Origin of the sequence: Micromonospora sp. NPDC007220 (assembly GCF_040634035.1) — a bacterium.
GTDB lineage: Bacteria > Actinomycetota > Actinomycetes > Mycobacteriales > Micromonosporaceae > Micromonospora > Micromonospora reichwaldensis.
On the sequence record NZ_JBEYEU010000022.1, the window covers coordinates 1 to 56,533 of the forward strand.

General features: G+C 73.2%; 49 protein-coding genes (1 of these 49 cut by a window edge). 28 read left to right on the forward strand and 21 right to left on the reverse strand.

The window, feature by feature from the left end; all coding sequences use genetic code 11:
• Positions 1 to 530: 530 nt before the first annotated feature.
• The gene (locus ABZ573_RS26210) at positions 531 to 1,046 is read left to right on the forward strand and encodes an ArsC/Spx/MgsR family protein (protein ID WP_358121640.1); all 516 of its coding nucleotides are present in this window, start codon (positions 531 to 533) and stop codon (positions 1,044 to 1,046) included.
• A 74-nt stretch (positions 1,047 to 1,120) separates the two neighbouring features.
• A complete protein-coding gene (locus ABZ573_RS26215; RefSeq protein ID WP_358121642.1) occupies positions 1,121 to 2,791 on the forward strand; it encodes a right-handed parallel beta-helix repeat-containing protein in 1,671 nt (556 codons plus the stop codon).
• 10 nt (positions 2,792 to 2,801) lie between these two features.
• On the opposite strand, the gene ABZ573_RS26220 is transcribed toward ABZ573_RS26215, so the two are convergent.
• Positions 2,802 to 2,984, reverse strand: a complete 183-nt coding sequence (locus ABZ573_RS26220) for a hypothetical protein (RefSeq protein ID WP_091630004.1) — start codon at positions 2,982 to 2,984, stop codon at positions 2,802 to 2,804.
• A gap of 19 nt (positions 2,985 to 3,003) precedes the next feature.
• Here ABZ573_RS26220 and ABZ573_RS26225 point away from each other — a divergent pair, with 19 nt between their 5' ends.
• The 5 genes from ABZ573_RS26225 to pulA all read left to right on the forward strand — a co-directional run bounded on the left by ABZ573_RS26225 (position 3,004) and on the right by pulA (position 11,244).
• Positions 3,004 to 3,840, forward strand: coding sequence for a hypothetical protein (locus tag ABZ573_RS26225; RefSeq protein WP_358121645.1), 837 nt, complete (start codon positions 3,004 to 3,006; stop codon positions 3,838 to 3,840).
• Between the two features lie 37 nt (positions 3,841 to 3,877).
• On the forward strand, positions 3,878 to 4,267 hold the full coding sequence (locus tag ABZ573_RS26230) for a hypothetical protein (RefSeq protein ID WP_358121647.1): 390 nt from the start codon (positions 3,878 to 3,880) through the stop codon (positions 4,265 to 4,267).
• A gap of 134 nt (positions 4,268 to 4,401) precedes the next feature.
• A complete protein-coding gene (locus ABZ573_RS26235) occupies positions 4,402 to 5,091 on the forward strand; it encodes a cellulose binding domain-containing protein (RefSeq protein WP_358121649.1) in 690 nt (229 codons plus the stop codon).
• A gap of 35 nt (positions 5,092 to 5,126) precedes the next feature.
• Positions 5,127 to 5,615 (forward strand): GNAT family N-acetyltransferase, encoded by a 489-nt coding sequence (locus ABZ573_RS26240; RefSeq protein WP_358121651.1) that lies wholly within the window; start codon positions 5,127 to 5,129, stop codon positions 5,613 to 5,615.
• A 136-nt stretch (positions 5,616 to 5,751) separates the two neighbouring features.
• The gene (gene pulA, locus ABZ573_RS26245; protein WP_358121653.1) at positions 5,752 to 11,244 is read left to right on the forward strand and encodes a pullulanase-type alpha-1,6-glucosidase; all 5,493 of its coding nucleotides are present in this window, start codon (positions 5,752 to 5,754) and stop codon (positions 11,242 to 11,244) included.
• Positions 11,245 to 11,343: 99 nt separating this feature from the next.
• Here pulA and ABZ573_RS26250 read toward each other — a convergent pair whose 3' ends face one another.
• From ABZ573_RS26250 to ABZ573_RS26265, 4 genes are all read right to left on the reverse strand, one after another.
• A complete protein-coding gene (locus tag ABZ573_RS26250) occupies positions 11,344 to 13,005 on the reverse strand; it encodes a hypothetical protein (RefSeq protein ID WP_151456151.1) in 1,662 nt (553 codons plus the stop codon).
• Positions 13,006 to 13,369: 364 nt separating this feature from the next.
• Entirely contained in the window at positions 13,370 to 15,082 is a 1,713-nt protein-coding gene (locus ABZ573_RS26255) for a right-handed parallel beta-helix repeat-containing protein (RefSeq protein WP_358121656.1), read from the reverse strand.
• Between the two features lie 453 nt (positions 15,083 to 15,535).
• Positions 15,536 to 17,563 (reverse strand): hypothetical protein, encoded by a 2,028-nt coding sequence (locus tag ABZ573_RS26260; RefSeq protein ID WP_358121658.1) that lies wholly within the window; start codon positions 17,561 to 17,563, stop codon positions 15,536 to 15,538.
• Between the two features lie 272 nt (positions 17,564 to 17,835).
• Complete coding sequence (locus ABZ573_RS26265) at positions 17,836 to 19,317, reverse strand: aminopeptidase P family protein (RefSeq protein WP_151455283.1); 1,482 nt, start codon at positions 19,315 to 19,317, stop codon at positions 17,836 to 17,838.
• A gap of 314 nt (positions 19,318 to 19,631) precedes the next feature.
• Between ABZ573_RS26265 and asnB the strand changes: the two genes are divergently transcribed.
• Positions 19,632 to 21,593, forward strand: coding sequence for an asparagine synthase (glutamine-hydrolyzing) (gene asnB, locus ABZ573_RS26270; protein WP_151455284.1), 1,962 nt, complete (start codon positions 19,632 to 19,634; stop codon positions 21,591 to 21,593).
• A 145-nt stretch (positions 21,594 to 21,738) separates the two neighbouring features.
• Here asnB and ABZ573_RS26275 read toward each other — a convergent pair whose 3' ends face one another.
• Together ABZ573_RS26275 and ABZ573_RS26280 are read right to left on the reverse strand one after the other, a co-directional pair.
• A complete protein-coding gene (locus tag ABZ573_RS26275) occupies positions 21,739 to 22,857 on the reverse strand; it encodes a lytic polysaccharide monooxygenase (protein ID WP_327029020.1) in 1,119 nt (372 codons plus the stop codon).
• Between the two features lie 279 nt (positions 22,858 to 23,136).
• Entirely contained in the window at positions 23,137 to 23,511 is a 375-nt protein-coding gene (locus ABZ573_RS26280) for a nuclear transport factor 2 family protein (RefSeq protein ID WP_358121661.1), read from the reverse strand.
• Between the two features lie 65 nt (positions 23,512 to 23,576).
• Here ABZ573_RS26280 and ABZ573_RS26285 point away from each other — a divergent pair, with 65 nt between their 5' ends.
• Positions 23,577 to 24,512 (forward strand): PfkB family carbohydrate kinase, encoded by a 936-nt coding sequence (locus tag ABZ573_RS26285; protein ID WP_358121663.1) that lies wholly within the window; start codon positions 23,577 to 23,579, stop codon positions 24,510 to 24,512.
• A gap of 118 nt (positions 24,513 to 24,630) precedes the next feature.
• Here ABZ573_RS26285 and ABZ573_RS26290 read toward each other — a convergent pair whose 3' ends face one another.
• Both ABZ573_RS26290 and ABZ573_RS26295 read right to left on the reverse strand, forming a co-directional pair.
• Entirely contained in the window at positions 24,631 to 25,458 is an 828-nt protein-coding gene (locus ABZ573_RS26290; RefSeq protein ID WP_151457647.1) for an MBL fold metallo-hydrolase, read from the reverse strand.
• Positions 25,455 to 25,859 (reverse strand): hotdog domain-containing protein, encoded by a 405-nt coding sequence (locus ABZ573_RS26295; protein WP_151457646.1) that lies wholly within the window; start codon positions 25,857 to 25,859, stop codon positions 25,455 to 25,457. Before ABZ573_RS26295 ends, ABZ573_RS26290 begins: the two co-directional genes overlap by 4 nt.
• Positions 25,860 to 26,117: 258 nt before the next feature.
• Here ABZ573_RS26295 and ABZ573_RS26300 point away from each other — a divergent pair, with 258 nt between their 5' ends.
• A complete protein-coding gene (locus tag ABZ573_RS26300; protein ID WP_358121665.1) occupies positions 26,118 to 27,161 on the forward strand; it encodes a phosphatase PAP2 family protein in 1,044 nt (347 codons plus the stop codon).
• Between the two features lie 25 nt (positions 27,162 to 27,186).
• Here the strand turns inward: ABZ573_RS26300 and ABZ573_RS26305 are convergent, their stop codons facing one another.
• The 3 genes from ABZ573_RS26305 to ABZ573_RS26315 all read right to left on the reverse strand — a co-directional run bounded on the left by ABZ573_RS26305 (position 27,187) and on the right by ABZ573_RS26315 (position 29,535).
• On the reverse strand, positions 27,187 to 28,605 hold the full coding sequence (locus ABZ573_RS26305; RefSeq protein ID WP_358121739.1) for a PH domain-containing protein: 1,419 nt from the start codon (positions 28,603 to 28,605) through the stop codon (positions 27,187 to 27,189).
• Between the two features lie 137 nt (positions 28,606 to 28,742).
• On the reverse strand, positions 28,743 to 29,282 hold the full coding sequence (locus ABZ573_RS26310; protein WP_225852482.1) for a PH domain-containing protein: 540 nt from the start codon (positions 29,280 to 29,282) through the stop codon (positions 28,743 to 28,745).
• Positions 29,283 to 29,304: 22 nt separating this feature from the next.
• Positions 29,305 to 29,535, reverse strand: a complete 231-nt coding sequence (locus ABZ573_RS26315; RefSeq protein WP_327029016.1) for a hypothetical protein — start codon at positions 29,533 to 29,535, stop codon at positions 29,305 to 29,307.
• A 278-nt stretch (positions 29,536 to 29,813) separates the two neighbouring features.
• On the opposite strand from ABZ573_RS26315, the gene ABZ573_RS26320 reads away from it, so the two are divergent.
• The 7 genes from ABZ573_RS26320 to ABZ573_RS26350 all read left to right on the forward strand — a co-directional run bounded on the left by ABZ573_RS26320 (position 29,814) and on the right by ABZ573_RS26350 (position 37,109).
• Positions 29,814 to 30,926: a MoxR family ATPase gene (locus ABZ573_RS26320; RefSeq protein ID WP_132238733.1), complete on the forward strand. Its 1,113-nt coding sequence runs from the start codon at positions 29,814 to 29,816 to the stop codon at positions 30,924 to 30,926.
• Entirely contained in the window at positions 30,905 to 31,909 is a 1,005-nt protein-coding gene (locus ABZ573_RS26325) for a DUF58 domain-containing protein (protein WP_132238734.1), read from the forward strand. Before ABZ573_RS26320 ends, ABZ573_RS26325 begins: the two co-directional genes overlap by 22 nt.
• Positions 31,906 to 32,856 (forward strand): VWA domain-containing protein, encoded by a 951-nt coding sequence (locus ABZ573_RS26330; RefSeq protein ID WP_151457184.1) that lies wholly within the window; start codon positions 31,906 to 31,908, stop codon positions 32,854 to 32,856. Before ABZ573_RS26325 ends, ABZ573_RS26330 begins: the two co-directional genes overlap by 4 nt.
• A 742-nt stretch (positions 32,857 to 33,598) precedes the next feature.
• Entirely contained in the window at positions 33,599 to 34,303 is a 705-nt protein-coding gene (fabG, locus tag ABZ573_RS26335) for a 3-oxoacyl-ACP reductase FabG (RefSeq protein WP_151457585.1), read from the forward strand.
• 35 nt (positions 34,304 to 34,338) lie between these two features.
• Positions 34,339 to 35,106: an enoyl-ACP reductase FabI gene (gene fabI / locus ABZ573_RS26340; protein WP_151457584.1), complete on the forward strand. Its 768-nt coding sequence runs from the start codon at positions 34,339 to 34,341 to the stop codon at positions 35,104 to 35,106.
• A gap of 113 nt (positions 35,107 to 35,219) precedes the next feature.
• A complete protein-coding gene (locus ABZ573_RS26345; RefSeq protein ID WP_151457583.1) occupies positions 35,220 to 36,281 on the forward strand; it encodes a ferrochelatase in 1,062 nt (353 codons plus the stop codon).
• Positions 36,282 to 36,329: 48 nt separating this feature from the next.
• Positions 36,330 to 37,109, forward strand: a complete 780-nt coding sequence (locus ABZ573_RS26350) for an HAD-IIA family hydrolase (RefSeq protein ID WP_151457586.1) — start codon at positions 36,330 to 36,332, stop codon at positions 37,107 to 37,109.
• A gap of 7 nt (positions 37,110 to 37,116) precedes the next feature.
• Here ABZ573_RS26350 and ABZ573_RS26355 read toward each other — a convergent pair whose 3' ends face one another.
• On the reverse strand, positions 37,117 to 37,911 hold the full coding sequence (locus ABZ573_RS26355) for a hypothetical protein (protein ID WP_311413869.1): 795 nt from the start codon (positions 37,909 to 37,911) through the stop codon (positions 37,117 to 37,119).
• Positions 37,912 to 38,139: 228 nt separating this feature from the next.
• Here ABZ573_RS26355 and ABZ573_RS26360 point away from each other — a divergent pair, with 228 nt between their 5' ends.
• Entirely contained in the window at positions 38,140 to 38,949 is an 810-nt protein-coding gene (locus ABZ573_RS26360) for a DUF3097 domain-containing protein (RefSeq protein WP_358121670.1), read from the forward strand.
• 194 nt (positions 38,950 to 39,143) lie between these two features.
• On the opposite strand, the gene ABZ573_RS26365 is transcribed toward ABZ573_RS26360, so the two are convergent.
• Positions 39,144 to 40,460 (reverse strand): serine hydrolase domain-containing protein, encoded by a 1,317-nt coding sequence (locus ABZ573_RS26365; RefSeq protein ID WP_151457519.1) that lies wholly within the window; start codon positions 40,458 to 40,460, stop codon positions 39,144 to 39,146.
• Between the two features lie 111 nt (positions 40,461 to 40,571).
• On the opposite strand from ABZ573_RS26365, the gene ABZ573_RS26370 reads away from it, so the two are divergent.
• From ABZ573_RS26370 to ABZ573_RS26385, 4 genes are all read left to right on the forward strand, one after another.
• Positions 40,572 to 41,045: an NfeD family protein gene (locus ABZ573_RS26370; protein WP_151457518.1), complete on the forward strand. Its 474-nt coding sequence runs from the start codon at positions 40,572 to 40,574 to the stop codon at positions 41,043 to 41,045.
• Between the two features lie 4 nt (positions 41,046 to 41,049).
• Positions 41,050 to 42,156 carry an SPFH domain-containing protein gene (locus ABZ573_RS26375; RefSeq protein WP_358121672.1) on the forward strand — a complete coding sequence of 369 codons (1,107 nt, stop codon included), beginning with the start codon at positions 41,050 to 41,052 and terminating at the stop codon, positions 42,154 to 42,156.
• A gap of 148 nt (positions 42,157 to 42,304) precedes the next feature.
• The gene (locus ABZ573_RS26380; RefSeq protein WP_358121674.1) at positions 42,305 to 43,105 is read left to right on the forward strand and encodes a hypothetical protein; all 801 of its coding nucleotides are present in this window, start codon (positions 42,305 to 42,307) and stop codon (positions 43,103 to 43,105) included.
• 228 nt (positions 43,106 to 43,333) lie between these two features.
• Complete coding sequence (locus tag ABZ573_RS26385; RefSeq protein WP_358121676.1) at positions 43,334 to 45,550, forward strand: transglycosylase domain-containing protein; 2,217 nt, start codon at positions 43,334 to 43,336, stop codon at positions 45,548 to 45,550.
• A gap of 72 nt (positions 45,551 to 45,622) precedes the next feature.
• Here the strand turns inward: ABZ573_RS26385 and ABZ573_RS26390 are convergent, their stop codons facing one another.
• Positions 45,623 to 46,246, reverse strand: a complete 624-nt coding sequence (locus ABZ573_RS26390) for a thymidylate kinase (protein WP_358121678.1) — start codon at positions 46,244 to 46,246, stop codon at positions 45,623 to 45,625.
• A gap of 142 nt (positions 46,247 to 46,388) precedes the next feature.
• On the opposite strand from ABZ573_RS26390, the gene ABZ573_RS26395 reads away from it, so the two are divergent.
• Positions 46,389 to 46,952, forward strand: a complete 564-nt coding sequence (locus ABZ573_RS26395; RefSeq protein WP_358121680.1) for a dihydrofolate reductase family protein — start codon at positions 46,389 to 46,391, stop codon at positions 46,950 to 46,952.
• 126 nt (positions 46,953 to 47,078) lie between these two features.
• On the opposite strand, the gene ABZ573_RS26400 is transcribed toward ABZ573_RS26395, so the two are convergent.
• Positions 47,079 to 48,950 carry a thiamine pyrophosphate-requiring protein gene (locus tag ABZ573_RS26400; protein ID WP_358121741.1) on the reverse strand — a complete coding sequence of 624 codons (1,872 nt, stop codon included), beginning with the start codon at positions 48,948 to 48,950 and terminating at the stop codon, positions 47,079 to 47,081.
• 91 nt (positions 48,951 to 49,041) lie between these two features.
• On the opposite strand from ABZ573_RS26400, the gene ABZ573_RS26405 reads away from it, so the two are divergent.
• Positions 49,042 to 49,902 carry an RNA methyltransferase gene (locus ABZ573_RS26405; RefSeq protein WP_358121743.1) on the forward strand — a complete coding sequence of 287 codons (861 nt, stop codon included), beginning with the start codon at positions 49,042 to 49,044 and terminating at the stop codon, positions 49,900 to 49,902.
• A 37-nt stretch (positions 49,903 to 49,939) separates the two neighbouring features.
• On the opposite strand, the gene ABZ573_RS26410 is transcribed toward ABZ573_RS26405, so the two are convergent.
• Positions 49,940 to 50,398, reverse strand: coding sequence for an Lrp/AsnC family transcriptional regulator (locus ABZ573_RS26410; RefSeq protein ID WP_358121682.1), 459 nt, complete (start codon positions 50,396 to 50,398; stop codon positions 49,940 to 49,942).
• A gap of 145 nt (positions 50,399 to 50,543) precedes the next feature.
• On the opposite strand from ABZ573_RS26410, the gene ABZ573_RS26415 reads away from it, so the two are divergent.
• From ABZ573_RS26415 to argG, 3 genes are all read left to right on the forward strand, one after another.
• Positions 50,544 to 51,344 carry an LLM class flavin-dependent oxidoreductase gene (locus tag ABZ573_RS26415; RefSeq protein ID WP_358121684.1) on the forward strand — a complete coding sequence of 267 codons (801 nt, stop codon included), beginning with the start codon at positions 50,544 to 50,546 and terminating at the stop codon, positions 51,342 to 51,344.
• Positions 51,341 to 51,766, forward strand: coding sequence for a nucleoside deaminase (locus ABZ573_RS26420; RefSeq protein WP_151455753.1), 426 nt, complete (start codon positions 51,341 to 51,343; stop codon positions 51,764 to 51,766). The genes ABZ573_RS26415 and ABZ573_RS26420 overlap by 4 nt, the downstream gene beginning before the upstream one ends.
• A 106-nt stretch (positions 51,767 to 51,872) precedes the next feature.
• Positions 51,873 to 53,324: an argininosuccinate synthase gene (gene argG, locus ABZ573_RS26425; protein ID WP_132238770.1), complete on the forward strand. Its 1,452-nt coding sequence runs from the start codon at positions 51,873 to 51,875 to the stop codon at positions 53,322 to 53,324.
• Positions 53,325 to 53,426: 102 nt separating this feature from the next.
• On the opposite strand, the gene ABZ573_RS26430 is transcribed toward argG, so the two are convergent.
• Positions 53,427 to 54,425 (reverse strand): NADP-dependent oxidoreductase, encoded by a 999-nt coding sequence (locus ABZ573_RS26430; RefSeq protein WP_151455754.1) that lies wholly within the window; start codon positions 54,423 to 54,425, stop codon positions 53,427 to 53,429.
• Between the two features lie 87 nt (positions 54,426 to 54,512).
• On the opposite strand from ABZ573_RS26430, the gene ABZ573_RS26435 reads away from it, so the two are divergent.
• Entirely contained in the window at positions 54,513 to 54,935 is a 423-nt protein-coding gene (locus ABZ573_RS26435; RefSeq protein WP_151455755.1) for a MarR family transcriptional regulator, read from the forward strand.
• A 114-nt stretch (positions 54,936 to 55,049) separates the two neighbouring features.
• Here ABZ573_RS26435 and ABZ573_RS26440 read toward each other — a convergent pair whose 3' ends face one another.
• The 3 genes from ABZ573_RS26440 to ABZ573_RS26450 form a co-directional block, all read right to left on the reverse strand.
• Positions 55,050 to 55,622, reverse strand: a complete 573-nt coding sequence (locus ABZ573_RS26440) for a hypothetical protein (RefSeq protein ID WP_151455756.1) — start codon at positions 55,620 to 55,622, stop codon at positions 55,050 to 55,052.
• 292 nt (positions 55,623 to 55,914) lie between these two features.
• Positions 55,915 to 56,103: a DUF397 domain-containing protein gene (locus tag ABZ573_RS26445; RefSeq protein WP_151455757.1), complete on the reverse strand. Its 189-nt coding sequence runs from the start codon at positions 56,101 to 56,103 to the stop codon at positions 55,915 to 55,917.
• Positions 56,090 to 56,533, reverse strand: the 3' portion of a protein-coding gene (locus ABZ573_RS26450; RefSeq protein ID WP_327029002.1) for a helix-turn-helix transcriptional regulator. It continues 363 nt past the right edge of the window; 444 of the gene's 807 nt are visible here — the last part of the coding sequence; its start codon lies beyond the right edge, outside the window; its stop codon occupies positions 56,090 to 56,092. The genes ABZ573_RS26445 and ABZ573_RS26450 overlap by 14 nt, the downstream gene beginning before the upstream one ends.

Genomic DNA, 56,533 nt, shown 5'->3' on the forward strand with positions numbered 1-56,533 from the left:
GGGGTGTGGCCCGCCGTGCCCGGCTCCGGGCGGTCAGGCTTGATCCCTGCGCCGGGCATGGCGGGCCACACCCCGTCGGTGCCTACTCTCGCGTCCGTCCGTCCGGCTCCTCCCGGAGATCTTGGTGAGAAACTGCCCCTCCAGGGGCCGTCTTCTACCAAGATCTCCACCGGCCACCCTGCCGGACGCCGACCCCGAACCGGACAACGTCCTCGAACACGTGATCAGGACGCCATGGACCTCAAAGCGGCCGGATGACGTCCATGGCGTCCTGATCACCTCGCGCTCGCACCTCGCGCTCGCACCTCGCGCTCGCACCTCGCGCTCGCACCTCGCGCTTTGCGTTCGTTTGTGGGTTCCGGCCTACGAGGCGCAGGTCGCCCCGGGATGACGTCCGGCTCGGGAGCGGACGTCCGGGGTCGGGGGCGATGTCCGTCCTGATCACGTCGGCTGAGCGCGTGGGCGGCGGTGCGTGGACGGTCGCGGGAGCGGGGCGGGCTCGTACGTGACGCTGCGGGACGCTTGCGACGATGACAGGCATGGAGATCTGGAACAACCCGTCGTGCTCGAAGTGCGCCGCCGCCCGTACCGCGCTCGATGAGGCTGGAGTCGGCTACGCGCTGCGCCCGTACCTGGACCGGCCGCCGAGCGCGGCGGAGCTGGCCGAGGTGCTGCGCCGGCTCGACGCGCGCCCCTGGGACGTCTGCCGTACCCAGGAGCCTGCCGCGGTGGCCCTCGGCATGGCCGACTGGCCCAGGGACGAGGCGGCCGAGCCGCGCTGGATCGAGGCGATGGTGGCCGCCCCCGAGCTGATCCAGCGACCCCTGCTGCTGCTCGACGACGGGAGCGCGCTCGTGGGCCGTACCGCCGGGGCGCTGGCGGAGGCGCTGCGCCGCACCGGCGCGACGCCCGGCACCGGCGCGCAGCCGGGCGGCGTGACGCCGGGCAGCGCCGCGACGCCGGGCAGCGCCGCGACGCCGGGCAGCGGCGCGGAGCCCGGCCCTGGGGCGATCGCGCCAGCGGATCCGCCGCACCTGGTCGGGTAGCGCGTTTCCGGGCGGGTGCGGCGGGAATGCGCCGCTCGCGGGCGAACGACCGGACGCCGCAGAGGAGGGGTCTGATGCCGCACCAGGGCCTGTCCACCGCCGCGAAGCGGCTCACCCCCGTCGCCGGCGCGCCCCTCTGGTGCGACGCGCGCGAGTTCGGGCTGCGCGGCGACGGCGTGACGAACGACCAGCCGGCGCTGTCGGCCCTGGTCGACCGCCTCGGCGAGGGCTACGCCGCCGACGGGCGGGCCCGGGTCATCCACTGCCCGCCGGGGATCTACTCGATCCGGGACGCCGGGACGGTCTGGCGCAGCGGGGTGTCGCTGATCGGCGCGGGCCCGGGGGCGACGCGGTTCCTGCTCAGCAACGAGGGGAACCGGGCGGACCCCACGCCGTTGGCCTTCTGGACCACGGTGCAGCACGGCGCGAGCCGCGACCGGCACATCGCCGACTGCACCTTCGCGGACTTCGAGATCGACGGCTCCGGCGTGGCGATGGTCGAGTACAACTATCTCGCCAAGGGGCTCGGCCTCCAGTACGTGGTGCGTGGCGTCTTCCGCAACCTCTACATCCACCACACCGGCGCCACCGGGCTCGGCTGCGACTTCCTCCAGGACAGCCTGATCGACGGGGTGGTCGTGGTCGGTTGCGGCCGGCTGGACAACGGCGAGGAGATGGGCGGCGCGGGCATCGGCGTCGGCATCGGCGGTTGGGGCGACGTGGAGCGCCTCACGATCGCCAACTGCACCGCCGTCGGCAACGGCACCAACGGGATCTTCCTCGAACTCCAGAAGGACTACTGGACGCCGCCGCGCGGCTACCGCATCATCGGCTGCCACAGCCAGGCGAACCGCTTCGGCATCTCCGACTGGGGCGCCGACGGCCTGATCGTCTCCGCCTGCACGCTGACCGGCAACCTGGAGGCGGGCTTCGACGTCTCCGGCAACGGCACGGCCGGCGTGTCCGGTCGGGGCGGCATCATCAGCGACTGCGTCGTGGACCGCAACGTCCGCGACGGGATCAGCATGGGCAACACGCCCGGCCCGTACACCGTGCGCGGGAACCGGATCAGCGCCAACGGCGAGTACGGCTACCACGAGCACGACCTGGGGCACGGCTACCGGAGCGCGGCGGCGGGCGTGGTCGTCGACGGCAACGAGTTCTGGGACAACGGCCTGGACGCGATCCGGATCGACCGGCCGATGACCGACGCCGTCGTGGTGAACAACCGGATCCGCAACAACGGCCGCCGCTGCGCCCCGGCCGCCACCGGCGCGGGCGAGTCGGTGCGCTACCACCACCGCTCCGTCACCGACCTGGCGGCGCACTGGCCGCACGACGGGCACCGGGGCAAGGTGGTGCGGGTCGGGTCACGCATGGCGGTCGTGGTGTCCAACACCGACACCGACCTCACCCTCGCCGAGGTGCGGGCGGATTCTCCCACCGGCTGGAACGAGGACACGCCGCCGCCCGGGACGGCGTACGAACTGCCGGCGGCCCCGCCGATCCGGGCCGGCATCACCGTCAACGCGCCGTTCGACTCCGCCACGGTGCGCGGCAACCGGATCTGGGACCACCGCGACGAGCAGACCCAGAGCTACGGGCTCTGGATCACCCCGGCGGGCAGCTGCGTGTCCTGCCGGATCGAGGACAACGACCTCGCCGGAAACGCCGTCGGGGCGGTGCGGCTCGACACCCCGCCGGTCGGCGGGCGCTGGGACCGCAACCACCACGAGGTGGACTGACGCCGGAGGCTCAGCGCGCGTCGTCGGCGGGGGCCGTCGCCTCCGCGTGCCGGTCGCGCAGCCGGGCCCGGATCTCCTCCGGGGTGTACGCCCGCCGCCGCCGTTCCGCCCGGGCGATGACCACGCCCGACGCCGCGACGCCGGCCAGGCCGGCCAGCCCGAGGACCTTCCACCACCGCATCCGTTGCCGCATCGGCCTAGGGTAGACCCCCATGAGCATCAGCCTGGACGAGGCCGTGGACCTGACCCGTACCGGCGACGTGTGGGTGTTCCGGGGCCGCAGCGTGCCGGACCGGGCCATCCAGTTGACCACCAACAGCCCGGTCAACCACGTCGGCATGGCGGTCGTGCTGGACGACATGCCGCCCCTGATGTGGCACGCCGAGCTGGGCAGGTCGCTGCCGGACATGTGGACGGGCACCCACCAGCGCGGCGTGCAGCTGCACGACCTGCGCGACGCGGTCTGCGTCTGGGCCAACCGGTACGGCCAGCGGGCCTGGCTGCGCCAGCTCGACCCGCCGGCGGACGCGGAGATGGAGAAGGCGGTGCTGCGCACCGTCGCGCGCCTGGACGGCACCCCGTTCCCGTCCACCGCCCAGCTCGCCTGGCGCTGGTTGCGGGGCCGGGTTCCGGCGGTGCGGCTGCCGGCGCTGCCCGGCCGGGTGGGGGACCGCGAGGCCGCGCCGGCGCCCGACCCGACCGGGGCGACCGCGCCCGACCGCACCGGGGCGACCGCGCCCGACCGCACCGGGGCGACCGCGCCCGACCGCACCGGGGCGACCGCGCCCGACCGCACCGGGGTGACCGCGCCCGACCGCAGCGGGGTGACCGCGCCCGACCGCGCCGGGATCGCCGTGCGCGACCGTGCACTGGAGACGGCCTACTGCGCGGAGGTGGTCGCGGTGACCTACGAGGCGATGGGACTGTTGCCCGCCGGGCGGCGTCCCAACTGGTACGACCCGGGCCGGTTCTGGAGCGGCGACGACCTCGGTCTCGCGGGCGGCGCCCGGCTCGGGGCGGAGATCGAGGTGCGCATCCCGCCGCGCTGAGGTTTGGCCCGCCGTCCGGCCGGCAATTGCTGTCCCTGTGAGAGCCCCCACCGATCTGGACACGCTGACCGACTTCTTCGACCGGTACGGCGTGGCGCTGACCACCGGCGACGTGCCCGCCATCGCCGGTTGTTACGCCCTGCCCGGGATGGTGGTGGCCGACACGTACAGCTTCTCGTTCACCTCGCCGGCGGCGGTGGCACTGTCCTTCGTGGGCGCGGCCCCCGACTACCAGGAGCGCGAGCTGGTCGCGGCGCACGCGACCATCGAGGACGTGCTTCCGATGTCGGCGCTGCTGACCATGGTCGCTGTGGAGTGGGAGTTCCTGGACAGCCAGGGCCGGGCGGTCCCCGGCGAGCGCTACCGCTACCTGCTGCGCTCCACCGACGACGGCCCGCTCATCTGCACGGTGCTGCGGACCGCCTGACCGCCGGCCGGACCCGCGGCACCCTCCGCCGGCGGCGGCCCCGCCCACGCGGCGCCGTACGCGCCGCACGCACACGGTCGCACCATGTCGCCACGGACCGCTACGCTGCCCCGGAGGACCGCGGGAGGAGAAGCATGTCCGGCACGCGCCGAACATCGAGCAAGTCCTACGGCACGACCGCCATCGCGTCCTCGCCGTGGATCGTGGTGTCCGTCGGCGTCGCGGTGATGGTGGTCCTGCTGGCCATCGCGCTCGGCGCCTACCGGGGGCGCGGCCCCGCGTTCGACGCGCAGCCCGCCCCGCCGCTGCCGACCGTCGGCCTGGCCGACCCGGAGCCGTCGGTGGCCAGCCCGACGGTCACGCGCTCGCCGCGGGCGACGGCCACGCAGTCCGGCCGCTCCACCACCCGGCCCACCCCGACACGGTCCACGCCCGTCCGCAGCAGCGCCCCGCCGTCGCCGACCCCCAGCGGGAGCGAGGAGACGGCGCTGGTCGCGCCGCCACCGTCGGTGTCCCCGCTGACCGGCCGGTACCGGGTGGTCGAGTCGCACGCGGACGGGTTCGTCGGGGAGGTGCTGGTCGGCAACACCTCGTCCGCCGGCCGGGAGTGGACGACGCGGCTGACCTTCCCGGGAGCGCGGCTGGGCAGCGCGTGGATCGAGGGCGCGCCACAGGGGACGGCGCAGCGGATCGACGACGGCTTCACCTACCGCAGCGGCGGCGACCTGCCCGGCGGCGCGTCGGTCACGCTGCGCTTCTACGTCCAGGGCACGCAGAGCCGCCCGACGAGCTGCACGGTCGACGGCGTCTCCTGCCGCCTCTGATCGACGCCACGCCGTCGGCCACCCAGGGAGCCGCCATGGCGCTCACCCTCCGCCCGCTCACGCTCGACGACACCGACGCCGTGCACGACTGGGCGCGTCTGCCCGAGTCGTGCCGCTACCAGGCGTGGGGGCCCAACACCCACGAGCAGACGCAGGCGTACGTGCGGGCCGCCGTGGCGGCGCCACCGGACCGGCTGGTGTTCGGGGTGCTCGTTGACGGCGAGGTCGTGGGCAGCGCCGAGCTGAAGCTGCACGGCCCGAGCACCGGCGAGATCGCGTACGCGGTCCATCCACGGCGGTGGGGGCAGGGCATCGCCACGGCCACGGCGCGGGAACTGTTGCGACTGGGCTTCGACCGGCACGGGCGGCACCGCATCTTCGCCACGTGCGACCCGCGCAACCTCGCCTCGGCGGCGGTGCTGCGCAGGATCGGCATGCGGTACGAGGGCCGGATGCGTGGCACCGCCCTCATCCGCGACGGCTGGCGCGACTCGGACCTGTACGCCGTCCTCGCCGACGACTGATCCCCGGGCACAGGGTCGCTGCGGAGGGCCGCCCTTGCAAGCAGGCTGTCGTGTTACGACTTTGTTTGCAAGGTATTGCAGAACGTTTCGGCAAGAGCTAGCGTGCGGGCCAGCCAGCGACCAGAGGAAGGCGTCGATGAAACCCCCGCCGATACCGCGCAAGGCCCTGCTCGCCCTCGTCTCCCTGCTCACCCTCGCCCTCGTCGGCACCCCGCTGGCCGTGCGCCAGATGGGTTCCGACGCCCCCGACGACACCGGCCCGCTGGTCACCACCGGCGCCGCGCAGTGGCGCACCGAACCCTCGGCGGAGGCGCTGCTCGCCGCCAGCAGCCGCCAGGTCCGCGCCGAGCAGTTCTACTTCGTCCTGCCGGACCGGTTCGCCAACGGCGACCGGCGCAACGACGCCGGGGGCCTCACCGGGGGCCGCCTCTCCACCGGCCTCGACCCGAAGGACAAGGGCTTCTACCACGGCGGCGACCTCAAGGGCGTCATGGACCGGCTCGACTACATCGAGGGGCTCGGCACCACGGCCATCTGGCTCGCGCCCATCTTCAAGAACCGCCCGGTGCAGGGCTCCGGAGCCGATGCCTCCGCCGGATACCACGGCTACTGGATCACCGACTTCACCCAGGTCGACCCGCACTTCGGCACCAACGAGGACCTGAAGCGGCTGGTGGGGCTCGCCCACAAGCGGGGGATCAAGGTCTACCTCGACGTCATCGTCAACCACACCGCCGACGTCATCCAGTACGCCGAGGACCGGCGCACCTACGTGGACAAGGCCACCTCCCCGTACACCGACGCGCAGGGGCGTCCCTTCGAGGACCGCAACTACGCCGACGGCAGCCGGGGCTTCCCGAAGGTGGACAGCACGTCGTTCCCGTACACCCCGACGTTCGAGACCCCGGCCGACGCCAAGGTCAAGGTCCCGGCGTGGCTGAACGACCCGACCATGTACCACAACCGGGGCGACTCCACCTTCGCCGGGGAGAACAGCGAGTACGGCGACTTCTTCGGCCTCGACGACCTGTGGACCGAGCGCCCCGAGGTGGTGCGCGGCCTGACCAAGGTCTACTCCGACTGGATCGCCTCCACCGGCGTCGACGGCTTCCGGCTGGACACCGTGAAGCACGCCAACCTCGACTTCTGGCCGCAGTTCAGCCAGGGCGTCGAGCGCGTCGCCGCGCGCGCCGGCAAGAAGGACTTCTTCATGTTCGGCGAGGTCTACAGCGCCGACCCGGAGATCACCTCGACGTACGTGCGGCGCGGCGGCCTGCCGGCCACCCTCGACTTCGCCTTCCAGGAGGCGGCGCGCGGCTACACCGCCGGCGACGGCTCCGCGAAGGCGCTCGCCGACGTGTACGCCCGCGACGACCTCTACCGCGCCCGGGACACCGACGCGCGCCGGCTGACCACCTTCCTCGGCAACCACGACATGGGCCGGATCGGCTCGTTCATCGCCGGCGGCGGCACCGACCCGGCCACCCACCTGCGCCGCGACCGGCTCGCCCACGAGCTGATGTTCCTCACCCGCGGCCAGCCGGTCGTCTACTCCGGCGACGAGCAGGGCTTCACCGGGCCGGGCGGCGACAAGGACGCCCGGCAGGACATGTTCGCCTCGAAGACCCCCGACTACCTCGACGACGACCTGATCGGCACCGACCGCACCCACGCCAGCGACCAGTTCGACCGCACCCACCCGCTCTACCGGGCCATCGCGGAGCTGGGCGCGTTGCGCCAGGCGCACCCGGCGCTGCGCGACGGCGTGCAGGTCGGCCGGTACGCCGCCGACGGCCCCGGCGTCTTCGCGTTCTCCCGGATCGACCCGAAGCAGCGCACCGAGTACGTCGTCGCGGTGAACAACGCCGCGACCGCGCAGACTGTCACCGTGGACACGTGGTCGGCCGGCGCCACCTTCACCGGCGTGTACGGCGCGTCGGCCGCCCCGGTCGCCGGCGCGGACGGCAGGCTCACGCTGACCGTGCCGCCGCTGTCGGCCGTGGTGCACCGCGGAGGCACGCCGATCGCGTCGCCCGACGCCGCGCCGAAGATCACGATCACCGCCCCGGCGCCCGGCGCGCCCGTCGCCACGAAGGCCGCCGTCACCGCCCAGGTCACCGGCGACCCGCTGGCCACCGTCACCGTCGCCGCCCGGGTCGCCGGCGGCAGGTGGACGCTGCTCGGCAGCGCCGAGACGGCCCCGTACACCGTGCACCACGACCTGACCGGGCTGGCCGGCGGCACGAAGGTCGAGTACAAGGCCGTCGTCCGTGACGGGAGGGGCCGCACCGCGACCGCCCGGTCCACCGCGACCGTGGGCACCCCGGCGCAGTCCGCCTCCCGCGACTGGGCCGTGGTGCACTACCAGCGCCCGGCCGGCGGCTACGACGACTGGGGCCTGTACGCCTGGGGCGACATCGACCCGGCGTACGCGACCGAGTGGCCCAAGGGGCAGCCGTTCGCCGGCGAGGACTCCTACGGCCGGTTCGCCTGGGTGAAGCTCAAGCCGGGCGCGAAGTCGGTCGGCTTCGTGGTGGTCGACAAGTCCGGGAAGAAGGACGTGGAACAGGATCGGACGATCGACGTGACGAAGGCCGGCGAGGTCTGGGTCAAGCAGGGCGACCCGGCGACCTACCCGAGCCGGCAGGCCGCCACCGGCGAACCCGACCCGCCGGTCGAGGACGGCACCGCCCTCATCCACTACCGCCGCGCCGACGGCAACTACGACGGCTGGGGCCTGCACCTGTGGGACGGCGCCGCCAACCCCACGGACTGGGCCACCCCGCTCGCCCCGGCCCGGATCGACGCCTTCGGCGCGGTCTTCCGGGTGCCGCTGGCCGCCAACGCCACCGGGCTGAGCTACATCATCCACCGCGGCGACGAGAAGGACCTGCCGACCGACCAGCGGCTCGACTTCGCCGACGCCGGACGCGAGGTGTGGCTGCTCGCCGGCACGCCCGGCCGGCTGCTGCCGTCCACCGCGTCCGCCGCCGGCCCGGAGGTCGACATCACGAAACAGAAGGCGCACTGGATCGACCGCTCGACCGTCGCCTGGCAGACCGGGCCCACCGACGGCAGGACGTACGCCCTGGTCGCCGCCCCGGCCGGCGGGGTCACCGTCGCCGACGGCGAGCTGGTCGGGACGTACCGCACGCTGCCGTTGACCGCCCAGCGCAACGGGCTCACCGAGGCCCAGCGCGCGGACTTCCCGCACCTGTGGGCGCACGGTGCCTTCACGCTCGACCGGCGGGACCTGGCGAAGGTCCCGGCGGCCCTGCGCGGGCAGTTCCTGGTGACCGAGCGGGACGCGGCGGGCGCCCTGCTCGCCGCGACCGGCGTGCAGATCCCCGGCGTGCTCGACGACGTCTACGCCCGGGCCACCGACGCGCGGCTCGGGCCGACGTTCGCCGGCGGGGTGCCGACGCTGGCCGTCTGGGCGCCCACCGCCCGCACGGTCTCGCTCCAGCTCTTCGACTCGCCGACCGCGATGCCGCGGACCGTCGCGATGCGCCGCGACGACCGCACCGGCGTCTGGTCCGTGCGTGGCGCCCGCGACTGGACCGGCAGGTACTACCGGTACCAGGTCCAGGCGTGGCAGCCGGCGACGCAGAAGATGGTCGACGCCGCCGTGACCGACCCGTACTCGCTGGCGCTGGCGCCGGACTCCACGCACAGCCAGATCGTGGACCTCGCCGACCCGGCGCTCGCACCGGCCGGATGGGCGTCGCTGCGCAAGCCGGCGGCGGTGCCGTCGACCAGGGTGCAGATCTCCGAGCTGTCGGTGCGGGACTTCTCCATCGCCGACGGCACCGTGCCGGCCGAGCGGCGGGGCACCTACCTCGCCTTCACCGACCCGGGCACCGCCGGCATGAAGCACCTGAAGGCGCTCGGCGACGCCGGGGTGACCCACCTGCACCTGCTGCCCGCGTTCGACTTCGCCACGATCCCCGAGCGCCGCGCCGACCAGCGGCAGCCGGCCTGCGACCTGGCCGCGCTGCCGCCGGACTCCGAGCAGCAGCAGAAGTGCGTCGCGGCCGTGGCGGACACCGACGGCTACAACTGGGGGTACGACCCGCTGCACTACACCGTGCCGGAGGGCGGCTACGCCGTCGACCCGGCCGGGGCGAAGCGCACCACCGAGTTCCGGCGGATGGTGGCCGGCGTCAACGGCGCCGGGCTGCGCGTGGTGATGGACGTCGTCTACAACCACACCTCGGCGGCGGGCGCCGACCCGAAGTCGGTACTCGACCAGATCGTGCCCGGCTACTACCACCGGTTGCTGGACGACGGCGCCGTCGCCAACTCGACCTGCTGCGCCAACACCGCCCCCGAGCACGCCATGATGGGCAAGCTCGTCGTGGACTCGCTGGTCACCTGGGCCCGGGCGTACAAGGTGGACGGCTTCCGGTTCGACCTGATGGGCCACCACCCGAAGGCGAACATCCTGGCCGTACGCAAGGCGCTCGACGAGCTGACCGTCGGCCGCGACGGCGTGGACGGGAAGAAGATCCTGCTCTACGGCGAGGGCTGGAACTTCGGCGAGGTCGCCGACGACGCCCGGTTCACGCAGGCCACCCAGGCCAACATGGCAGGCACCGGGATCGGCACGTTCAACGACCGGCTGCGCGACGCCGTACGCGGCGGCGGGCCGTTCGACGCCAACCCGCGGGTGCAGGGCTTCGCCTCCGGCCTCTTCACCGACCCGAACGGCGACGACGTCAACGGTTCCACGGCCGAGCAGCGGGCCCGGCTGCTGCGCCAGCACGACCTGATCAAGGTGGGGCTCACCGGCAACCTGCGCGGCTACCGCTTCACCGACTCGTCGGGCCGGCAGGTTACCGGCGCGCAGGTCGACTACAACGGCTCGCCCGCCGGCTACACCGCCGTGCCGGGGGAGGCGGTCACCTACGTCGACGCGCACGACAACGAGATCCTGTACGACGCGCTGGCGTACAAGCTGCCGCGGGACACCTCGGCGGCGGACCGGGCCCGGATGCAGGTGCTGGCGCTGGGCACGGTGGTGATGGGCCAGGGGCCCGGGTTCGTCACCACGGGCACCGAGCGGCTGCGCTCGAAGTCGCTGGACCGCAACTCGTACAACTCGGGGGACTGGTTCAACCAGATCCGCTGGGACTGCGCCCAGGGCAACGGGTTCGGCGCCGGCCTGCCGCCCGAGCAGGACAACCGGGACAAGTGGCCGTACGCCAAGCCGCTGCTGGCCGATCCGGCGCTGGTGCCGGACTGCGCGGCGATCGACCTGGCCGACGCCCGCTACGCCGAGCTGCTGAGGGTTCGGGCCTCCTCGCCGGTCTTCGGGCTGACCACGGCGGAGCAGGTGCAGAAGCGGGTCGCCTTCCCGCTCTCCGGCGCGGGGGAGACCCCCGGCGTGCTCACCATGACGCTGGACGGTCGGGGCCTCGACGGGCGGTGGAAGTCGGTCACGGTGGTCTTCAACGCCACGCCGGAGACGGCGCGGCAGCGGCTGACCGGGCTGCGCGGGGCGGACGTGGCGCTGCACCCGGTGCTGCGGGCCTCGGCGGACGAGTCGCTGCGGACGGCCTCCTTCGACCGGGCCAGCGGCACGTTCACCGTGCCGGCCCGCAGCGTGGCGGTCTTCGTGCAGCAGTAGCCCGCGACGTGGACCGGCCCCCTTCCGCGACGCGGAAGGGGGCCGGTTCCTGTTCGGTGTCCGGAGCGGCCGGAGAGGCCGCCCGTCAGCCGAGGGCGATCAGCCGAAGCAGTTCTCCACGGGGGAGGGGCTGCCCAGGCAGTTCGTCGGCTTGTTGCCCTTGATCGCGGACTTGTCGTCCACGTTCACCTCGCCGCCGAAGTTGAACACCCCGCCCGGCCGGAACCTGGAGACGTTGTCCGCCACCTTCGTGTCGTGCAGGTTGACCCGGCCGAAGACGTTGAAGATGCCGCCGCCGATGCCGATCGGCCCGACGGCCTGGTTCCCGACGATCTCGCTGTCGCGGAACGTGACCTCGCTGGCGAGGTTGAACACGCCGCCGCCGAAGAAGGCGGCGAAGTTCTCCTTGACCTCGGTCTTCTCCGCCGTGACGTGGGCGCCGAAGGCCAGGGCCAGGCCGCCGCCGACACCGACGGTGGTGTTCTTGGCGATCGTCACCTTGTGCAGGTGCAGCTGGCTGTCGTCCGCCGCGGCGATGCCGCCGCCCGCGATCAGCGCGGTGTTGTCGAGGATCCTGGAGTACTTGATGGTGGTGTTGCCCTCGATGTCGAGCAGGCCACCGCCGAAGCCGATCGTGTGGTTGTTGCTGATGTCGGTCTTGTCGATCCAGACGGTTCCGCCGTCGACGTCGTCGCGGAAGATGCCCGGGGCGCCGTTGGCGATGCCGCCGCCGCCGATCCCGGCCTTGTTGTACTTGACGTGGGACTCCTCGACCTTGAGCACCCCGGCGTTCAGGATGCCGCCGCCGAAGAAGAAGGCGGTGTTGTCGGCGACCGTGGTGTGGCGCAGGCTGGTCTTGCCGAAGTTGGCGATGCCGCCGCCGCTGCCGCCGGCCTGGTTCTCGACGATGTGGCTCTTCTCGATGTCGGCGGAGCCGCCCGGCTGCACCAGGATGCCGCCGCCGTCGTTGGCCTCCGGCTCCTCCAGCACGGCGGCGCCGGCCTTGGCCGCCGCGGCCTTCGCCGCAGCAGCCTTCGCCGCCGCGGCACCCTTCGGCTCGGCCTGGAGCAACGGCAGGTACGGCTTGCCGGCCTTGGCCGCCTCGGTGGCCTCGACCGAGTTCGAGTAGCGCGACCACACCGTCTCCGCCGAGACCGGCTCCGCCAGCTTCCGCTCGAGGGTCTGGCCGTTCTTGATGGTCAGGCCCTTGAGGGTGAGGTGGCCGCCGCTGCCGACGTTGAAGATGCGGAACTGCTCGGCGGTGGCGTCCCGCACGATCTTGGTGTCGTGGCCCTTGAGCGTGATGGGCTGCTCGATCACCGGCAGGCCGTTGCCGTAGTAGTCGTGCCGGGTCAAGGTGTACGTGCAGTCCTTGGCCAGCTCGAACACGCCGCCGTGGTTGGCGTTGGCGTGCACGATCGCCTGGATCAGCTTGTCGGAGTCGCAGGGCACCTCCTTTCCGCGATCCTTGTGGTCCCGGTCCTTGTGGTCCCGGTCCCGGCCTTCTCCGCCTTCGCGGCCCTCCTCGCCCTCGCGGCCTTCCTTCTCGCGGTCCGCGTCCTGGTCGCCGTCCATGCTGACCTGGGCGGTGGCCCACTTCAGGCCGTCCGCACCTACCGCGCCGGCGCCGGTGGCCACGCCCACCGCGGCGAGGCTGACCACGCCGGTCAACCCGGCCACACCACTGGCGAGCCAGAGCTTGCGGCGACGCTTGGGCGCCGCCGGCCGCTCGGAGTCGTTGTTCGTTAGGTAGTTGGACATCGGAGCTCTCTGCCCTCTCCTCGTACCAGACAGGGTCGCAGCGCCACAGGCGAGCGTCCCCTGCTACAAATCGGTTGTAGCTCCCGAACTAGACAATATGAGAATCTTCCTCGCCTCGCGGGCATATGCGAAAGAAGCCCGCATTAGGTCCGGGGTGCCCCTGGCCGGTGCGGACGGTCCGTGCCGGCCGATCCACCGCAGCGACGTCGGTAGGGGAGTCCGCAGGAGAACAGGTGCTCCCGGCGCGGAACGGCCCGTTCGGCGGAAGAACGGCCACGAGGGGCCGGGAGGTGAGAGGGCTCCTCCGGCCGCCGGGGCGGCTTGTGGAGGAGCCCTCTCTCTATGTGGTGTCGCTCTCGGATGTTCAGGCGAAGCAGCGGTCGGGGATGACCGTGCTGCCCTTGCAGTTCGTCGGCCGGTTGTCCTTCACGGCGGACTTCCGGTCGATCAGGACGCCGTCGTTGTTGGTGAAGATGCCACCCGGCGGCGCGGTGGCGACGTTGTGGACCACCTTCGTGCTGATCAGCCTCGTCCGGCCGAAGTCGTTCAGGATGCCGCCGCCCACCCCGTATTCGCCGACCGCCTGGTTGCCCAGCACCTCGCTGTCCCGCAGCGTGACGTCGCCCCCGTCGTTGTACAGACCCCCGCCGCCCCCGCCTGCGGCGACGTTCTCCTTGATCATGCTGTGCTCGATCACGGCGTTGCTGCCTCCGCCGACGCCGACGCCGCCGGCCTCTCCGTCCGCGTAGTTCCTGGCGACCACGACCTTCTCCAGGGACAGCCTGCCGTCGCTGAAGGTGACCAGCCCGCCCCCGTCCGTGCCGGCGGTGTTGTCCGTGATCTCGCTCTGCGTGAGCACGATGTCGCCCCTGTTGTCGAAGACGCCACCGCCGATGGACGAGGTCCGGTTGTGGCTGATGGTGCTCTTCCACACCCAGACGGTGCCGCCGCCCACCGTCGTGCCGTTCGGGGTCGTGCCGTTGGCGATGCCGCCGCCGCCCAGCCGGGCGCTGTTCTTCGACACCTTGGACTCCTCGACCCGCAGCACCCCGACGGTGAAGATGCCGCCACCGAAGCCGCTGGCGCTGTTCTCCTCGACCGAGGTGTGGCGCAGGTTGGTGGTGCCGAAGTTGGCGATGCCGCCGCCGTTCCAGCCGGCGTGGTTCTGCACGATCCTGCTGTGCTCGAGGTCGGCACGACCGCCCCGCTGGACCAGGATGCCCGCTCCGTCGGCGCCGGTGGGCGCGGCCGTCGCGGTGCCGTCCGGCCGGGCCGTCGCTGCCCCGCCGGAACGAGCCGTCGGAGCGGCCGGCAGTTCGGAGGCGGCGGTGGCCGGGCCCTTGGGCGCCGCCATCGCCGGTCCACGGGCCGGTTCCGCCGCGGCTGCCGCAGCCTCTGTCGGCTTCGTGCGCCCGAACGAACTGACCGGTGCCGGGACGGTCTTCGCGGCGACGGTCTGCCCGCCCTTGACGGTCACGTCCTTCAGCGTCAGGTGACCGCCGCTACCGACGTTCAGGATCCGGAAGCGCTCGGCCTCGGCCGCCCTGACGATCGCGGTGCCCTCGCCCTTGAGGACGATCGACTCCTTGATCACGGGCAGGCCGTTGCCGTACTCGCTGCGCGTCAGCTCGTACGTGCAGTGCCTGGCGAGTTTCAGCGTCGCGCCGTCGGTCCGGTTGGCGTGGATGATCGCCTGGATCAGCTTGTCGGTGTCGCAGGGCACCTCCGTCACCCGACCGTCGTTTCCGCGGTCCTTGTCGCCGCTCCAGTCGCCACCCGACCAGGCGTTCCCGCCCTCGGCGGCGGGGTTGCCACCGGCCTCGTCGTCGGCCTTGCCAGCGTCGTCGTCGGCCCTGCCGGCGTCGCTGACGTTCTGCTTCGGGGCCGACGCCTGGGCGTCGGAGAGTCGCTCGGAGTCGCCGGACTTGTCGTCGCGGGCGGCCAGGCCGCCCAGCGCCGCCAGGCCGACGACGCCGGTCAGTCCGGCCACCCCGGCAGCCAGCCAGAGTTTGCGCCGCCCTCGCATCGGTGTGCCCACGGGCGGGCCACCGTCAGGTCTCGTTACGTCATCGGACATCAGAGCCTTCCGCCCTTTCCTGCTCTCACGGGGACCGCACCACGCAAGACGGCGCGATCAGCCACAAATGGGTTGCAGCCTCCGTGAATCACCGTATGAGAACGATTCTCGCGATGGTGCGTTATCCGAGTTTTCCACACATTCGCCTCACGTCGGCTGTCGCTCCGCAGCGGGCCGCTACCGGGCAGGGACACCACCTGAGCAGCACAAACACCCGCAGGGGAGTCGACCGGCGCTCGCCGGCTCGGCGATTGCCTCAGCGAAGGCCCCCGCCCAGCTGACCGGCGACCGGCGCCACCAGGAGGGGCCGGTGCGTGAAGTTCCGGTTGCGGCCCGGCCGCCACCAGGACCAGGCCGTACGCGAAGTTCCGGCGCCGGCCCGGGGCAGGTCGTCGTGACGACCCTTCCCGGGCGGCGCCGGAACGCGCTGCGCAGCGCCGACTGTCCGCCCGCTCAGCCGAAGCAGTTCGGAACAGGGGTCGGGCTGCCCTCGCAGTTCGTGGGCTTGTTCCGGATGATCACCGTCTCGTCGTCGACGGTGACTCCGTCGTTGTCCGAGGAGACGCCTCCCGGCGCGAGGAGCGACGAGTTCTCCGTGATCCGTGACCTGATCACGGAGATCCTTCCGCCCTGGTTGTAGACCCCACCCGCGACCTGCAGGTCCACGGCGACCCGGTTCCGGTCGACCTCGCTGTGGAAGATGACCACCTGACCGCTGTCGTTGGCGATACCGCCGCCGTTGCCCCGGGTCACGTTCTCGTTGACCTTGCTGTTCGAGATCGACAGTCCGCCGAAGACCGCGGCGAGGTTGGCGATGCCGCCACCGTCGCCGTCGGCGGTGTTGCCATGGACGGTGCTGTGCTGCACGTACATCGTCCCCGCGTTGCGGATGCCGCCGCCGCTCGCACCGCTCTGGTTGCCGAACACGTGGCTGCGCTTGACGGTCGTGGCGACGTTGGGGTTGCCGCCGCTCTGGATGCCGCCGCCCGAGCCCTCGGCGATGTTGTGCGAGATCGTGCTGTCGGTGACGACGGCGGAGGCGACGTTCTCCAGTCCGCCGCCGGTGTCGCCGCTCTGGTTGTGGCTCACCCGGACGCCCTCGAGGAAGAGCTGGCCGACATTGCGGATCCCGCCGCCGCTGCCCACGGCGGTGTTGTCGGTGACCTCGCTGCCGTGCCCGCCGTCCTCGCGGTCGTCGCCCCTGTCGTCCTTCTCGTTGTCCCGGCCGGGGCTGCCCGCGTCCCGGGCGGCCGAGGCGCCGCCAGCGGCCCCCGCCGTGGTCCCGTCCCCGGCGACCGCCTTGCCGTCGGCGTCCAGGCCGGCCGGGGCTTTGGTGCCGGTGCCGTCGGCGTCCAGGCCGGCGGGAGCCTTGGTGCCGGTGCCGGTGCCGGTGCCGTCGGCGTCCAGGCCGGCAGGGGCCTTGGTGCCGGTGCCGTCGGTGTTGAGGCCGCCGGGGGTCTTGGTGTCGGTGCCGTCGGTGTCCAGGCCGGCGGGGGCCTTGGTGTCCGGGCCGGCGGGAGCCTTCGTGTCCGTGCCCGCGGGATCCGTGGGCACGACGGGGGCTTCGGCGCCGGTGCTCGGGGCGGTGCGGCTGTCGGTCGACGGGGCTGTCCCGTCCGTGCCGCTGAGGTCGCCCGGGGTGGTGTCGTCGTGCCCCGTGCCGGCCGCGTCCTTCTCTCCGTCGGCGTGCTCCTTACCCTTGCCGTCCGGGCCGGTGGCGTGCGTGGACAGGATCCGGGTGACGCCGAAGTTCGTGACGCCACCGCCGGCGCTGCTGCTCTGGTTTCCGGTGATGCGGCTGTCGAAGATGGTCGCCCTGCCGCCCGCCTGCACCAGGAGGCCACCGCCGCCCAGCCCGGGCTGGGCGAACCCGCCCTTGACCGTGAGGTCGTGCAGGGTCAGGTCGCCGCCGACCCCCACGTTGAAGATCCGGAAGGCGGCGGCGTTCGTGGCGCGGAGGACGGTGGCGTTCTCGCCCTTGATCGTGACCGGTCGGACGATCTCCGGCAGGCCGTTCCCCTCCCGGCTCAGCGTCAGCAGGTACGTGCAGTCGCGCGCGAGCTTGAGCGTCCCTCCGTGACCGGCGTTCACCCGGTTGAGTTCGACGATCAGTTCGTCGGTGTCGCAGGGCACGTCCGTGACGTCCTGCTCCTTGTCGTTGCGTCCCTGCTCGTCCGGCCCCTTGCCGCTCGCTGTGGGGTCCTGTCCGCCGGGATTCATGCCGGCGGCTGCGGCGTCGACCCTGTCGTCCGGGCCGAGGGGGGCTGTAGCCTGCGCGGCAGCCTCGGTGAGCTGCCGGTCGACCACGTTCCCGAGGCTGCCCGTCGCGGATGCGCCCGGCAGCGTGACCACCCCCGTGGCCGCCAGGCCGACCGCGCCGGTCAGGCCGGCCACGCCGGTGGCGACCCACAGGACGCGCCGCTTCCGGCGACGCCCGCTCGGATGCCCAGCCCCGGTTGCTTCGGACTGATTGGTTGACATGTGCTCTCACCCACATCTTTCGTATCCAACGGGCACGTACCGCCGTAGGAGGCGTAACCAGCCCTGAATCGGTTAGACAGGTTCAGTGACAACATAAGTGAGATGTCTTCACGATGAGGATGAAAGTGAGAGACCTGCGCTTTTCGGGCGATATGCGGGCGGATTCCGACGCCAGCTCCGCGCGGCGACAACGGCGCCGCCCGGGGCCGGACGGCGAACAGCCCGGCCGCGACGTGGGTCGCGCCGGGCTGCGGCGAGGATGCGGGGCGCGGTCAGTCCGGCAGGCGCGGACCCGCCTCGCGCTGCTCGGCCAGCCAGGTCTCCACCTCGTCGGCGGCGCGCGGCAGCCCGGCGGAGAGGTTCACCGCGCCGGTCGCGGTGACCAGGATGTCGTCCTCGATCCGGATGCCGATCCCGCGCAGTTCCTCGGGAACCAGCTCGTCCTCCGGCTGGAAGTAGAGCCCGGGCTCGACGGTGAGCACGTAGCCCTCGCCCAGCGTGCCGTCCCGGTACTTCTCCTTGCGGGCGTTCGCGCAGTCGTGCACGTCGATGCCGAGCATGTGGCTGGTGCCGTGCAGCGTCCAGCGCCGGTAGACCGTCGACCGCCCGTCCATGGCCTCGTCGACGCCCACCGGCAGCAGGCCCAGGTCGGACAGCGCCTGGGCGAGCACCCGCATCGACGCCAGGTGGACCTCCCGGAACGCCACGCCGGGGCGGATGGCGTCGATGCCGGCCTGCTGCGCGGCGTGCACGGCGTCGTAGACCTGGCGCTGGAGCGGGGTGAACCGGCCGTCGACTGGCAGCACCCGCGTGACGTCGGCGGTGTAGAGGTTGCGGTTCTCCACGCCCATGTCCATCAGCAGCAGCTCGCCCGGCCGGGTGGCGCCGTGGTTGTGCACCCAGTGCAGGATCGTGGCGTGCTCGCCCGCGCCGACGATCGAGCCGTAGCCGACGTCGTTGCCGTCGTGCCGGGCGCGCAGCGCGAAGATCCCCTCCAGCAGGCGCTCCGACACGCCCCGGTCCGCCGGCAGCGCCCGGGCCACGTCCTCGAATCCCCGGACGGTGGCGTCGACCGCGTCCTGGAGCTGGGCGATCTCCCACTCGTCCTTGACCAGCTTCAGCTCCGAGATGGCGATCGCCAGCTCCCGGTCGCGGGCCGGCTGGCCCTCGGCGCGGTGGCCGTCGTACGGGCGCACGGCCGTGTCCACCCGGGCGTCGAAGCCGCGCAGCACCCGGGTACGCCCCGGCGCCAGGTCGGCCAGCGTCGCGTCCAGCTCGGTCAGGTCCGCCGTGGGCAGACCCAGCTCGGCCGACTTCTCGGCCAGGGTGTGCCGCCGACCGACCCACAGCTCACCGTGCCGGCTGCGGAAGAACTCGTCGGTCCGCCGCGACGACCGGGGCCGCATGTAGAGGGTGGCGTCGTGGCCCGACCCGTTCGGCCGCAGCACGAGCACCCCGTCCGGGTCGTGGTCGCCGGTGAGGTAGACGAAGTCGCTGCCCGGCCGGAAGGGATGGTCGGTGTCGTTGGCACGTACCTTCTCGCCGCCGGTGGGAATCACCAGGGTCTCGCCCGGGAAGGCCGCCGAGAGCGCGGCCCGGCGCCTGGCGTGGTTCGGCACCTCGGGCCGCGGGCCGACCGGCAGGGTGGTGTCCCGCCAGCCCTGCCGCATGAACGCCAGGAACGCCTCGGGGAAGTCCGGGTCGTGCGACCCGGTGCCGTCCGCCGGCCTGCTGTCGGTACGTCCCTCGGTCATGCTCCGCCCCCTCCGTCTCCGCATCGTTGCAGGTCAGACGCTACCGCGCAGCGCGGCGGCCGGATCGCGCCGGGACAGGCGGTGGCCGGCGAGCCGGGCGGTGGGCGAGTCGGTCGCACGACGCTGTCGAGCTGAGTCGTTCGCGACATCGGGGGTTGCCCGAGTCGTCTACGACATCAGCTCGACAGCCTCCCGCAGGCGCATCCGGTCGGCAGCGACCCGGAACGCGTGCGACGCGCGGGCCGGGCAGCCTCGCGGCGTGGAGCCCAGCGGTGCTGCGACGCCCGCTCGGGCCGCGTGGAAAGATGGCGACCATGTGCGGACTCCTGGCCTTCTTCAGCGCGCGCGGCGACGCCGCCGCCCACCGCGACAACATCGCCGGGGCGTTGGAATGCCTGCACCACCGCGGACCGGACGAGACCGGTGTCGAGGTGGTCGGCGACGCCTCCGGCCGGTACGCGGACGGGGTGTTCGCGCACAAGCGGTTGGCGATCATCGACGTGGCCTCCAGCCAAGAGCCCCTGTCCTACGCGAACGGGCGCTACCTGCTCACCTTCAACGGCGAGATCTACAACTACATCGAGCTGCGCGAGGAGCTGATCCGGAGCTTCGGCGCGCAGTTCGCCACCGCCGGTGACGGCGAGGTGATCGTCGCCGGTTTCCACTACTGGGGCGAGCAGGTGCTCACCCGGCTGCGCGGCATGTTCGCCTTCGTCATCTGGGACCGGCAGGAGCGCCGCGCGTTCGGCGGCCGGGACTACTTCGGCATCAAGCCGCTGCACTACCTGGAGACCGCCGACGGCCTCTACCTGGCCTCGGAGAAGAAGGCGCTGCTGCCCTTCGCGCACTCCAACTACCAGGGCGACGCCGGCATCGACACGGCCAACCTCAGCCACTACCTGACCCTGCAGTACGTGCCCGAGCCCGGCACCCTGCACAAGGGCATCAGCCGGATCGGCTCGGGTGAATACCTGACCTGGACCCCGGGCGGGCGGATCGACGTGCGCCGGTGGTACCGGCCGGTGTTCCGGCCCACCCCGGTCGACGACGAGCAGCGGCTCTACCACGAGATCCGGGAGACGCTGCGGGAGAGCGTCCGGATGCACATGCGCTCCGACGTGCCGGTCGGCTCGTTCCTCTCCAGCGGCATCGACTCGACCGCGGTGGTCGCCCTGGCCCGGGAGTTCAACCCGAACATCCTGACCTTCACCGTCGGCTACGACGTTCCGGGCTACTCGGAGATCGACGTCGCCCAGGACTCGGCCCGCCACCTCGACGTGACGACCATCCCGACCAAGATCGGGCCGTACGACATGATCGAGGCGCTGCCGAAGATCGTCTGGCACCTGGACGACCCGGTGGCCGACCCGGCCCTGGTGCCCCTCTACTTCGTGGCGAAGAAGGCCGCCGAGCACGTCACCGTGGTGCTCTCCGGCGAGGGCGCCGACGAGTTCTTCGGCGGCTACACCATCTACCGCGAGCCGCTGTCGTTGAGCTCGGTCAACGGGCTGCCCGACGGGGTGCAGAAGGGGCTGCGGGCGGTCTCCAAGGCCATCCCGCAGGGCGTGAAGGGCAAGAGCTTCCTGGAGCGCGGCACCACCCCGATCGAGCAGCGCTACTACGGCAACGCCCGGATGTTCACCGAGGAGGAGAAGCAGCACCTGCTGCGCCGCTACGACCCCTCGGTCCGCTACACCGACGTCACCGCGCCCATCTACGCCGAGTGCACCGAGCTCGACGACGTCACCAAGATGCAGTACGTCGACCTCTACACGTGGCTGCGCGGCGACATCCTGGTCAAGGCCGACCGGATCTCGATGGCGCACTCGCTGGAGGTGCGGGTGCCCTTCCTGGACCGGGCGGTGTTCGACGTGGCGTCCAGGATCCCGGTGGACCTCAAGCTCCCGCCCCGCTCCGACGCCACCAAGTACGCGATGCGCCAGGCGTTGCAGGGCGTGGTGCCGCCGGCCATCGTCAACCGCAAGAAGCTCGGCTTCCCGACCCCCACCCGGGTCTGGCTGCGCGGCGAGATGTACGAGTGGGCCCGGCACGTGCTGTCCACCTCCGGCGCCGGCGACCTGCTCGACCTGTCGTACGCGATGCGGCTGCTGGAGGAGCACAAGCGGGAGGAGGCCGACCACTCCCGCAAGGTGTGGACGGTGCTCATCTTCTGCATCTGGCACGCCATCTTCGTCGCCAAGACCCTCGACCCGGGCATCCAGCGCAACCAGTCCGCCCTGCTCACCAAGCCCGTGGTCGGCTCCATGGTCCGCTGACCCGGCCACTGCAACCCGGGCCCCGCGCCTGGCCGGCGGCCACGGTGTCGACCAAGAGGTTTGCGTCCCCGGAGTCGTTCCCGGGGACGCAAACCTCTTGATCACTTCAGGGGTCCGAACCTGGGCGCAGGGTCGGGGTTGGGGCTCAGCGGCCGGAGCAGGTGACCGTGGGCAGGGTGTTGGTGCCGTTGGTGGTGGCGACGAAGCCGAAGGTCGTGGTGCCCTCCGGGGCTATCGTGCCGTTGTAGGGCGCGTTGGTCACGGTGACCGACGAACCGGATCCGCTCAGCGTGCCGCTCCAGAGGCTGTTGATGGTCTGCCCGCTGGGCCACGTCCAGTTGGCCGTCCAGCCCGACCAGGTCGACGAGCTGTGGTTCATGATCGTTACCTCGCCCTGGAAGCCGCCGTTCCAGGTGCCGACCACCTTGAAGATCGGCATGCAGTCCCCGCCGTGCGGCGGGGGCGTGGTCGGGTTCGGCGGGGGCGTGGTCGGGTTGGGCGGCGGGGTCGTCGGGTTGGGCGGGGGCGTGGTCGGGTTGGGCGGCGGCGTGCCGCCCGGGCCGACGCCGGTGACCTCGCCGTTGCCCCCGTCGAAGGTGACGTCCGAGCAGCCGAAGAAGTTCTCCTGGCTGTCGGAGCGCACCCAGCGCGAGTAGATGAGGTGCCGGCCGCTCTTGTTGGTGGGCAGGTTGCCGCTGAAGTAGTAGTGCCCGTCGTTGGTGCCGCTCGAGCCGCGCTGCGGCGGGTTGGTCACCGTCAGGAACGGCTCCTCCAGGTCGCTCCACGCCAGCGGCCGGCCCGGGCTCCAGCTGTCCTTCGTGACGTAGAAGTAGAACGTGCCGGGGTGGTGGGCCCAGTTGCTGTAGCGGAACTCCATCCGCGCCCCGGCCGTCAGGTGGGTCAGCGGCCAGTCGGTGCGGGCCAGGTCGTAGCCGGCGAAGCCCGGATTGCCGCCGCTGCACAGCTTGCCGTCCGGGATGAAACCGACGGTCCGGCCGGCGGCGTCGGAGCGCAGCACGCTGAACCAGTTGTAGAGCGAGTTGGCCCCGCTCTGGGCCACGGCGGCGGAGCATGCCGGGTTGTTCGGCTTGATCTCGCCGGTGGACGAGAGGCCGTCCTTCCAGCAGAGGAAGGTGCGGCTGCCGGGGGCCATCGGGGTGCCGTGCGCGGCGGCGGGGTCGGGCCCCGCCGTCAGGACGACGGCGCCCGCGAGAAGGGTGGCGGCCGCGGTGAGCAACGCGGCCATACGCGATCGGTGGGACACGGGGGTTCTCCTCACTCGTGGGACGGGGGAGTCCCACGGGCAACGCGCGCGGGGTGGCAGCACGGGCCGCCCCGCTGCGGCGCGGGCAAGACGGTCGCGGCGGACGTGCCCCGGCGCGGATGGCCGGCGTACGTGCGCCGTCGGCGGCCCGACTCGCGGGCCGGTGCCCTCGCGTGGATGTGAACCCGGCGCCGGCGGCGCGGCAGCCCCCGCAACCGCCCGGCAAGCGCCATCCCACCACGGGACGGTGACGAGGCGCAATAGCCGTTGCTCGATGTGTCAGTAGCGGTCAGCGAGGTGTTCGCGGCCGGGCGGCGGCTCGTAGGCCGCCGGCCAGAACTCGGTGATCTCGCGGACGAGACCGGCGTCGTCGAGGTCGAAGAAGCTCGTGGCGGCAAGCTCCTCGCCCCGGTAGGCGCAGGTGATCCAGGTGGCGGCGCGCCGGCCCGAGGCGACCAGCCGGTTCACCGTGAGGTGCCAGCCGTCGGGGTACTCCTGGTTGAAGCGCAGGAACGACTCCCGGCCCACGATCCGCTCGCGGGTCTGCGGCAGGTGGTAGACCACGTCGTCGGCGAGCAGCCTGGCGACGGCCTCCCAGTCCCGCGCCTCCAAGGCCGTCCAGTAGGCCGATACGGTGGCTTCGGCGCTCGTCATGGCGCGTACTGTGCCAGCCTGGTGCGACAAGATCGGTCGGCGCGCGGCGTGGACGGAGGACACCAATGGGATACGCGGTGGTGCTCGGCGAGGCACTGGTCGACCTGCTCGACACCGAGCGTGACGGCGAGCCGGTCTACCGGCAGGCCGTCGGCGGCGGGCCGCTGAACGTGGCGGTCGCCGTCGCCCGGCTCGGCGGCGCGGTGCAGTTCGTCGGGTCGCTCGGCGACGACGTCCTGGCCGGGCGGATCCGCGACTTCCTGACCGGCGCGGGCGTCGGCCTGGCCGGGGCGGTCACCGTCGCCGCCCCGACCGCGCTGGCGGTGGCCACCTTCGCCGGCCCGGAACCCGACTTCCGGTTCTACGGCGAGCCGCCCTCCTACGGCCTGCTCGGCCCCGACGGCCTCGACGCCGACCTGGTGGCGGGCGCCGACGTCCTCTACTGCGGATCGATCGTGCTGCTCCAGGCGCCGGCGCTGGCCGCCGCGCGCCGGGCCTGGGCGCTGGCGTCCGGGCTGCGGGTCTTCGACCCCAACGTCCGTCCCAGGCTGCTCGACGGGCCGGCCGCGCTGGCCGGGCTGCGCGAGGTGGTGGCCGAGTTCGCCGCCGGCGCCCACCTGGTCAAGCTGAGCGCCGCCGACGCGAAGCTGCTCTACCCGGGCGAACCCGAGGAGGGCGTGGCGGCGTACCTGCGGGAACTCGGCGCGGGCACCGTGGTGGTCACCCTCGGCGCGGCCGGCGCGGTGGTCGCCGCCGCCGGCGCCGATCCGGTACGCGTACCCGCGCCGAAGGTCGCCGCGGTGGACGCCACCGGCGCGGGCGACTCGGTGATGGGCGCCCTCGTCGCGGAGCTGCTGGCCGGCGGCGAACCCGCCGAGCCGGCGGGCTGGCACGAGCGGGTGGCGTTCGCGCTGCGGGTCGCCGGCCTGGTCTGCGAGTCACCCGGCGGCGCGACCGCCATGCCCACCCGCGCGGAGGTCCACGCCCGCTTCGCCCGCTAGGCCGGCGTGCGGGCCCGCAGGGCCCGGACGGACCAGTCGAGGGCCGGCGCCAGGCTCTCGGGTGCCGGCCAGCCGTTGACCACGGAGAGCAGCCGCAGGTGACGCGAGGCGGTCGCCGTCAGGCGGTGCCGTCGAGTTCGGCGTAGCCGCGGCGGGCGGCGTACAGGGCGGGACGGGCCCCGAAGGGCGCCTCGGCGGCGACGCGCTCCGGCGGGGCGCCGCCGGTGTGCCCGGCGCGGATGAGCCAGGCCAGCTCGACGAGCTGGGCGTGCTGCGCGCGTACGAACGCCGCGTCGACCGGCTCGCCGTGCCCCGGCACGACCACTGTGGCCGGGGTGGTCATCCGCAGCAGCTCCGCCACCGTGTCGGGCCACTGCAACGGGTACGACTCCTCGAAGGCCGGCGGGCCGCTCTGCTCCACCAGGTCCCCGGCGACCAGCACGTCGACGTCCGGCACGTGCACCACCAGGTCACCGGCGGTGTGCCCGCGACCGGGATGGCGCAGCACCACCCGCCGGCCGCCCACGTCGAGCACGGTCTCGCCGTGCACGGTGTGCGTCGGCGCCAGCAGCTCCGTCCCGGCCACCTCCGCGGCCAGCGTGGGGTGCGCGTCGCGCAGTTCCGCGTACGCCTCCCGGCGCAGCCGGTCCGGCTCGCGCATCGCCTCGGCGGCCAGCTCGTGGGCGTACACCGGGCGGGGCGGGTCGGCGGCGAGGGTCGCGTTGCCGAAGCAGTGGTCGAAGTGGTGGTGGGTGTTCACCAGCGTCCACGGATGGGGGGTGACCGCCCGGGCGGCGGCGGCCAGCTCGGCGGCCTGCCCGGCGGTGGAGAGCGTGTCGACCAGCAGGGCGGCCCCGTCGCCGACGACGAGCGTGACGTTGACGTGCAGCAGCGGCTCGCGCAGCACGTGTACCCCGTCGGCGACCCGCGTGAAGCGGGCGGTCACGACGACCGCGCGGCGCGTTCCACGAAGCGCTGCCGGTCGACCAGCACCCGCTCCACCCGGCCCTCGGCGACCGTCTCGTCGCCGTCGCTGACGCTGACCTCGAAGTACAGCCGCCGCCCCTCGACCGCGGTCAGTCGGGCCTGCGCCACCACCGTGCGCCCCACCGGGGTGGCCGCCCGGTGGTCGAGCTCGACCCGGGTGCCGACGGTGGTCGACCCGCCGGGCATCCGGGCGGCGGTGGCCGCCACCGTGGCGGCCTCGGCGAGGGCGAGCACCCGGGGCGTGCCCAGGACGGGCACGTCTCCGGAGCCGACCGCCTGGGCGGTGTCGGTGTCGGCGACGGTCAGCTCCACCCGGGCGGTGAGGCCCGGGGTCAGCGCGGGCTCCGGCTGCTCCTGCATGGCCAAAGCCTAGACGAGGCGGGCGGCGGGCGGCGGCGCGTGCGCGTCGGTCGCCCCCACCGGCGCACACCGCCCCTGGGCGACGCGGAACCGCCGCACCCGGCCGCCGGTTCCGCGCCGGTCCCGCCGCGCCTGCCGCGCCCGCCGCGCCCGCCGTTCCGGTCTGCCGCGCCTGCCGGTCCCGCCGCGCCCGGAAGGACGGCGCGGCCGGGTGGTCGGCGTGGGGCGATGCCGCCCGCGCCGCTAACCTTGACCGCGATGTCTGTCGCGACCGACCCCCAGCCCCCCGCCCGGACCGAGCCACCCGCCGCACCCGACGGCGGGCGTCGTCGCGTGGTCGCGATGACACTCTGGGGGGTCGCCTTCGTCGCCGGCTGGCTCGGCATCGGCCTGCCGACCGACCCGGCGTACGCGTTCCTGTGGATCTGGGCGGGGACGATCGCCTGGAACAGCAGCCGGCCGTGGCGCAGCCATCTGCGCTTCGCGCGGGACTGGGTGCCGGTGGTGCTGCTGCTCGCCGTCTACAACCTGTCCCGGGGCTTCGCCGACAACGGTGCCACCCCGCACGCGTACGAGCTGATCGTCGCCGACCGGGTGATGTTCGGCTGGGCGACGGGCGGGCAGGTGCCGACGACCTGGCTCCAGGAGCACCTCTACCGGCCCGAGGTGCACTGGTGGGACGTCGCGGTCAGCTGGGTCTACTTCTCGCACTTCGTGGTGGCGCTGGCCGCCGCGGCGGTGCTCTGGCTGCGGGACCGGGGGCGGTGGGCGGCCTTCATGCGCCGCTGGGGCTTCCTGTGCGCCACCGGCCTGGTCACCTACTTCCTCTACCCGGCCGCCCCGCCCTGGTGGGCGGCGCAGAACGGGCTGCTGGAGGAGGTCGCGCGGATATCCACGCGCGGCTGGAAGGCGTTCGGCATGCACGGCGCCGGCAACCTGCTCAACGCCGGGCAGATCGCCTCCAACCCGGTGGCCGCGATGCCCTCGCTGCACACCGCGTTCGCGCTCTTCGTGGTGCTGTTCTTCCTGCGGCAGACCCGCCGCCGCTGGTGGCCGCTGCTGCTGGCCTACCCGCTGGCGATGACGTTCACCCTCGTCTACAGCGGCGAGCACTACGTCATCGACGTGCTCGTCGGCTGGGCGTACGTCGGGATGGCCTTCCTGGTGGTCGGCCTGGCGGAGCGCTGGTGGGCGGCCCGCAAGGCCCGGCGGTCCCCGGCGGAGCCAGACCCCGACGCTGCGGCCGAGCCGACCGACCCGCCGGCCGCCGCCGAGCCGCCGCCGGTCACGGCAACCCGCTGAACAACCCGCGTGCGGACGGGCGCGGTCAGCCCGCCCGGCGGGCCGCGCGCGAGCGGGCCGTCAGCTCCGCCGCCAGGGCCCACGCCTCGGCGAGGTCCCGGTCCCGGGCGGCCGCGCCGGCGCCGCCGGCGGTGTCGGCGTGCACCGTCGCCAGCCGCAGCCGCCGCTGCGCCGGCCCCTGCACGACCCGCACGCTCTGGATCCGGGCGTACGGCACGAGCGCCAACTGCCGGGTGAGCAGGCCGGAGCGGACGGCGAAGACCCGGTCGTCGAGCCCGGCGCCGAGCACGCCCCGGCTCAGCGGGTTGAGCCAGCGGGCCCGCGTCGGCGGCGGGCTCAGCGGCAGCGCGGCCAGCCGCACCCCGGGCAGCACCTCGGTCACGATCGCCTCGCCGGTCGCCCGGTCACCGACGGGGAGCAGCCGGTCCGGCCGGTTGCGCTCGTCGGCCTCGCCGGCGGAGTAGCCGGCCACCTCCAGGCGCAGCCGCAGCCAGCCCTTGACCCGCCACAGCAGCGGCCAGGTCACCCCGACGGCCTGCACCCGGTCCAGCGGCACGGTCTGCGCGCGGGTCTCCAGCAGGCCGTTGCGGATCCGCAGCGTGCCCTCGTCCCGGGCGAGCCGGAAGTTCCAGTCGTCGAGCACCCGCCGCACCGGTTGCAGCAGCACGCCGGCCATGGCGGTGAGGGTGCTCGCCACCGCGACGAACGACCAGGAGTCCTCGGAGAGGAACTGCGCCACCACGAACGCGACGCCGAACGGGATCATGAACGCCTGCGGGGTCAGCAGCTGGCTGACCAGCAGGTCGTTGTTGGCCACGGCGTGCAGGGGCCGGCCGGGCGGTGGTGCCGGGGTCCCCGCCGGTCCCGCGGCCACTCCCGCCGGCGGCGCGCCCGGCTCGGCCGCGATCCGTCCGGCGAGGGCGAGCAGCCGCTGGCGCAGCGCGGTCGCCTCGGCGACGCTCAGGTAGGCCAGCGGCGCCTCCGTCTTGCCCCCGCCCACCACCTCCAGCCGCAGCTCGGCCAGGCCGGTGAGCTGGGCGAGCAGCGGACGGACCACCTCGACGGCCTGGAGCCGCTCCAGCGGGATCGCCCGGGTGCGTCGCCAGAGGAGACCCTCGTGCACCCGCAGCTCGCGGCCCACCACGTGGTAGCCGGTGTAGTACCAGCTCACCACGGCCAGCACGGTGGCACCCAGGGCCAGCACCACCGCCATCAGCGCGAACCAGCCGAAGCCGACCCGCGACAGCGTCGACCACGACAGGCCGGCGATCACCACGACCAGGGACTTGGCGCCGTGCAGGGCGGGGCTGAGGGGGTGCAGCCGCTGCCGCGGCTCGGCGCCCCCGGGCGCCCCGGCAGACCGGACCGGGCCCGGCGTGACGGGCCCGGTCGCCGGGGGCGGGAAGCCGGACCCGGCGTCGCGCCATGCCGCCTCCGGCGGCACACCGGGCCCGGTCGGCTCCGGTGGCACGTCGGGTCCGGTCGGCGGCGGGGGCGCACCGGGTCCGGTCGGCTCCGGCAGGACGCCCGGCTCCGCCGGGGACGGGCCGGCGTGGTCCGTGCCCCGGGCGGCCGGGTCGCTCACAGGCCCTCCGCCCGGTCCTCGCCCAGCGCGGTGAGCCGGTCGCGCAGCCGGGACGCCTCCGCCGGGCGCAGCCCGGGCACCCGGGCGTCGCTCGCCGCGGCGGCCGTGTGCAACTGCACGGTGGCGAGCTCGAACGCGCGCTCCAGCGGCCCCGCGCTGACGTCGACGAACTGCATCCGCGAGTACGGCACGATGGAGAGCCGCCGCACCAGCAGCCCGTGCCGGACCAGCAGGTCGTCCTCCCGCTCCGCGTAGCCCCAGGCCCGTACGGCGCGGACGATCGTCACGCCCCGCAGGACGCCGAAGAGCAGCACCACGCCGAGTGCCGCGCCGAGGAAGCCGCTGCCGCTGAACGCCCAGCCGACGCCCAGCCCGAGGGCGAGGACGACCAGCACCAGCGCCAGGCGGATCAGCTCCACCCAGATCAGGTCGGACGAGATCGACTGCCAGCGGACGGTGTCCGGCCACGGCTCCAGGGGGCCCGCCGGCGGTAGGGGTGGCGCCGGCGGCGGGCCGGCGGACCCGTCACTGTTCACCGGGGACATCCGTTGTGCGCGCTCACCCTTCGAGCGTAGGCGATCCGGGCGCCGGTACGACCTCCCGGAGGAAGCCACGGGCGTCGAGGAAGTCGCCGAGGGTGGTGCGGTGCTCGGTGCACGCGAGCCAGGTCTTGCGCCGGTCGGTGTCGTGCAGCCGGGGGTTGTTCCACCTCAGCGCCCAGTGGGCGGGGGCACGACATCCGCGGGACGAGCAGACCAGCGGCTCGTCGGCGGGAAGGGGGCTGCTCATCCCGACCAGTCTAGGGGCGGTGGCGGCACCGGAAGTTTGAGCGCCGGGCGGCCACGGGGGGAGCCGCCCGGCGACGGGTGAATGGTACACGCGCCGGGCCGGTCCCTGTCCACCCGTGAGCGGCGATTTCGTACCGCCCGACGGCGTGGCGGGCCCGCGACCCGGCATCGGGGACGCGGCGGCGAGAATCGGCTTCTCCCCACCTCGGCACTCAGCCGGGCATGCGAGTCTTGATACGCACCACGCCGCGCGACAACCGATCATGCTGTGGAGGACCGGTGGCCCAGCCGACCACGCCCGACGCCCCGACGCCGAACGGGACGGGCCCGGAGACACCCGAGCCGGTGACCACGCCGGCCGAGGACGCGACCCTGCTCGAGCGGGCGCTGTTCGAGATCAAACGGGTGATCGTCGGGCAGGACCGGATGGTGGAGCGGATGTTCGTCGCGCTGCTCGCGCGCGGCCACTGCCTGCTGGAGGGCGTGCCGGGGGTCGCGAAGACCCTCGCGGTGGAGACCCTCGCGAGGGTGGTCGGCGGCTCCTTCGCCCGGGTGCAGTTCACCCCCGACCTGGTGCCCGCCGACATCATGGGCACCCGCATCTACCGGCAGTCGAGCGAGAAGTTCGACGTCGAACTGGGCCCGGTGTTCGTCAACTTCCTGCTCGCCGACGAGATCAACCGGGCGCCGGCCAAGGTGCAGTCGGCGCTGCTGGAGGTGATGAGCGAGCGGCAGGTCTCCATCGGCGGCGAGAGCCACCGGGTGCCCGACCCGTTCCTGGTGATGGCGACGCAGAACCCGATCGAGCAGGAGGGGGTCTACCCGCTGCCCGAGGCCCAGCGGGACCGCTTCCTCATGAAGATCGTCGTCGGTTACCCGACCGACGCCGAGGAGCGGGAGATCGTCTACCGGATGGGGGTCGCCCCGCCGCAGCCGGCGCCGGTCTTCACCACCCCCGACCTGATCGCCCTGCAACGCAAGGCGGACCAGGTCTTCGTGCACAACGCCCTGGTCGACTACGCGGTCCGGCTGGTGCTGGCCACCCGCGCCCCGGCGGAGCACGGGATGCCGGACGTCGCCCAGCTCATCCAGTACGGCGCGAGCCCGCGCGCCTCGCTCGGCCTGGTCCGGGCCACCCGCGCGCTGGCACTGCTGCGCGGCCGGGACTACGCCCTGCCGCAGGACGTGCAGGACATCGCGCCGGACATCCTGCGCCACCGGCTCGTGCTCAGCTACGACGCGCTCGCCGACGACGTGCCCGCCGACCACGTGGTGCACCGGGTGATGTCCACCATCCCGCTGCCCTCGGTCGCGCCCCGGCAGCAGGCCACCCCCGCACCCATGCCGACCTCCGCGCCGCCCGGCGCCGGTTGGCCCGGGCAGCGTCCGTGACCTCACCCGCCCGTCGGCCTGCCGACGTCCCCTCCGACCGCACCGAGGCCGTCCTGTCGCGGCTGCAACTGATGGTCACCCGCAAGCTCGACGGCCTGCTCCAGGGCGACTACGCCGGCCTGCTGCCCGGGCCGGGCAGCGAGGCGGGGGAGTCCCGGGAGTACCGCCCCGGCGACGACGTACGCCGGATGGACTGGCCGGTCACCGCCCGCACGACGATGCCGCACGTCCGGCGTACGGTGGCCGACCGGGAGCTGGAGACGTGGCTGGCGGTGGACCTCTCGGCGAGCCTGGACTTCGGCACCGGCCGGTGGCTCAAGCGCGACGTCGTGGTGGCCGCCGCGGCGGCGCTGGCCCACCTGACCGTCCGGGGCGGCAACCGGATCGGCGCGGTGATCGGCAGCGGCGGCGGCACGAGCGCGCCGGCCCGCCGGTGGCGCGCCGCGCCGCCGGTCGCCGGCCCGGACGTCTACACCCGGCTGCCCGCGCGCTCCGGCCGCAAGGAGGCCCACGCGCTGCTACGGGCGATCGCCGGCACCGAGATCCGCCCCGGGCGCAGCGACCTGGGCACGCTTGTCGACATGCTCAACCGGCCGCCCCGCCGCCGGGGCGTGGCGGTGGTCATCTCCGACTTCCTCGCCCCGCCGCAGCGGTGGTCCCGGCCGCTGCGTAAGCTGCGCGTCCGGCACGACGTGGTGGCGATCGAGGTGGTCGATCCCCGGGAGCTGGAGCTGCCCGACGTCGGGGTGCTGCCGGTGGTCGACCCGGAGACCGGCGAGCTGCACGAGGTGCAGACCGCCGACCCGCGGCTGCGCCACCGCTACGCCGAGGCGGCGGCCGCCCAGCGCGCGGAGATCTCCGCGGCGCTGCGCGGCGCCGGCGCGGCCCACCTGCGACTGCGTACGGACCGAGACTGGCTGCTCGACATGGTGCGTTTCGTGGCCGCGCAGCGGCACGCGCGCACCAGGGGGACGACACGATGATCCGCTTTCTGCAACCGTGGTGGCTGCTGGCCGTGCTGCCGGTGCTCGCCCTCGCCGCGCTCTACGTCTGGCGGCAGCTGCACCGCCGGGCGTACGCGATGCGGTTCACCAACGTGGACCTGCTGCGCACCCTGGCGCCGAAGGGGCTGGGCTGGCGCCGGCACGTGCCGGCGACGGCGTTCCTGCTCTGCCTGCTGGTGCTGGCGACCGCGCTGGCCCGGCCGTCGGTCGACACCCGGGAGCCGCTGGAGCGGGCCACCGTGATGCTCGCCATCGACGTGTCGCTGTCCATGCAAGCCGACGACGTGGCGCCGAACCGGCTGGAGGCGGCGCAGGAGGCGGCCAAGCAGTTCGTCGGCGAGCTGCCGGAGAGCTACAACCTGGGGCTGGTCTCGTTCGCCAAGTCGGCGAACGTGCTGGTGCCGCCGGGCAAGGACCGGGACGCGGTGACCGCCGCGATCGACGGGCTGGTGCTGGCCGAGGCGACGGCGACGGGCGAGGCGGTCTTCACCTGCCTGGAGGCGATCCGGTCGGTGCCGGCCGACGGCGCGGCGGGGATCCCGCCGGCCCGCATCGTGCTGCTCTCCGACGGGTACCGCACCTCGGGCCGGTCGGTGGAGGAGGCGGCCGCCGCGGCGCAGGCGGCGAACGTGCCGGTCTCCACCATCGCCTTCGGCACCGACTCCGGGCAGGTGGACATCGGCGGCCAGCTGCAACGGGTGCCGGTGGACCGGCTGGCCCTGGCCGACCTGGCCGAGGCCACCGAGGGCTACTTCTACGAGGCGGCGTCGGTGAGCGAGCTGAAGCAGGTCTACCAGGACATGGGCAGCTCGATCGGGTTCCGCACGGAGCCCCGCGAGGTTACCCAGTGGTACGCGGGGGTGGCCCTGCTGCTGGCACTCTGCGCGGGGGCCCTCAACCTGCTGTGGTCCTCGCGGATGCTCTGACGCACGGGTGCGGGGTGGCCGGCGGCCGGGCGCGCCCCGACGGCCGGCGACGGCGCGGCGGTCGGTGCGTGCCGGCGGTCGGTCCGCGCCGTCGCAGGCGGTCGGTGCGTGCCGACGGTCGGTGCGTGCCGTCGCCGGTGGTCAGTGCGCGGCGCCGCCGGCGAGGACGAAGACGACGGCCACCCAGACGGCGGCGAGGGTGAAGCCCAGCGGGGCGACGTAGCGGCTCATGGACGGCTCCGGGCGGCGACTGGACGGTCCGCGCGTGCGGGGGCGGACCGCAGAGGGGTGGGTCGGGACGCGCACACGAAGTCGTGACCGGGCGGCTCCCGGCGCGGCGCGGCCGACCGGCGCGGGGCCGGTGACCGGGCGGGGCGGGGAGCGGAGCTGGGTCAGCTCACCTGCTGAGTCGTGGCTCAGCGGGGCTGACGTTCGGCCCGGCCACGACTGGGAGGATCGCTATCTCGCACAGCGATCACCTCCTGCGGTCGGCGGGGCCCGGAAGCGGGCCGCACGGCCCGCAAACGCGGATCATCGTACACCCGCCGGTCGCCGTCGCCGCACTCGGCCGAGCGGCCGCACGGACCTCGGCCGAGGGGCCCGCCGCGTCGCCGGAGGGACGGGGCAGGGGCCGGTGCCGGGCGACGCCGCGCCGGCCCGGACGTGCACGGCGTTAGCGCTTACCTGCCGGTAACGCCTAGGCTCCGACCGACCGGGAGATCACTGAACTACAGGGGGAACCGTGGCCCGTACCGTCCTGGTGACCGGCGGCAACCGGGGGATCGGCCTGGCCATCGCGCAGGCCTTCGCCAAGCAGGGCGACCGGGTGGCGGTGACCCACCGCAGCGGCGAGCCACCCGAGGGGCTGTTCGGGGTCCGCTGCGACGTGACCGACTCCGCGTCGGTCGACGCGGCGTTCACCGCGATCGAGGCCGAGCTGGGGCCGGTGGAGGTGCTCGTCGCCAACGCCGGGATCACCGACGACACGCTGCTGCTGCGCATGTCGGAGGAGCAGTTCACCCGCGTGCTGGACACGAACCTGACGGGCGCGTTCCGGTGCGCCAAGCGCGCCTCGGGCAAGATGCTGCGCGCGAAGTGGGGCCGGATGATCTTCATCTCCTCGGTGGTCGGCCTCTACGGCGGCCCCGGCCAGGTCAACTACGCGGCGAGCAAGGCCGGCCTGGTGGGCGTGGCCCGCTCGATCACCCGCGAGCTGGGCAGCCGCAACATCACGGCCAACGTGGTCGCGCCCGGCTACGTGGAGACCGACATGACCGCCGGCCTGCCCGAGGACCGCAGGACCGAGTACCGCAAGGCCATCCCCGCCAACCGGTTCGCCCAGCCGGACGAGATCGCGGGCGTGGTCACCTGGCTGGCCGGCGACGCCGCCGGCTACGTCTCCGGCGCCGTCATCCCGGTCGACGGCGGCCTCGGCATGGGCCACTGACAAGCGGTCACTGAGAACTACGGAGGAATCCCTGCATGTCCGGACTGCTCGCCGGTAAGCGGCTGCTGGTCACCGGCGTCATCACCGACGCCTCGATCGCCTTCTCCGTGGCGAAGCTCGCCCAGGAGAACGGGGCGCAGGTCGTGCTCACCGGCTACGGCCGGCTCTCCCTCGTGGAGCGGATCGCCAGGCGACTGCCCGAGCCCGCCCCGGTGATCGAGCTGGACGTGACCGACGCCGACCATCTCGCCGGGCTCGGCGACCGCGTGCGCGAGCACGTCGACGGCCTGGACGGGGTGGTGCACTCGATCGGCTTCGCCCCGCAGAGCTGCCTCGGCGGCGGCTTCCTCGACGCCCCCTGGGAGGACGTGGCGACCGCGCTGCACGTCTCCACGTACTCCTACAAATCCCTCGCGATGGCGGCGCTGCCGCTGATGTCCGCCGGCGGCGCGGTGGTCGGCCTGACCTTCGACGCCACGAAGGCGTGGCCCGTCTACGACTGGATGGGCGTGGCCAAGGCCGGGCTGGAGTCCGCCTCCCGCTACCTGGCGCTGCACCTGGGCAAGCAGGGCATCCGCAGCAACCTGGTCGCCGCCGGGCCGCTGCGTACCATCGCCGCCAAGTCGATCCCCGGCTTCGATCAGTTCGAGGAGGCCTGGGCCGAGCGCGCGCCGCTGGGTTGGAGCCTCACCGACCAGGAGCCGGCGGCGCGGGCCTGCCTGGCGCTGCTGTCCGACTGGTTCCCGGCCACCACCGGCGAGATCGTGCACGTCGACGGCGGCTACCACGCCATCGGCGCCTGACGTGTGAGGAAGGGCCCACTGCAATCGCATTCTGCATAGCAGGGGGCCCTTCCTCACACCCCGGACCAGGGGGCCGCGCCCGGCGGGAACGGGCACCGGGAAGAATGGGAGCCATGGCGTACGACGCGGTGGTCCTGGTGTCCTTCGGCGGACCGGAACGGCCCGAGGACGTGATGCCGTTCCTGCAGAACGTGACCCGGGGGCGGGGCGTGCCGCCGGAGCGGCTGGCGGAGGTCGCCGAGCACTACCAGCACTTCGGTGGCGTCTCGCCGATCAACCAGCAGTGCCGGGAGCTGCTCGCGGCGGTCCGGGAGGACTTCGCCGCCAACGGCCTCGACCTGCCGGTCTACTGGGGCAACCGGAACTGGGACCCGATGCTCGCCGACACCGTGGCGCAGATGCGCGACGACGGCGTCACCCACGCCCTGGCGTTCGTGACCAGCGCCTTCGGCGGCTACTCCTCCTGCCGGCAGTACCAGGAGGACATCGCCGCCGCCCGCGCGGCGGTCGGCCCCGACGCCCCGCTGATCGACAAGCTCCGCCAGTTCTGGGACCACCCCGGCTTCGTCGAGCCGCACGCCGACGCGGTGCGGGCGGCGCTCCGCCGCCTCGACCCGGCGAAGCGGGACGGCACCCGACTCGTGTTCACCGCGCACTCGGTCCCGAACTCGATGGCCGCGAACGCCGGCCCGCACGGCGGCCGGTACGAGGCGCAGCTCGCCGAGGTCGCCCGGCTGGTCCACGCCGCGGCCGCCCCGGACCTGCCCTGGGACCTGGTCTGGCAGAGCCGTTCCGGCCCGCCGCAGGTGCCGTGGCTGGAGCCGGACGTCAACGACCACCTGCGTACGCTTGCCGACGCCGGCACCACCGGCGTGGTGGTCAGCCCGATCGGGTTCGTCTCCGATCACCTGGAGGTGGTGTGGGACCTGGACACCGAGGCGCGGGAGACGGCCAGGCAGCTCGGGCTGGACTTCGTTCGGGCCGCCACCCCCGGCACCGACCCCCGGTTCGTGGCGATGGTGCGCGAGCTGGTTCGCGAGCGGACCGACCCGGACGGGACCGGCCTGCGCCGCCGCCTCGGCGAGCTGCCCATGTGGGACACCTGCCCCACGGTGTGCTGCGTCCCGGCACGCCGCCCCACCGCCGCCCAGGAAGCCGGGAACCCGGCCTCCTGACCGCCGCGCCGGCCCCGCCGGCGGCCCGACACCCTGGAACGAGTGACGATGCAGGACCGCAAGCCGGTGGAGAGCTGGCTGACCGACATGGACGGCGTGCTGGTGCACGAGGGCCAGCCCGTGCCCGGGGCACCGGAGTTCGTCTCCCGGCTGCGCGCCTCCGGCAAGCCGTTCCTGGTGCTCACCAACAACTCGATCTACACGCCCCGCGACCTCACGGCCCGGCTGAGCCGGATGGGCCTGGACGTGCCGGAGCAGGCGATCTGGTCCTCCGCGCTGGCCACCGCCCAGTTCCTGGCCGACCAGCGCCCGGGCGGCACCGCGTACGTGATCGGGGAGGCCGGGCTCACCACGGCGCTGCACGCGGTCGGCTACGTGCTGACCGACTTCGCCCCGGACTACGTGGTCCTGGGCGAGACCCGTACCTACAGCTTCGAGGCGATCACCAAGGCGGTCCGGCTGATCAACGACGGGGCCCGGTTCATCTGCACCAACCCCGACGTGACCGGCCCGTCGGTGGAAGGCGCGCTGCCGGCCGCCGGCTCCGTCGCCGCGATGATCTCCAAGGCGACGGGGATCGAGCCGTACTTCGTCGGCAAGCCCAATCCGATGATGATGCGCTCGGCGCTGAACACGATCAACGCGCACTCCGAGACGACCGCGATGATCGGCGACCGGATGGACACCGACATCCTCTGCGGGCTGGAGGCCGGGCTGGAGACGATCCTGGTGCTGACCGGCATCAGCAGCCGCGCCGAGGCGGAGCGCTACCCGTACCGTCCGTCGCGGATCGTCAACTCCGTCGCCGACCTGGTCGACGAGATCTGAGCGGCGATCAGGGGCGCAGCGGGGCGTTGCAGGCGGCCACCAGCGCCTGCCGGCAGGCGGTGGTCAGCGGGCGCAGCGCGGCGTCGCGCTGCTGGGCCTCGTAGTTGTTGATCGCGCCGCCCGGCGCCGCGTGCCCGGCCAGCGCGAGCACCCGGTCGAGCACGGCGGCCCGGGCGAAGAGCCGCCGGGCCCGCGGGTCGAACCCGGGCGGCAGGTCGGTGGCGCCGTCCGGCCGGCGCAGCGCCTCCAGCGCCCCGGCCAGCTCGGGTCGCCACTGCGCGACGTCCAGCCGGGTCAGCGCGGCGGTCGTGTCGGCCAGGGCCACCGCCAGCTCCGCCTCGGCCTCGGCCGCGCCGGGCAACGCGAGGGAGGCGGCCGGGGCGTCGGCCGGCAGCGGGTAGACCCGCCAGAGGACCGTCTCGAAGGTGTCGCCGGAGCCGGACGTGTGCGTGCGCACATGCGGGATGAGCCCGAGCCCGCCGGCGACGACCGCCTCGCCGGCGACCAGCGCCGCGCCGGCGAAGTCGCCCGGCCCGGGCAGCCCGCGCGGGTCGCCGGGCGCGGGCAGCACGAGCCGGATCTCGTCGGGCGAGAGCTTCGCGAGGGTGGGTAGCGCCTGGGGCAGGGGAACGTCGGTCCAGGTGCCGGGCGCGTCGGCGACCAGGTGCTCCTCGTCGCCGGCGATGGCGTCGGCAAGCTCGTCGAAGGGCACCAGCCCGGCGCGCCACGCGCGCACCCAGGCCACGAACCGGCTGGACCGGCGCGGTGTGAGAGTGGCCGCGCCCGCTGCGGGGGTGGACATGCCGAAAGGGTACGTGGTCACCGCCGCCCCTGTCTCGACTGCCGCTCCGACTGTCCGCCGCCCCGCTGATCATGCGCCCCCCGTCCCGTCGATCATGGAGTTGTGGTGGGTGGATCGTCGACCTCTGCCCCTTTCGCGGGGCACCACAACTGCATGATCGCCGCGGCGGAGGCGGCGGGGGCGGCGTGTCGGGTGCGGGGGGAGGGGTGGGAGGTTAGCTTGATCGGCATGGGGCGGTACGCGGACGATGTGCTGGCGGGGGACTGGCGGCGGCGGAAGGTCACGCCCGAGGTGGACGCCGAGCCGGACCTCGTGGTCGAGGACGCCGACTCCGGCTTCTGCGGGGCGGTGGTCGGCTTCGAGGCCGGCGCGGTGGTGCTGGAAGACCGGCACGGACGCCGGCGCAACTTCCCGCTGCTGCCGGCGGCGTTCCTGCTCGACGGGCGGCCGGTGACGCTGCGCCGGCCGACCCGCGCCCCGGTGCCGGCCGCCCGCCGCCGCACCGCCTCCGGCTCGATCGCCGTCGACGGCCTACGCGCCCAGGTCGCCCGGGCCAGCCGGATCTGGGTGGAGGGCATCCACGACGCCGCCCTGGTCGAGCGGATCTGGGGCGACGACCTGCGCATCGAGGGCGTGGTGGTGGAGCCGCTGGACGGCATCGACGCGCTCGACGCCGAGGTGCGCGACTTCGCCCCGGGCCCCAACCGGCGCCTCGGCGTGCTCGTCGACCACCTGGTCGCCGGCTCCAAGGAGAGCCGGATCGTCGCGAAGGTGACCTCCCCGCACGTGCTGGTCACCGGGCACCCGTACGTCGACGTGTGGCAGGCGGTCAAGCCGGCGGCGCTGGGCATCCGGGCGTGGCCGGTGGTGCCGCCGGGACGCCCGTGGAAGGAGGGCGTCTGCGCCGCGCTCGGGGTCGCCGAGCCGGCGGACATGTGGCGGCACATCCTGTCCCGGGTCGACAGCTTCGCCGACGTGGAGACCCCGCTGATCAACGCGATGGAACGCCTGATCGACTTCGTCACCGAGCCGGCCTGAGCGCGAGCGCGGTCCGGCCCGTCGGCGGCGGCCTGGTTCGTGGGCGAAGGGGTCGTACGACGCTGTCGAGCTGAGTCGTCTGTGACATCAGCGGTGCTTGTGGCCGCTGCGACGCAGACGGCCCCTGAATCGTCTGCGACATCAGCCCGACAGCGTCTCGCGTGTGGATCCTCCGCCGACGCCTGCGGGCGCCGTCAGGGCTCCTGGTCGGGGGTGCGGGTGAAGACGAAGGTGGCGATGTCGAGCGCCACCGCCCGCCCCGACCCGTCGCGCAGCACCGACAGGATCTCGCCGTTCTCGGGGCCGGAGCGACCCCGCCAGCGGTCCGGCCCCTCCGGGACGAACACGCTGACCCGCTCGCCGCGCACGTACACGACCAGCTCGCCCCTGGCCGCGTCCCAGGTGACGTCGAGCGACGCCCCCATCCACCACCAGCGACCGGTCACCTCGTCGACCTCGGCGGGCGGGGGAGCGGCGGCGGGCCGCCAGGGCTGCGGGAACGCCGGTTCGGCGTCCAGGACGGTGGTGAGGATCCGTAGCGCGAGCCCGCCGATCCCGCCGGTGCGGAAGCCGTACGAGTTGGCGAAGCCGACCACGGCGGTGCGCGACGGGCGGTGCACCGCCAGGGCGGCCACGTAGCCGGGCATCGAGCCGCCGTGCCCGACGTACACCCGTTCGCCCTGCCGGTAGAGCTCCAGCCCGAGGCCGTGCCCGCCGGTCCACGAGTCGACGTCGCTGATCGACACGGGGACGCACATCTCGGCCAGCGTCTCCGCCGCCAGCACCTGCGGCGCGGGGTCGGCCAGGAAGGCCGCCCACCGGGCCAGGTCCTCGGCGGTGGACCAGAGCTGCCCGGCCGGTGCCATCGCCCCGGTGTCGGTACGCGGCTCCTCCCGCAGCGTGTCGTGCCAGGGGTGCACCACGTAACCGCGGGCGAACGGCTCGGTGGCCGCGTACGTGGTGCGGCCCATGCCGAGCGGCTCCAGCACGCGCTGGCGGAGCAGGTCGGCCCAGGGGGTGCCGGTGATCCGTTCGAGCACCCCGCCCAGCAGCCCGTACGCCAGGTTGGAGTAGTGGTAGACCCGGTGCGGGGGATAGGCGATCTTCTCGGCGCTCACCCCGGCCAGCAGCGTCGCCAGGTCTCCGACCTCGGCGCGCTCCCACCACTGCCCGTCCGGCTCGCGGCGCAGGCCGCTGGCGTGGCCGAGCAGCTGCCGCAGGGTGAGTGTGCCCACACCGGTGCCGGGCAGGTGCTTCTCCAGCGGGTCGTCCAGGGCCAGCCGGCCGGCGTCGCGCTCCTGCATGACAAGGGTGGCGGTCATGGTCTTGCTGATCGACCCGAGGCGGTACTGGAGGTCGGCGTCGGGGCGCGGGTGCTCGCCGGCGGTGGCGAGGTGGGTCAGCGCGCCGTCCCGCACCACGCCGATCAGCAGCGACGGCGTACGGCCGGCGGACTGCGCCCCGGCGACGAGGGCATCGACCTGGCGGGTGGTCTCGGGCAACAGGGACACGGGCTCTCCTCGGGGGATTCCGGTGCCGTCGGGGTGGGCCGCCGGCGTGCCGCCGAGCTTACTGATCTTCGCGGGTGGGCTCCACGTGCTTTGACGTGTCACGATCGGGGGGTGGACGCCGTGTTCTGGATCGTGCTGGGTGTCGTTCTGGCGGTCGCTGAGATCTTCACGACGACGCTATTTCTGATCATGTTCGCGGTCGGGGCCCTGGCCGCCGCGGGAGCGGCGGCGCTCGGCGCCCCGGTCGAGGTGCAGGCGATCGTCTTCGCCGGCGTGTCGGCGCTGACGGTGCTGGGCGTGCGGCCGACGCTGCGCAGGCACCGCCGCTCGGCGCTGGAGAGCGGCGAGCAGCCCTTTGGCGTGGAGGCGATCGAGGGCAGCACGGCGCTCGTGCTGGAGCAGGTCGACGCCGGGCAGGGCATGGTGAAGATCGACGGCGAGCTGTGGCAGGCCCGCTCCTACGACGCGAGCCAGCACTTCGCCCCGGGCGACCGGGTGCAGGTGATCCAGGTGCGGGGTGCGACCGCCCTGGTGTGGCGGGACGACGTTTCTCCTTCCGGGGAGCTACCCGAAGCGAAAAGGTGAGTACATGGAACTTGTGATCCCGGTCCTACTGATCGCCATCGCTCTGATCGGGGTGATCACCCTGGCCAAGGCGGTACGGATCGTGCCGCAGCAGCGTCAGGACGTGGTCGAGCGGCTCGGCAAGTACAAGCGCACCCTCAACCCGGGGCTGAACATCCTGGTCCCGTTCGTCGACGCGGTGCGTACCAAGGTCGACATGCGTGAGCAGGTGGTCAGCTTCCCGCCGCAGCCGGTGATCACCTCCGACAACCTGGTCGTCTCGATCGACACGGTCCTCTACTTCAAGGTCGTCGACTCGGTCCGGGCCACCTACGAGATCTCGAACTTCCTCCAGGCCATCGAGCAGCTCACCGTCACCACGCTGCGTAACGTGATCGGCTCGCTGGACCTGGAGCGGGCGCTGACCAGCCGCGACCAGATCAACCGTCACCTGTCGGGCGTGCTGGACGAGACCACCGGCCGGTGGGGCATCAAGGTCACCCGGGTGGAGCTCAAGGCAATCGAGCCGCCGGCGAGCATCCGCGACTCGATGGAGAAGCAGATGCGCGCCGAGCGGGACCGCCGGGCCGCGATCCTGAACGCCGAGGGGCACAAGCAGTCGCAGATCCTCACGGCCGAGGGTGAGAAGCAGTCCGCGGTGCTGCGCGCCGACGGTGACCGGCAGGCCCGCATCCTCCAGGCCGAGGGTCAGGCGAAGGCGATCAAGACGGTGTTCGACGCGATCCACCAGGCGAATCCGAGCCAGAAGGTGCTCGCCTACCAGTACCTCCAGGCCCTGCCGCAGATCGCCAACGGCACCGCGAACAAGGTCTGGATCGTGCCGGCCGAGCTGACCAAGGCGCTGGAGGGCATGGGCGGCGCGCTGGGCGGGCTGAGCCGGATGGTCGGCGACGAGCCGGCGCCGGAGGCGGCCGGTAGCGCGAGCGAGGTGGAGCGCGAGGCGGCCGAGGCCGCGCAGGCCGCGGCGGCCGCCGCGCAGCAGATCCACGACGAGGTACGCGTCGCCGAGGCGCAGGCCACCGGAGGCAGGCCGCAGGGTCTGCCGGCACCGGAGCCGGTCTCCCCGACGAGCCTGCTGAACGACCCGGCTGACCAGCGCCAACGGGGCTGACCGGCTCCGGGCGCGATCGCCCGGAAATGCGAGAACCACTCACGGGGCGCTCCGTCGCCTGCCACCATCGGTCCTAGGACGGGCGGTGAGCAGGCATCGGGGCGCCCCGGCGCGTCCCGCACCGCTCGTCGGACGAGCGAGGTGACGCATGAAGGATCCGGCGAAGCGGGTACGGTCCTCGGCCCCGGTGCCCGGTGCGCACGATCCCACCGGGCCGCTCGGCAGCCGGCGTACCGGCGGGGGGTTCGGGGTGCTGCCCTTCGTCGAGCCGACGCCGGTCGGGCCGGCCACGAACGCCACCTGGGCCTGGTCGCTGCGCCGGCTCGCCCGGGGCGCGGTGTGGCTGCTCCCCGCGTACGCCATCCTCTACGCCGTCGTGGCGATAGGCAGCGACGGCGGGGTGGGCAACGACCCGTACCCGGCTGACGGCCGCCCGCTCTACCTGGTGGGCTGGGTGGCGGCGGTGTGGCTCGGGCTGCTCGCCCTGCTGGCGCTGACCGGCCTGCTGGCGGCGACCCGCAGTCGCCGGGCGGCCGTCGCCGGCCTGCTCGTCTCCATCGCCGGCACGGTGCTCATGCTCCCCTTCGCGGGGCTGGCGGAGCAGACCCCCGTCTTCGGCACCACCGCGCGCATGCTCGTGCTCGTCGGCGCCACCTGCTACAGCCTGGGCTGGCTGCTGACCGGCTGGTCGGTTGCCCGGTCCGGCACGTTCAGCATCGGCGACGGCGCCATGCTGATGATCGCCGCCCCGCTGCTGGGCGTCGGCGGCGCGCTGATCGGCTCGTTGCAGACCTTCGGCGCGATCTTCGTGCTGGTCGCCGGCATCGGCATCGGCTACCGCTCCGGCCGCCTGGTGCCCCGGGACATCGCCCGCGACGCCGCCAGCGCGAGCCTCGCCACCGCCGCCGCCCCGGCCACTCCCGGCCCGAACGGCCCCCTGCCCACCTGACCCGTCGCACCGGCCCCGGCGGCCGCGCGGAGCCGTGCGGGCGTCGCCGGATCCGGGCGGACGCCACCGGAAGTCGGGCGGTCATCGCCGGGGCGGGTGGTGGCCACGGGGTTCGCGGTGGCCGAGGGGGCGCTGGGATGGGAAGTTGCTGGTCACGGGCGGTGAAATTGCTGACAACCGGGCCGCGGGGGTGGTCGGTTGGCCCGTTACGTGGCAATCCTGGGGACCATGGCCCCACCCCGCCCGCCGCTGTCGCGGCTGTTCACCGTGCTGCTCGCCGGCGTGCTCGCCGGCCTCGTCCTGGCGGTCGCCGCGCTGCCGGGAAACCTGCTGCTCGGGTTCGCCGCCAAGGCCGCGGTCGGGTCGTACGCGGGGCTGCCAGAGGCCCTGCGCACCCCGGCCACCCCGCAACGGTCCTACCTCTACGCCAACGACGGCAAAACGCTGATCACGACGTTCTACGACGTCAACCGCACCGACGTGCCGCTCGACGAGATCGCACCGGTGATGCGGCAGGCGATCGTGGCGGCCGAGGACCGGCGCTTCTACGACCACGGCGGCGCCGACCTGCGCGGGCTGCTGCGGGCCGTGGTGTCGAACGTCTCCGGCGGCGGCCAGCAGGGCGGCTCCACGCTGACCATGCAGTACGTCCGCAACGTGCTCAAGACCGACCCCGGGCGCACCGCCGAGGAGCGCGCCGCGGCCACCGAGCAGACTGTCGGGCGCAAGATCCAGGAGATCCGGTACGCCTCGGCGCTGGAGCAGCGCCTGAGCAAGGACGAGATCCTCAACCGCTACCTGAACATCGCGTACTTCGGCTCCGGGGCGTACGGCATTGCGGCGGCCAGCCAGCGCTACTTCGCCAAGTCCCCGGCGGAACTGACCCTCGGCGAGGCGGCCCTGCTCGCCGGCCTGGTGCAGTCGCCGGAGGCGTACAGCCCGATCGACGGCGACGCGGAAGCCGCGCTGGAGCGGCGCGGCTACGTGCTGGACTCGATGGTCTCCACCGGCGCGATCAGCGCAGAGGAAGCCGCGCGGGCCAGGACCGAGAAGCTGACGCTGCGCCCCACGGCCCAGCCCAACGGCTGCACCGCTGTGGCCGAGGGCCACGACGACTGGGGCTTCTTCTGCGACTACCTGCGGCAGTGGTGGCTCGCGCAGCCGGCGTTCGGCGCGACCGCCGAGGAGCGCGAGCAGGCCCTGCGCCGCGGCGGCTACACCGTGGTGACCTCGCTGGACCCGGAGATCCAGGCCACCGCGCAGAAGCAGGCCACCAGCGTCTACTCCTACGACAACAAGCGCGCCCTGCCGATCGCCGCCGTCGAACCGGGCACCGGCCGGGTGCTGGCGATGGCGGTCAACCGGCACTACAGCCTCGACGCGAACCCGGACGGGCAGGCCAACCGCCCCAACACCGTCAACCCGCTGATCTCCGGCGGCGACAGCGTGGCCGGCTACCAGGCCGGCTCGACGTTCAAGCTCTTCACCATGCTCGCCGCGCTGGAGGCCGGCAAGCCGCTGTCCACCGGCTTCGACGCGCCCAGCCGGCTGCCCACCCGGTACGCCGCCGAGGGCGAGGGCAGCTGCGACGGCCGGTGGTGCCCGGCCAACGCCAACCCGGAGTGGATGGACGGCTACCGGATGATGTGGGACGGCTTCGGCCGCTCGGTGAACACGTACTTCGTCTGGCTGGCCGAGCAGGTCGGGCAGGAGAAGGTGGTCGAGATGGCGAAGCGCCTCGGCATCACCTTCCGGGCCGACGCCGACGCCACGTTCGCCGAGAACGACGCCGCCGACTGGGGCTCGTTCACCCTGGGCGTCACCGCCACCACCCCGCTCGACCTGGCCAACGCGTACGCCACGGTGGCCGCCGAGGGCACGTACTGCGCGCCGCTGCCGGTGGTCTCGGTGACCGCCGCCGACGGCGAGAAGGTGCCGGTCGGCGACCCGTCCTGCCGCCGGGTGCTCGACGCCGACGTGGCCCGGGCCGCCACCGACGCCGCCCGCTGCCCGGTCGGCCAGCAGTCCTCGCTCGCGCAGTGCAACGGGGGCACGGCCACCTCGGTGAACCGGATCCTCGACGGCCGGCCGGTGGCCGGCAAGACCGGCAGTTCGGAGAAGAACGCCACCGAGACCTTCGTCGGCTTCACCCCGCAGGTGGCGGTCGCGGGCATCGCCGCCAACCCGGACGACCCGACCGACTCGGTGGGGGCCGCCGTGCAGGCGCGGGTGATCGACGCGGTCGCCCGGGTCATCGGCACCGCCGTCGACGGTGAGCCGGAGAAGAAGTTCGCCGCCCCCAGCCGCGAGCTGGTCGGCGCCCCGCGCCGGCCGGTGGAGCGCCCGCCGGTCGAGCAGCGCCGCCCGTCCGAGGAGCGGCGGCCGTCGCCCCAGGACGATCAGCGCCTGTCCGACCTGCGCCGCTGGCTCCAGGGCCGCGGCTGACGACCGCGCCTGCTGATCCGTCCGTCCCCGGAGGTACGGCCGCGCGCGAGATCGTCGTTGCCCGCCCCCGCACTACTGCGTCAGCGGGGGACGCCGACGGGGGAGGGCGGCCCGCACCACCCGGTCGAGGACGCCGCTGACCTCGGCCGGGTCGCCGTCCGCGTCGATGACGGTGAACGAGCCGAACTCCGGCAGCCCCCGGTAGCCGGTGTCCAGGGCCCGCAGGTGAGTCAACTCCTCGGTGTCGATGCCCCGGGCCAGCACCCGTTGTTGCGCCCGTTCGGGCGAGACCGCCAGGAAGCAGACCAGCTCCGGTCGGGGGAAGATCGCGTACGCCAGCCGGACCAACCGCCCTCCCTGGTCGCCGCGGGCCCACATCACCACGTACTGGCACCAGGACCAGCGGTCCATGACCGCCGTCCTGCCGGTCAGCCGGGCGGCCAGCACCGCCCGGGCGATGGCGAGCCAGCGTACGGTCGCCTCGATGGTCACGTAGCCGGTGCGGCCGAACAGGTGCGGCCCGTCGCGGCGGCCCAGCGCCTGCGCGAGCCGGTTCCAGAGGGGCCGGCCGCCGGCGTTCTCGAAGTAGCTGGCCGGCACCCCGGCCGCCCTCAGCCGGGCGGCCAGCGCCTTTGCCTGGGTGGTCTTTCCGGCCCCGTCGACACCGATCAGAGCAATGATCATCGGACGGCGCATGAGCGGCACGGTAGCCGCCCCGGACTAGCCCCAGGAAAAATCTTGAGAAGGTGGTGCCGGGCTGTCGGATCCGGCGGGGCCGTTCCGACCACCTGGCGGAGGCGCCCACGAGGGGGCGTCAGGGGTCAGGAGGAGCAGCGCCATGCGGAAGATCGTCTACGGGGTGCACCAGTCGCTCGACGGGTTCATCGAGGGCCCGAACGGCGAGTTCGACTGGCCGGAGATGGGCCCGGAGCTGTCCGCGTTCTCGCTGGAGCAGTGCGACCGGGCCGGCGCGTTCGTCTACGGCCGCCGAGTCTGGGAGTTCATGGCCGCCTACTGGCCGCAGGCGGAGTCGATCTCCGACCACCCGCACGACCTGGCGTTCGTGCCGATCTGGCGGCGGACGCCGAAGGTGGTGCTCTCGCGCACGCTCACCGAGGCCGATCACGGCGCCCGGGTGGTCGGCGGCGGGGACCTCGCCAGGGAGGTGACCGCGCTCAAGGAGCAGCCGGGCGGTGACCTGCTGCTCAACGGTGGCGCCGAGGCCGCCGCCGCGCTGACCGACCTCGGCCTGATCGACGAGTACCAGATCTTCGTGCATCCGGTGGTGCTGGGCGGCGGCAAGCCGGTCTTCGCCGCCACCGAGCGGATGAAGTTCCGCCTGGCGGAGTCGCGGACCTTCGACGGCAGGTCCGTGCTGCTGCGGTACCACCGGGCCGGCTGACGCCGGGCCGCGCTGGGCCCGTCCGGGCGCACCGCGCCGTCCGGTCAGCCCCGGCGGCGGCACGGCCTCCCCGGTCAGCCTCGGCGGCGGGCCTCCCGGTCAGCCCGGCGGCGTTGGGTCTCCCGGTCAGCCCCGGCCGCGCCCCGGCCTGAGGGTGGCGACCGCCGTGGGCAGGCCCCGCCGGATGATGCCCGCCCAGTCGGTGTCGCCGCGCAGCACGGCCGCGGCGGTGTTGCGGGCCTGCTCGGCGGTGAAGTGCGGCGGCAGCATCAGCTCGGCCGGGTCGACCAACGCGTTGACGACCACGGGCCGGTCCGCGCCCAACGCCCGCTCCCAGACCCCCGGCACCTGCTCCGGCGCGTCGACCAGCTCGCCGTGCAGGCCCAGTACCTCCGCCCACCGGTGGTAGCCGATGTCGGGCAGCTGCTGGCTGTCCGGGAACATCGGCGTGCCCTCGCTGGAGCGCTGCTCCCAGCTGACGAAGGCGAGATCCCGGTTGTTGAGCACGAGCACCACGAAGCGGGGGTCCGACCAGCTCCGCCAGTACTTGGCCACCGTGATCAGCTCGTTGACCCCGTTCATCTGCATCGCGCCGTCGCCGATCAGGGCCACCAGCGGACGGTCCGGGTGGGCGAACTTGGCGGCCAGCGCGTACGGCATCGCGCCGCCCATCGAGAGCAGGGTGCCGGAGAGGCTGGCCAGCATGCCGGGGCGGACCTGGAGATGCCGGGCGTACCAGGCGGTCGTGGTGCCGCAGTCGACCGAGATCATCACGTCGTCGGGGAGCCGGTCGCTGAGGGTGGCGAAGAGCAGCTGCGGGTTGACCGGGTCGGCGGCCTGCCCGGCCAGTTCCCGCTGCGTGCGGCGCCAGGCGGTGGTGGCCTTGCCGATCGTCGCCCGCCAGCGGGTCGGTCCCGGGCCGGGGCCGAGCTCGCGCAGCAGGGCCCGCAGGGTGGGGGCGGCGTCCCCGGTCAGGTTCACCTCGGTCGGGTACCGCAGCCCCAACTGGGTGCCGTCCCGGTCAATTTGCACCGCCCGGGCCTGCTCCTGCGGCGGGTAGAACTCCGAGTACGGCATGTTGCTGCCCACGATCAGCAGCCGGTCGCACTCGTTCATCAGCTGCCAACTGGGCCGGGTGCCGAGCAGGCCGATCGCGCCGGTCACCCACGGCTCCCGGTGGTCGACCGCGGCGAACCCGAGCAGCGCCGCCGCCACCCCCGCGCCGAGCCGATCAGCGACCGCGCGGACCTCGTCCACCGCGCCGAGCGCGCCCTGCCCGACCAGCATGGCGACCCGCTCGCCGCCGCCCAGCACCTCGGCGGCCCGGCGCAGGTCCGCCTCCGGCGGCACCGTCGGGCCACTGCTGGGCACGTCGCTGGTGCGGTAGTAGCCGTGCGCGTGCGGTGGCTCCGGCACGGCCGGCGCGTCCTGGATGTCGGACGGCAGCACCAGCGCGGTGACCGTACGCCGGGCCAGCGCCGTGCGGCAGGCCCGGTCGACCAGGTGGCGGACCTGGCTGGGGTGGTCGAGCTGGGCCAGGAAGGCGGCGGCGACGTCCTTGTAGAGGGCGAGCAGGTCCACCTCCTGGTAGTAGCCGCCGCCCTCGGCGGTGAGCGCGGTGTGGCCGACCAGGGCGACCACCGGCTGGTGGTCCAGCTTGGCGTCGTACAGGCCGTTGAGCAGGTGGATCGCGCCGGGGCCGCTGGTCACCAGCGCGCAGCCGAGCGGCCCGCCGCCGTACTTGACGTGCGCCGACGCCGCGAAGCCGGCGGTCTCCTCGTGGCGGACCTGGACGAACTGAGCCCGGTCCCGGGTGCGTTGCAGCGCCGAGGTCAGGCCGTTGATGCCGTCGCCGGGATAGCCGAAGTAGCGGCGGACGCCCCAGCCGGCCAACCGGTGCACGATGTGGTCCGCGACGGTGGCGTCGCGGGGCAGCGGACCCAGGTCGACGCGCCATCCGTCCGGCTGGTCGATGCGGGCCGGCCCCGGCGTGCCCATGGGACGTGCGTTCACCTGACTGTCCTTCCGTCGCTCCGCCGCTCCGGCCCGCCATTCCCGTCTTTCCCGGGACAAAACGCCACGGGGTGCGCTGGTGTCGGGTGGCCCGGGGCGGCTGCGGCGCGTCCGGCAGAATCGGCGGGTGCCCATCCACCCGATCACCGACCCCGACGACGACCGGATCGCCGACTACCGCGCGCTGACCGACGTCGAGCTGCGTACCCGCTGGGAACCGCCGCACGGCCTGTTCATCGCCGAGGGCGAGCTGGTGCTGCGCCGGGCGCTGCGCGCCGGCTATCCGGCCCGGTCGTACCTGGTGGACGCCAAGCGGGTCGACCAGCTCGCCGACCTGGACACCGGCGACGCCCCCGTCTACGCCGCCACGCAGGACGTGCTGCAACGGGCCACGGGGTTCCACGTGCACCGGGGCGTGCTGGCGTCGTTCCGGCGCAAGCCGCTGCCGCCCGCCGCCGAGGTGCTGGCCGCCGCGCGGCGGGTGGTGATCCTGGAGGACGTGAACAACCACACGAACCTGGGGGCCATCTTCCGGGCGGTGGCCGCGCTGGGCGTGGACGCCGTGCTGCTCTCGCCGACCTGCGCCGACCCGCTCTACCGGCGTAGCGTCCGGGTCAGCATGGGCGAGGTCTTCGCAATCCCGTACGCGAAGCTGGAGCCCTGGCCGGACGCGCTCGGCGACGTCCGCGCGGCCGGCTTCACGGTGCTGGCGATGACCCCGGCGCCGGACGCGGTGCCGATCCAGCGGCTCGACGCGGCGCAGCGGGCCCGCGCCGCGCTGCTCATGGGGGCCGAGGGCGCCGGCCTGACCCGGGCGGCGATGGACGGCAGCGACGTCCGGGTGGTGATCCCGATGCGCCGCGGCGTCGACTCGCTCAACGTCGCCGCCGCCACCGCCGTGGCCTGCTGGGAGTTGGGCCGCGACGACCCGGCCTAGTGCTCCGCTTCAGCCGCGGGGGGCGTTCGTGCCCCGGTCACGAGCGGGGCGGCGACAGGTGCGGGCCGCGATAGGGCAGGGTGGCGCTGTAGACCACGTTGGTGGTGGTGCTGCCGAACCCGGCGAGATCGTCGACGACCTGTTCGAGGTGCGCCATCGACGTCGCGGCCACCTTCAGCACGTAACAGTCGTCTCCCGTGGTGCGCAGGCACTCCAGAATCTCCGACCGTCGCTCCAGCAGCTGGCGCAGCGGTTCGTGCCGGCTGCCGGGGTACTTCAGCCGGACCACCGCGAGCACGGCGAAGCCCGCCTTGGCTAGGTCGACCTCGGCGCGGTAGCCGCTGATCACACCGGTCGCCTCCAGCCGCCTCACCCGTTCGCTGGTGGCCGACGCGCTCAGCTTGACCCGGCGGCTGAGCTCGGTGATCGGCAGCCGGCCGTCGCCCTGCAACTCGATCAGGATGGACCAATCGACAGCGTCAAGATTCTCGGCCATCGGGCCATCTTGCCGGTGGATCCACGGCAAAAGCCAGCAAAGGCAGGGAACGCGATGTTCACACACGGAACCCACCCCGGCTAGCGTGGAACCCGTGCAAATTGGCGTCAACGTACCGAACTTTGCCCCGGGCACCGACCCCGAAATGCTGCGACGGTGGGCGCAGACGGTCGAGGGCCTCGGCTTCGACCTGCTGATGGTCTCCGATCACATCGTGGTGACCCCGGACGTGGCCGAGCAGTATCCGGCGCCGTTCTACGAGCCGTTCACCACGCTGTCCTGGCTGGCCGGGGTGACCCGCCGGGTCCGGCTGGGCACCACGGTGCTCATCGTCCCGTACCGGCACCCGCTGCTCACCGCCCGGATGGCGGCGAACCTCAACCGGCTCAGCGGCGGCCGGCTCGTCCTCGGCGTCGGCGTCGGCTGGGCCCGGCAGGAGTTCGAGGCGCTCGGCGTGCCGTTCCGGCGGCGCGGCGCGCTGACCGATGAGTACCTGCACGTCATGCGCGACGCCTGGCGGAACACCGACGACTACGATACGACCCCGATCCCGATCTGGGTCGGCGGCAACAGCGACGCCGGCATTCGTCGCGCGGTACTGCTCGGTGACGCCTGGCACCCGCTGCGGGTCACGCCCGGATGGCTGGCGGACGCAGCGGGGCGGCTGAAGGCCACCGCCGACGAACTGGGCCGGCCGGTGCCCGCGTTGATGCCACGCATCGGACTCCGGGAGACCCGAGAAGTGGTCACCGCCCCGGACCGGCTCGCCGGTGTCGGCACCATCGAGCAGATCATCGCTGACATCGACCAGATCCGTCTGCTCGGGGCGGAAACGGTGGTGCTCGACCCGTTCAACGGCGACCTGACCGAGATCCGCCAGCCCGAACGCGCCTGGCAGACCCTTGCGGCCGTGGCCGCGTACCACAGATCCCAGGAGGACCGATGACCCCTGACGACGAGAGATTTCTCCGCCGTGCGGTGGAACTCGCCAGCGAGGCCGGGGCATCCGGCGAACGGCCGTTCGGCTCGTTGCTGGTCGGTGCGGACGGCACCGTCCTGATCGAGGACCACAACACCGTGGTCTCCGACTCGGACATCACCGCCCACCCGGAACTGAAGCTGGCCCGCTGGGCCGCTCGGGAACTCGCTCCCGACGTGGCCGCCGGCACCACCATGTTCACCAGTTGCCAGCCCTGCCCGATGTGCGCGACCGCGATCGACCGGTCCGGCCTCGGCCGGGTGGTGTACGCCCTGTCCGCCGAACAGTTCGAGGAGGTCAAGCCGGTCACCCCGCCGCTGCCCCCGGTGCGGTACGAGGGGCCGGCGCTGTTCGACGAGGCGCGCCAGCCGATCGACAACTATTACTAGAGCGGGACCCTTGCGGCGGTGCGGGCGTGCGGTGGGTCCCGCTGTCGCTGGTCATGTCCCCACCCTGGGTTTGCATGGCCATGCGGCCTAGTGCATAATCTTCCTTGTGTCCAAGGTTCTCACCTCCCTGCCCATCGGCGAACGTGTCGGCATCGCCTTCTCCGGCGGCCTCGACACCTCGGTCGCGGTCGCGTGGATGCGCGACAAGGGCGCCGTTCCCTGCGCCTACACCGCCGACATCGGCCAGTACGACGAGCCGGACATCGCCTCGGTGCCCGGTCGCGCGCTCAGCTACGGCGCCGAGGTCGCCCGACTGGTCGACTGCCGCGCCGCCCTGGTCGAGGAGGGCCTGGCGGCGTTGACCTGCGGGGCCTTCCACATCCGCTCGGGCGGGCGGGCGTACTTCAACACCACCCCGCTCGGCCGGGCCGTGACCGGGACCCTGCTGGTCCGGGCGATGATCTCCGACGACGTCCAGATCTGGGGCGACGGCTCGACCTTCAAGGGCAACGACATCGAGCGGTTCTACCGCTACGGCCTGCTGGCCAACCCGCAGCTGCGCATCTACAAGCCGTGGCTCGACACCGACTTCGTCACGGAACTCGGTGGGCGCAAGGAGATGTCGGAGTGGCTGCTCGAACGCGGCCTGCCGTACCGGGACAGCACCGAGAAGGCGTACTCCACCGACGCCAACATCTGGGGCGCCACGCACGAGGCGAAGACCCTCGAGCACCTCGACACCGGCATCGAGACGGTCAACCCGATCATGGGAGTCCGGTTCTGGGACCCGTCGGTGGAGATCCCGACCGAGGACGTCACGATCGGCTTCGACCAGGGCCGCCCGGTGACGATCAACGGCAAGGAGTTCGGCAGCCCCGTCGACCTGGTGCTGGAGGCCAACGCCATCGGCGGCCGGCACGGCATGGGCATGTCGGACCAGATCGAGAACCGGATCATCGAGGCCAAGAGCCGGGGCATCTACGAGGCGCCCGGCATGGCGCTGCTGCACGCCGCGTACGAGCGGCTGGTCAACGCCATCCACAACGAGGACACCCTGGCGAACTACCACAACGAGGGCCGCCGCCTCGGTCGGCTGATGTACGAGGGGCGCTGGCTGGACCCGCAGGCGCTGATGCTGCGCGAGTCGTTGCAGCGCTGGGTGGGCACGGCGGTCACCGGCGAGGTGACGTTGCGGCTGCGCCGGGGCGAGGACTACTCGATCCTCGACACCACCGGCCCGGCGTTCAGCTACCACCCCGACAAGCTGTCGATGGAGCGTACCGAGGACTCGGCGTTCGGCCCGTCGGACCGGATCGGCCAGCTCACCATGCGCAACCTGGACATCGCCGACTCGCGGGCGAAGCTTGAGCAGTACGCGACCCTCGGCATGGTCGGCGGCGCGGCCCCGCAGCGGATGGTCGGCGCCGCGCAGGCCGCCTCGACCGGGCTGATCGGCGCGATGCCGCAGGGCGGCGCGGAGGCCATCGCCTCCCGGGGCGTCCCCTCCGCCGCCGACGAGGCCCTCGACCGCGCCGCGATGGAGTTCGGCGTCGACTGAGCGACGGCTCCTGGACACGATCGTCATGCGGCCCGGAAGTCCCTCACGTCGAGGGGCTTCCGGGCCGTGTCGCTCAGGGAACCTCGGGCCGTCTGTCGGGTCCTATCCGACCTTGAGGGCCAGCTTCCCGACATAGTGATCATTCAGGGCGCGGTGCGCATCCCCGGCTCGGGCCAACGGGAAGGCCCGGGCGACGTGGACCTCGAAGGAACTCGCCTCGATGATCGCGTTCAGCCGATCGGTGGCGGTGCGGCTCCGGTCCCCGTCGTAGTGCGACACCGTCGCACCCGGCGACGTCACCGGCGCGGGCAGGACACCGTTCGGCCAGGCGATCCGTCCCGACTTCCTGATCGCGCGCAGAGATCGTTCGGCGATCTCGCCCCCCACGGTGACCAGAGCCGCAGCGAGCCCGCCCGGTGCGAACTCGAACGCCGCGGCCAACACGTCGTCTCGACGACCGTCGACGGCGTCGTCGGCGCCCAGCCGCCGGGCCAGGGCGACACCGTCGTCCCCAGAAGCCACGGCCAACACCCGGATGCCGCTGTGTCGCGCCAGCTGCACGGCCATGTGGCCGATACCCCCGCTGGCTCCGAAGACCATGAGCGTCTCGTCCGGCCGCAGCCCGAGCAGGTCGAGACCGCTCAGTGCGGTCAGGGCGTCCCACGCCATCGCGCCGGCCTGTTCGGTCGGCAGCCGGTCGGGCACGCGAGCCACGAACTTCGCCTCGACGACGGCGTACTCGGCGTAGGAGCCACCACGCGGCACCGGCATCGTCGCGGCGTAGACCCGCTCGCCCACGCCGAACCGCGTGACGTTGCGCCCGACCGCGGCCACCGTGCCCGCCGCGTCCCAGCCGAGGACGTAGGGGAAGGTCGAGGCGACGCCGAAGACGCCGTCGTATCCCCCCTCCCGCTCGCCCGCGTCCCAGGACCCGACGCCTGCGTACTCCACCCGGACGAGGACGTCGTCGTCGCCGACCTGCGGGAGCGGTATCCGGCGCGACGAGAGTTCGTCGACTCCGCCGAACCGGTCAAGGACGACCGCGTTCATCTGCGGTGCCACGATCGCGTCGCCCGCTGTGCGCTCGGCTCTGCTCCCCATCGTCCCCCCTCGTTTACTTGAGTGCATCAAGGATCATTGGACCACAGCTATTTGAGCGAATCAAACAACTCATCTAGGCTGGGGGACATGGCGCTGCCGAACGGACCCGTGACTCCCTCGTCCGAGGCCGAAGCAGCCCTGTTCGACCTGGTCGACGTGTACGACCGCGCCTACGAGACGGCGGCAGCCGAGCTGTCGCTCAGCCCGGCGCAGGCATGTGTGCTCGGGCGACTCGATGAGCGACGGGGCATGGGCGCCCTGGCCGAGGAACTCGGCTGCGATGCCTCCAACATCACCCAGATCGTCGTGCGTCTCGAAGCGCTCGGCCTTGTGACCCGCGAACCGAACCCCCGGGACCGCCGCGCACGGCTCGTCGCGAGAACCCCCCGGGGAGACGAGATCAACCACCGGTTCGCAACGGCCTTCACCTTCGCCCGCACGGCGGTCGGACGACTCTCGCCCGACGAGCAGGACCACTTGACGGCGCTGCTGCGCAAGGCACTCGGCTGACCCGTGCCTGCGCCCTGACCCGATCGAGCAGGATTCAACGGCTTCACGCGGGCGGGCCATATCAAGCCCAGGACTCCCGGCCTCTGCAGGGCAACGGCCTCTGCGGTGGCGCGGTCAGCGGTTGATCGTCGTTCCGCGGGCCTCCAGGCGGGTCAGGACATCGGGGTCGTCGAGGTGCGCCAGCGAGACGTCCAGGGTGTGTAGCGCAGGCAGCGACTCCAGCGCCGCCGCTCCCGTGCACTTCCCGGTCAGTACCAGTTCCGACAGGGCCGGGTGGCCGGTCAGGGGGGTCAGGTCCAACGGACCTGGGCGATAGCCGTGGCCGTCCAGGTCCAGGGACCGCAGGCTGGACAGTGCGTCAATGCCCTCCAGCGACGTCACGTTGTAGTCGTCGGACTCGCCGCCGGTGTCGATGTCCAGGGTCTGCTCGATCAGCATGTAGATGTCGCTGCCGCCGTCGAACTGCAAGTCGGTGATCGCTGCAGCCTCGGCCGGCGGCACCGTGACGGCATGTAACAGCTTCAGTGACGCCTCCAGGCGCGGGCCTGGACCTGGGTAGCCGTCCTCCGGACCGTCGGGGCCGGTCGACTCGATGAGCGCCTTGAGGTCGTCGGCGGCGATCGCGTCGTCCAGCAGGGCGTCCAGGACGCCCAGGTGCAGGCCGAGGTCGGGGAAGATGATGGTCATGATCTCGACCGTATCTCGTTACCGCCTCGGCTCAGGACGCGCAGCGGGTCGTCGTTCGAGTCAGGCGGGGCTGGTGACGGTTCGGAGGCGGCCGGTGCGGTGGAAGCGGACCAACCGTCGGGTCAGGACGACGGCCATGGCCCACTGCGGCATCGCGGCGTGTGTTCGGGATGGCGCTCGTAGTCGCGAACAGTGCGCCATCAGCGGGTGGCCCACGACAGGGTGTGCTCCAAGATCCAGGGTCTGCTGCATCGAGGAACGCTCGGCGGGAGGCGCCCTCGGGCCGTGTCGGTCAGGCGCGCTTGGCGAGGCCGAGGAACGCCGTCCAGGCGGCCGGCGTGAAGGTGAGTGCCGCCCCCGCCGGGTCCTTGCTGTCGCGGACGGCGACGACGCCGGGCAGGTTGTCGGCGACCTCGACGCATTCGCCGCCACTCGACCCGCTGCGGGTGGACGTGCGCCACACGGCGTCACTGAGGTTCATGGTGCGCCTGCACTTCCTTCATCAGGTCGATGGACTGCCGGCGGGGCAGGGCCTCGGTGCGGACATTCTCCCACCGGGCCAGCAGGGCAGCCACCCCGTCCTCGTCGTCGACCACGGCCCCGCCGAGCTGATGTTCCAGGTGCCCGACCCAGCCGCCGTCGGCGGAGCGGGCCAGGGCGAACGGGCCCGACGACCCGATGTGCAGCCCGGTGCTCCTCGGGACGAGGTGGATGTGGACGTGCGGCAGCTCGGCCACCTCGATCAGCCGGCCGACCTGCTCCACCATGATCCCGCTCAGTCCCTCGGCCGTCCGGCTCAGCACCGACTCGTCCACGACCACCACGATCTGCGGCGGGTCCTCCCTGATAAGGATTTCCTGCCGGGCCAGCCGGGCGGCCAGCTTCCGCTCGACCTCGGCCTCGGAGAAGGT

Bases quoted from the DNA above. Each gene is read 5' to 3' on its own strand.
- ABZ573_RS26415 (WP_358121684.1), top strand. From the start codon at position 50,544: ATGCTGCGACGGTGGGCGCAGACGGTCGAGGGCCTCGGCTTCGACCTG.
- ABZ573_RS26440 (WP_151455756.1), bottom strand. From the start codon at position 55,622: ATGACCATCATCTTCCCCGACCTCGGCCTGCACCTGGGCGTCCTGGAC.
- ABZ573_RS26250 (WP_151456151.1), bottom strand. From the start codon at position 13,005: ATGTCCAACTACCTAACGAACAACGACTCCGAGCGGCCGGCGGCGCCC.
- ABZ573_RS26445 (WP_151455757.1), bottom strand. From the start codon at position 56,103: ATGAACCTCAGTGACGCCGTGTGGCGCACGTCCACCCGCAGCGGGTCG.
- ABZ573_RS26375 (WP_358121672.1), top strand. From the start codon at position 41,050: ATGGAACTTGTGATCCCGGTCCTACTGATCGCCATCGCTCTGATCGGG.
- ABZ573_RS26240 (WP_358121651.1), top strand. From the start codon at position 5,127: ATGGCGCTCACCCTCCGCCCGCTCACGCTCGACGACACCGACGCCGTG.
- ABZ573_RS26395 (WP_358121680.1), top strand. From the start codon at position 46,389: ATGCGGAAGATCGTCTACGGGGTGCACCAGTCGCTCGACGGGTTCATC.
- ABZ573_RS26380 (WP_358121674.1), top strand. From the start codon at position 42,305: ATGAAGGATCCGGCGAAGCGGGTACGGTCCTCGGCCCCGGTGCCCGGT.
- ABZ573_RS26265 (WP_151455283.1), bottom strand. From the start codon at position 19,317: ATGACCGAGGGACGTACCGACAGCAGGCCGGCGGACGGCACCGGGTCG.
- ABZ573_RS26430 (WP_151455754.1), bottom strand. From the start codon at position 54,425: ATGGGGAGCAGAGCCGAGCGCACAGCGGGCGACGCGATCGTGGCACCG.
- ABZ573_RS26390 (WP_358121678.1), bottom strand. From the start codon at position 46,246: ATGCGCCGTCCGATGATCATTGCTCTGATCGGTGTCGACGGGGCCGGA.
- pulA (WP_358121653.1), top strand. From the start codon at position 5,752: ATGAAACCCCCGCCGATACCGCGCAAGGCCCTGCTCGCCCTCGTCTCC.
- ABZ573_RS26385 (WP_358121676.1), top strand. From the start codon at position 43,334: ATGGCCCCACCCCGCCCGCCGCTGTCGCGGCTGTTCACCGTGCTGCTC.
- ABZ573_RS26420 (WP_151455753.1), top strand. From the start codon at position 51,341: ATGACCCCTGACGACGAGAGATTTCTCCGCCGTGCGGTGGAACTCGCC.
- ABZ573_RS26215 (WP_358121642.1), top strand. From the start codon at position 1,121: ATGCCGCACCAGGGCCTGTCCACCGCCGCGAAGCGGCTCACCCCCGTC.
- ABZ573_RS26350 (WP_151457586.1), top strand. From the start codon at position 36,330: ATGCAGGACCGCAAGCCGGTGGAGAGCTGGCTGACCGACATGGACGGC.
- ABZ573_RS26225 (WP_358121645.1), top strand. From the start codon at position 3,004: ATGAGCATCAGCCTGGACGAGGCCGTGGACCTGACCCGTACCGGCGAC.
- ABZ573_RS26300 (WP_358121665.1), top strand. From the start codon at position 26,118: ATGTCTGTCGCGACCGACCCCCAGCCCCCCGCCCGGACCGAGCCACCC.
- ABZ573_RS26315 (WP_327029016.1), bottom strand. From the start codon at position 29,535: ATGAGCAGCCCCCTTCCCGCCGACGAGCCGCTGGTCTGCTCGTCCCGC.
- ABZ573_RS26255 (WP_358121656.1), bottom strand. From the start codon at position 15,082: ATGTCCGATGACGTAACGAGACCTGACGGTGGCCCGCCCGTGGGCACA.
- ABZ573_RS26330 (WP_151457184.1), top strand. From the start codon at position 31,906: ATGATCCGCTTTCTGCAACCGTGGTGGCTGCTGGCCGTGCTGCCGGTG.
- asnB (WP_151455284.1), top strand. From the start codon at position 19,632: ATGTGCGGACTCCTGGCCTTCTTCAGCGCGCGCGGCGACGCCGCCGCC.
- ABZ573_RS26280 (WP_358121661.1), bottom strand. From the start codon at position 23,511: ATGACGAGCGCCGAAGCCACCGTATCGGCCTACTGGACGGCCTTGGAG.
- ABZ573_RS26235 (WP_358121649.1), top strand. From the start codon at position 4,402: ATGTCCGGCACGCGCCGAACATCGAGCAAGTCCTACGGCACGACCGCC.
- ABZ573_RS26345 (WP_151457583.1), top strand. From the start codon at position 35,220: ATGGCGTACGACGCGGTGGTCCTGGTGTCCTTCGGCGGACCGGAACGG.
- ABZ573_RS26410 (WP_358121682.1), bottom strand. From the start codon at position 50,398: ATGGCCGAGAATCTTGACGCTGTCGATTGGTCCATCCTGATCGAGTTG.
- ABZ573_RS26295 (WP_151457646.1), bottom strand. From the start codon at position 25,859: ATGCAGGAGCAGCCGGAGCCCGCGCTGACCCCGGGCCTCACCGCCCGG.
- ABZ573_RS26360 (WP_358121670.1), top strand. From the start codon at position 38,140: ATGGGGCGGTACGCGGACGATGTGCTGGCGGGGGACTGGCGGCGGCGG.
- ABZ573_RS26260 (WP_358121658.1), bottom strand. From the start codon at position 17,563: ATGTCAACCAATCAGTCCGAAGCAACCGGGGCTGGGCATCCGAGCGGG.
- ABZ573_RS26285 (WP_358121663.1), top strand. From the start codon at position 23,577: ATGGGATACGCGGTGGTGCTCGGCGAGGCACTGGTCGACCTGCTCGAC.
- fabI (WP_151457584.1), top strand. From the start codon at position 34,339: ATGTCCGGACTGCTCGCCGGTAAGCGGCTGCTGGTCACCGGCGTCATC.
- ABZ573_RS26400 (WP_358121741.1), bottom strand. From the start codon at position 48,950: ATGGGCACGCCGGGGCCGGCCCGCATCGACCAGCCGGACGGATGGCGC.
- ABZ573_RS26355 (WP_311413869.1), bottom strand. From the start codon at position 37,911: ATGTCCACCCCCGCAGCGGGCGCGGCCACTCTCACACCGCGCCGGTCC.
- ABZ573_RS26210 (WP_358121640.1), top strand. From the start codon at position 531: ATGACAGGCATGGAGATCTGGAACAACCCGTCGTGCTCGAAGTGCGCC.
- ABZ573_RS26435 (WP_151455755.1), top strand. From the start codon at position 54,513: ATGGCGCTGCCGAACGGACCCGTGACTCCCTCGTCCGAGGCCGAAGCA.
- ABZ573_RS26220 (WP_091630004.1), bottom strand. From the start codon at position 2,984: ATGCGGCAACGGATGCGGTGGTGGAAGGTCCTCGGGCTGGCCGGCCTG.